This is a genomic window from Streptococcus sanguinis, assembly GCF_008329445.1.
In the GTDB taxonomy this organism is placed as follows: domain Bacteria; phylum Bacillota; class Bacilli; order Lactobacillales; family Streptococcaceae; genus Streptococcus; species Streptococcus sanguinis_O.
This window is the reverse complement of sequence record NZ_VIBR01000003.1, coordinates 57,672-115,342: the sequence shown is the minus strand read 5'-3', so window position 1 is coordinate 115,342 and position 57,671 is coordinate 57,672. Positions and strand designations below refer to the sequence as shown.

54 protein-coding genes and 1 tRNA gene (1 of these 55 only partly in view) are annotated in these 57,671 nt (G+C 43.6%); 16 read left to right on the top strand and 39 right to left on the bottom strand.

The window, feature by feature from the left end:
- Positions 1-101: 101 nt before the first annotated feature.
- Together FKX92_RS07550 and FKX92_RS07545 are read right to left on the bottom strand one after the other, a co-directional pair.
- On the bottom strand, positions 102-1,073 hold the full coding sequence (locus FKX92_RS07550; RefSeq protein ID WP_004188903.1) for a sugar-binding transcriptional regulator: 972 nt from the start codon (positions 1,071-1,073) through the stop codon (positions 102-104).
- 18 nt (positions 1,074-1,091) lie between these two features.
- Positions 1,092-1,835, bottom strand: a complete 744-nt coding sequence (locus FKX92_RS07545; protein WP_002896662.1) for a DeoR/GlpR family DNA-binding transcription regulator — start codon at positions 1,833-1,835, stop codon at positions 1,092-1,094.
- 124 nt (positions 1,836-1,959) lie between these two features.
- On the opposite strand from FKX92_RS07545, the gene FKX92_RS07540 reads away from it, so the two are divergent.
- Positions 1,960-2,736 carry a glycyl-radical enzyme activating protein gene (locus FKX92_RS07540; protein ID WP_002901594.1) on the top strand — a complete coding sequence of 259 codons (777 nt, stop codon included), beginning with the start codon at positions 1,960-1,962 and terminating at the stop codon, positions 2,734-2,736.
- 70 nt (positions 2,737-2,806) lie between these two features.
- Here FKX92_RS07540 and FKX92_RS07535 read toward each other — a convergent pair whose 3' ends face one another.
- Complete coding sequence (locus FKX92_RS07535) at positions 2,807-3,676, bottom strand: glycosyltransferase family 2 protein (protein ID WP_004188906.1); 870 nt, start codon at positions 3,674-3,676, stop codon at positions 2,807-2,809.
- A 210-nt stretch (positions 3,677-3,886) separates the two neighbouring features.
- Between FKX92_RS07535 and FKX92_RS07530 the strand changes: the two genes are divergently transcribed.
- Positions 3,887-4,858 (top strand): nuclease-related domain-containing protein, encoded by a 972-nt coding sequence (locus FKX92_RS07530; RefSeq protein WP_004188908.1) that lies wholly within the window; start codon positions 3,887-3,889, stop codon positions 4,856-4,858.
- A 48-nt stretch (positions 4,859-4,906) separates the two neighbouring features.
- Here FKX92_RS07530 and FKX92_RS07525 read toward each other — a convergent pair whose 3' ends face one another.
- From FKX92_RS07525 to FKX92_RS07500, 6 genes are all read right to left on the bottom strand, one after another.
- Positions 4,907-6,316 carry an LPXTG cell wall anchor domain-containing protein gene (locus tag FKX92_RS07525; RefSeq protein WP_004188909.1) on the bottom strand — a complete coding sequence of 470 codons (1,410 nt, stop codon included), beginning with the start codon at positions 6,314-6,316 and terminating at the stop codon, positions 4,907-4,909.
- Between the two features lie 118 nt (positions 6,317-6,434).
- Complete coding sequence (locus FKX92_RS07520; protein WP_149565971.1) at positions 6,435-7,364, bottom strand: aldo/keto reductase; 930 nt, start codon at positions 7,362-7,364, stop codon at positions 6,435-6,437.
- Positions 7,365-7,373: 9 nt separating this feature from the next.
- Complete coding sequence (locus tag FKX92_RS07515) at positions 7,374-9,152, bottom strand: glycoside hydrolase family 35 protein (RefSeq protein WP_149565970.1); 1,779 nt, start codon at positions 9,150-9,152, stop codon at positions 7,374-7,376.
- Complete coding sequence (locus FKX92_RS07510) at positions 9,153-10,514, bottom strand: PTS sugar transporter subunit IIC (RefSeq protein WP_149565969.1); 1,362 nt, start codon at positions 10,512-10,514, stop codon at positions 9,153-9,155.
- A gap of 5 nt (positions 10,515-10,519) precedes the next feature.
- Positions 10,520-10,837: a PTS lactose/cellobiose transporter subunit IIA gene (locus FKX92_RS07505; RefSeq protein WP_149565968.1), complete on the bottom strand. Its 318-nt coding sequence runs from the start codon at positions 10,835-10,837 to the stop codon at positions 10,520-10,522.
- Positions 10,838-10,845: 8 nt separating this feature from the next.
- Positions 10,846-11,163, bottom strand: coding sequence for a PTS sugar transporter subunit IIB (locus tag FKX92_RS07500; RefSeq protein ID WP_080557065.1), 318 nt, complete (start codon positions 11,161-11,163; stop codon positions 10,846-10,848).
- 204 nt (positions 11,164-11,367) lie between these two features.
- Here FKX92_RS07500 and FKX92_RS07495 point away from each other — a divergent pair, with 204 nt between their 5' ends.
- A complete protein-coding gene (locus FKX92_RS07495) occupies positions 11,368-12,564 on the top strand; it encodes an ROK family protein (protein ID WP_149565967.1) in 1,197 nt (398 codons plus the stop codon).
- 89 nt (positions 12,565-12,653) lie between these two features.
- Here the strand turns inward: FKX92_RS07495 and FKX92_RS07490 are convergent, their stop codons facing one another.
- Entirely contained in the window at positions 12,654-13,550 is an 897-nt protein-coding gene (locus FKX92_RS07490; RefSeq protein ID WP_002896677.1) for a DUF7916 family protein, read from the bottom strand.
- A 232-nt stretch (positions 13,551-13,782) separates the two neighbouring features.
- Complete coding sequence (locus FKX92_RS07485; protein ID WP_149565966.1) at positions 13,783-15,675, bottom strand: M13 family metallopeptidase; 1,893 nt, start codon at positions 15,673-15,675, stop codon at positions 13,783-13,785.
- A 148-nt stretch (positions 15,676-15,823) separates the two neighbouring features.
- Between FKX92_RS07485 and FKX92_RS07480 the strand changes: the two genes are divergently transcribed.
- The 4 genes from FKX92_RS07480 (at position 15,824) to tpx (ending at position 18,985) form a co-directional block, all read left to right on the top strand.
- Positions 15,824-16,543 (top strand): metal ABC transporter ATP-binding protein, encoded by a 720-nt coding sequence (locus FKX92_RS07480; protein WP_316250852.1) that lies wholly within the window; start codon positions 15,824-15,826, stop codon positions 16,541-16,543.
- A gap of 1 nt (position 16,544) precedes the next feature.
- Positions 16,545-17,393, top strand: a complete 849-nt coding sequence (locus tag FKX92_RS07475; protein WP_032909605.1) for a metal ABC transporter permease — start codon at positions 16,545-16,547, stop codon at positions 17,391-17,393.
- A 19-nt stretch (positions 17,394-17,412) separates the two neighbouring features.
- Positions 17,413-18,342 carry a metal ABC transporter substrate-binding lipoprotein/adhesin SsaB gene (gene ssaB, locus FKX92_RS07470; protein WP_149565964.1) on the top strand — a complete coding sequence of 310 codons (930 nt, stop codon included), beginning with the start codon at positions 17,413-17,415 and terminating at the stop codon, positions 18,340-18,342.
- A 151-nt stretch (positions 18,343-18,493) separates the two neighbouring features.
- Positions 18,494-18,985, top strand: a complete 492-nt coding sequence (gene tpx / locus FKX92_RS07465) for a thiol peroxidase (RefSeq protein WP_033179104.1) — start codon at positions 18,494-18,496, stop codon at positions 18,983-18,985.
- Between the two features lie 20 nt (positions 18,986-19,005).
- On the opposite strand, the gene FKX92_RS07460 is transcribed toward tpx, so the two are convergent.
- The 3 genes from FKX92_RS07460 to FKX92_RS07450 form a co-directional block, all read right to left on the bottom strand.
- Positions 19,006-20,103, bottom strand: a complete 1,098-nt coding sequence (locus FKX92_RS07460; protein ID WP_149565963.1) for a DUF3114 domain-containing protein — start codon at positions 20,101-20,103, stop codon at positions 19,006-19,008.
- 227 nt (positions 20,104-20,330) lie between these two features.
- On the bottom strand, positions 20,331-22,571 hold the full coding sequence (locus tag FKX92_RS07455; RefSeq protein ID WP_149565962.1) for an SEC10/PgrA surface exclusion domain-containing protein: 2,241 nt from the start codon (positions 22,569-22,571) through the stop codon (positions 20,331-20,333).
- A 278-nt stretch (positions 22,572-22,849) separates the two neighbouring features.
- A complete protein-coding gene (locus FKX92_RS07450; RefSeq protein WP_149565961.1) occupies positions 22,850-25,732 on the bottom strand; it encodes a GBS Bsp-like repeat-containing protein in 2,883 nt (960 codons plus the stop codon).
- Between the two features lie 227 nt (positions 25,733-25,959).
- On the opposite strand from FKX92_RS07450, the gene FKX92_RS07445 reads away from it, so the two are divergent.
- The 3 genes from FKX92_RS07445 to FKX92_RS07435 all read left to right on the top strand — a co-directional run bounded on the left by FKX92_RS07445 (position 25,960) and on the right by FKX92_RS07435 (position 27,591).
- Entirely contained in the window at positions 25,960-26,607 is a 648-nt protein-coding gene (locus tag FKX92_RS07445; RefSeq protein WP_002916133.1) for a metal-dependent transcriptional regulator, read from the top strand.
- A gap of 104 nt (positions 26,608-26,711) precedes the next feature.
- On the top strand, positions 26,712-27,173 hold the full coding sequence (locus tag FKX92_RS07440; protein ID WP_149565960.1) for a MarR family winged helix-turn-helix transcriptional regulator: 462 nt from the start codon (positions 26,712-26,714) through the stop codon (positions 27,171-27,173).
- The gene (locus FKX92_RS07435) at positions 27,166-27,591 is read left to right on the top strand and encodes an EVE domain-containing protein (RefSeq protein WP_149565959.1); all 426 of its coding nucleotides are present in this window, start codon (positions 27,166-27,168) and stop codon (positions 27,589-27,591) included. Before FKX92_RS07440 ends, FKX92_RS07435 begins: the two co-directional genes overlap by 8 nt.
- Before the next feature lie 44 nt (positions 27,592-27,635).
- On the opposite strand, the gene FKX92_RS07430 is transcribed toward FKX92_RS07435, so the two are convergent.
- Complete coding sequence (locus FKX92_RS07430; RefSeq protein ID WP_149565958.1) at positions 27,636-28,250, bottom strand: CPBP family intramembrane glutamic endopeptidase; 615 nt, start codon at positions 28,248-28,250, stop codon at positions 27,636-27,638.
- 471 nt (positions 28,251-28,721) lie between these two features.
- Between FKX92_RS07430 and FKX92_RS07420 the strand changes: the two genes are divergently transcribed.
- Positions 28,722-29,519 carry a nucleotidyltransferase domain-containing protein gene (locus FKX92_RS07420; protein ID WP_125341171.1) on the top strand — a complete coding sequence of 266 codons (798 nt, stop codon included), beginning with the start codon at positions 28,722-28,724 and terminating at the stop codon, positions 29,517-29,519.
- Positions 29,520-29,611: 92 nt separating this feature from the next.
- Here FKX92_RS07420 and dtd read toward each other — a convergent pair whose 3' ends face one another.
- The 3 genes from dtd to FKX92_RS12175 all read right to left on the bottom strand — a co-directional run bounded on the left by dtd (position 29,612) and on the right by FKX92_RS12175 (position 32,544).
- Positions 29,612-30,055 carry a D-aminoacyl-tRNA deacylase gene (gene dtd, locus FKX92_RS07415; RefSeq protein WP_149565957.1) on the bottom strand — a complete coding sequence of 148 codons (444 nt, stop codon included), beginning with the start codon at positions 30,053-30,055 and terminating at the stop codon, positions 29,612-29,614.
- Positions 30,056-30,111: 56 nt separating this feature from the next.
- Entirely contained in the window at positions 30,112-32,331 is a 2,220-nt protein-coding gene (locus tag FKX92_RS07410) for a RelA/SpoT family protein (protein ID WP_049543311.1), read from the bottom strand.
- 84 nt (positions 32,332-32,415) lie between these two features.
- Complete coding sequence (locus tag FKX92_RS12175; RefSeq protein WP_260468515.1) at positions 32,416-32,544, bottom strand: hypothetical protein; 129 nt, start codon at positions 32,542-32,544, stop codon at positions 32,416-32,418.
- 313 nt (positions 32,545-32,857) lie between these two features.
- Between FKX92_RS12175 and FKX92_RS07405 the strand changes: the two genes are divergently transcribed.
- On the top strand, positions 32,858-35,269 hold the full coding sequence (locus FKX92_RS07405) for a bifunctional 2',3'-cyclic-nucleotide 2'-phosphodiesterase/3'-nucleotidase (RefSeq protein ID WP_149565956.1): 2,412 nt from the start codon (positions 32,858-32,860) through the stop codon (positions 35,267-35,269).
- A gap of 40 nt (positions 35,270-35,309) precedes the next feature.
- Here FKX92_RS07405 and FKX92_RS07400 read toward each other — a convergent pair whose 3' ends face one another.
- The 5 genes from FKX92_RS07400 to FKX92_RS07380 form a co-directional block, all read right to left on the bottom strand.
- Complete coding sequence (locus tag FKX92_RS07400; RefSeq protein ID WP_002910796.1) at positions 35,310-36,062, bottom strand: 16S rRNA (uracil(1498)-N(3))-methyltransferase; 753 nt, start codon at positions 36,060-36,062, stop codon at positions 35,310-35,312.
- Positions 36,063-37,016, bottom strand: a complete 954-nt coding sequence (gene prmA / locus FKX92_RS07395) for a 50S ribosomal protein L11 methyltransferase (protein ID WP_032912652.1) — start codon at positions 37,014-37,016, stop codon at positions 36,063-36,065. It lies immediately after the preceding gene.
- A gap of 144 nt (positions 37,017-37,160) precedes the next feature.
- Positions 37,161-37,631 carry a GNAT family N-acetyltransferase gene (locus FKX92_RS07390; RefSeq protein WP_002910799.1) on the bottom strand — a complete coding sequence of 157 codons (471 nt, stop codon included), beginning with the start codon at positions 37,629-37,631 and terminating at the stop codon, positions 37,161-37,163.
- Positions 37,628-38,080 carry an NUDIX hydrolase gene (locus FKX92_RS07385; RefSeq protein WP_002910800.1) on the bottom strand — a complete coding sequence of 151 codons (453 nt, stop codon included), beginning with the start codon at positions 38,078-38,080 and terminating at the stop codon, positions 37,628-37,630. Before FKX92_RS07385 ends, FKX92_RS07390 begins: the two co-directional genes overlap by 4 nt.
- A 9-nt stretch (positions 38,081-38,089) precedes the next feature.
- The gene (locus FKX92_RS07380; RefSeq protein WP_149565955.1) at positions 38,090-38,560 is read right to left on the bottom strand and encodes a DUF3013 family protein; all 471 of its coding nucleotides are present in this window, start codon (positions 38,558-38,560) and stop codon (positions 38,090-38,092) included.
- Between the two features lie 87 nt (positions 38,561-38,647).
- Between FKX92_RS07380 and FKX92_RS07375 the strand changes: the two genes are divergently transcribed.
- Positions 38,648-39,916 (top strand): replication-associated recombination protein A, encoded by a 1,269-nt coding sequence (locus FKX92_RS07375; RefSeq protein WP_149565954.1) that lies wholly within the window; start codon positions 38,648-38,650, stop codon positions 39,914-39,916.
- Positions 39,917-40,181: 265 nt separating this feature from the next.
- A tRNA-Lys gene (locus FKX92_RS07370) sits at positions 40,182-40,254 on the top strand.
- An 86-nt stretch (positions 40,255-40,340) separates the two neighbouring features.
- On the opposite strand, the gene FKX92_RS07365 is transcribed toward FKX92_RS07370, so the two are convergent.
- From FKX92_RS07365 to FKX92_RS07350, 4 genes are read right to left on the bottom strand one after another with little or no spacing between them, the layout of a single operon-like run.
- Positions 40,341-41,480 carry a site-specific integrase gene (locus FKX92_RS07365; RefSeq protein WP_009659642.1) on the bottom strand — a complete coding sequence of 380 codons (1,140 nt, stop codon included), beginning with the start codon at positions 41,478-41,480 and terminating at the stop codon, positions 40,341-40,343.
- A gap of 1 nt (position 41,481) precedes the next feature.
- Complete coding sequence (locus FKX92_RS07360) at positions 41,482-41,670, bottom strand: DUF3173 domain-containing protein (protein ID WP_000369785.1); 189 nt, start codon at positions 41,668-41,670, stop codon at positions 41,482-41,484.
- A gap of 11 nt (positions 41,671-41,681) precedes the next feature.
- Complete coding sequence (locus FKX92_RS07355; protein WP_045504389.1) at positions 41,682-42,659, bottom strand: replication initiation protein; 978 nt, start codon at positions 42,657-42,659, stop codon at positions 41,682-41,684.
- 45 nt (positions 42,660-42,704) lie between these two features.
- The gene (locus FKX92_RS07350) at positions 42,705-42,887 is read right to left on the bottom strand and encodes a hypothetical protein (protein WP_080551212.1); all 183 of its coding nucleotides are present in this window, start codon (positions 42,885-42,887) and stop codon (positions 42,705-42,707) included.
- Positions 42,888-43,094: 207 nt separating this feature from the next.
- On the opposite strand from FKX92_RS07350, the gene FKX92_RS07345 reads away from it, so the two are divergent.
- Positions 43,095-43,604, top strand: a complete 510-nt coding sequence (locus FKX92_RS07345) for a helix-turn-helix domain-containing protein (protein WP_111724137.1) — start codon at positions 43,095-43,097, stop codon at positions 43,602-43,604.
- A gap of 315 nt (positions 43,605-43,919) precedes the next feature.
- A complete protein-coding gene (locus FKX92_RS07340; protein ID WP_111724138.1) occupies positions 43,920-44,930 on the top strand; it encodes a YeiH family protein in 1,011 nt (336 codons plus the stop codon).
- Positions 44,931-45,483: 553 nt separating this feature from the next.
- Here the strand turns inward: FKX92_RS07340 and FKX92_RS07335 are convergent.
- The 12 genes from FKX92_RS07335 to FKX92_RS07280 form a co-directional block, all read right to left on the bottom strand.
- Positions 45,484-46,992 (bottom strand): PIN-like domain-containing protein, encoded by a 1,509-nt coding sequence (locus FKX92_RS07335; RefSeq protein WP_149565953.1) that lies wholly within the window; start codon positions 46,990-46,992, stop codon positions 45,484-45,486.
- Positions 46,993-47,651: 659 nt separating this feature from the next.
- Complete coding sequence (locus tag FKX92_RS07330; protein ID WP_149565952.1) at positions 47,652-49,505, bottom strand: Cna B-type domain-containing protein; 1,854 nt, start codon at positions 49,503-49,505, stop codon at positions 47,652-47,654.
- Between the two features lie 467 nt (positions 49,506-49,972).
- The gene (gene groL, locus FKX92_RS07325; protein WP_002928978.1) at positions 49,973-51,595 is read right to left on the bottom strand and encodes a chaperonin GroEL; all 1,623 of its coding nucleotides are present in this window, start codon (positions 51,593-51,595) and stop codon (positions 49,973-49,975) included.
- Positions 51,596-51,618: 23 nt separating this feature from the next.
- Positions 51,619-51,900, bottom strand: a complete 282-nt coding sequence (gene groES / locus FKX92_RS07320) for a co-chaperone GroES (RefSeq protein ID WP_002898579.1) — start codon at positions 51,898-51,900, stop codon at positions 51,619-51,621.
- A gap of 203 nt (positions 51,901-52,103) precedes the next feature.
- Complete coding sequence (locus FKX92_RS07315) at positions 52,104-52,394, bottom strand: hypothetical protein (RefSeq protein ID WP_002901670.1); 291 nt, start codon at positions 52,392-52,394, stop codon at positions 52,104-52,106.
- Between the two features lie 94 nt (positions 52,395-52,488).
- A complete protein-coding gene (locus tag FKX92_RS07310) occupies positions 52,489-53,343 on the bottom strand; it encodes a PTS system mannose/fructose/sorbose family transporter subunit IID (protein ID WP_002896727.1) in 855 nt (284 codons plus the stop codon).
- Positions 53,327-54,172, bottom strand: coding sequence for a PTS mannose/fructose/sorbose/N-acetylgalactosamine transporter subunit IIC (locus tag FKX92_RS07305; protein WP_002896728.1), 846 nt, complete (start codon positions 54,170-54,172; stop codon positions 53,327-53,329). The genes FKX92_RS07310 and FKX92_RS07305 overlap by 17 nt, the downstream gene beginning before the upstream one ends.
- A gap of 27 nt (positions 54,173-54,199) precedes the next feature.
- On the bottom strand, positions 54,200-54,694 hold the full coding sequence (locus FKX92_RS07300; protein WP_004189013.1) for a PTS system mannose/fructose/N-acetylgalactosamine-transporter subunit IIB: 495 nt from the start codon (positions 54,692-54,694) through the stop codon (positions 54,200-54,202).
- A gap of 44 nt (positions 54,695-54,738) precedes the next feature.
- Complete coding sequence (locus FKX92_RS07295) at positions 54,739-55,176, bottom strand: PTS sugar transporter subunit IIA (protein ID WP_149565951.1); 438 nt, start codon at positions 55,174-55,176, stop codon at positions 54,739-54,741.
- A gap of 220 nt (positions 55,177-55,396) precedes the next feature.
- The gene (locus tag FKX92_RS07290) at positions 55,397-56,680 is read right to left on the bottom strand and encodes an ABC transporter substrate-binding protein (RefSeq protein WP_149565950.1); all 1,284 of its coding nucleotides are present in this window, start codon (positions 56,678-56,680) and stop codon (positions 55,397-55,399) included.
- Positions 56,677-57,360 carry a response regulator transcription factor gene (locus FKX92_RS07285; protein ID WP_002896732.1) on the bottom strand — a complete coding sequence of 228 codons (684 nt, stop codon included), beginning with the start codon at positions 57,358-57,360 and terminating at the stop codon, positions 56,677-56,679. Before FKX92_RS07285 ends, FKX92_RS07290 begins: the two co-directional genes overlap by 4 nt.
- On the bottom strand, positions 57,353-57,671 hold the final stretch of the coding sequence (locus FKX92_RS07280; RefSeq protein WP_002928969.1) for a sensor histidine kinase. 995 nt of this gene lie beyond the right edge of the window; only the last 319 of its 1,314 coding nucleotides appear in the window; its start codon lies beyond the right edge, outside the window — the gene reads right to left on this strand; the stop codon is at positions 57,353-57,355. Before FKX92_RS07280 ends, FKX92_RS07285 begins: the two co-directional genes overlap by 8 nt.

Sequence of the window (57,671 nt, the reverse complement as noted above, 5' to 3'; positions counted from 1 at the left end):
ATCAAGAATCCACCTCCATACATAGCTGCTAATCCACTATTAAAAAATAGAATCCCTAAATTCCGTCTTGGAAATCTCTTGCACCTGAGATTCCACTGACATCAAGAAGTGAAGAAACTCCTATCTCCGTCCAAGTCTAGCATTTTCAAAATAGTCGCTTCATCCGTAATCAAATGATTGACATATCCAGCTCGCAACACCGCTAAGATAGCAGCAGATTTTTGACTGCCATAGGCAAAGGCCAAACTAAGCGGCACCTTTTTCAAATTTTCCAAAGAGATGGCAATCGTTCGATTTTGCAAATGCTGGTAGACCATCTCCCCTTTTTTATTAAAGAAGCGACAGCAGATTTCTCCGACAGCATCCTGACTCTCTAGAGCAAGAAAATCCTCTGAGGTCAGCATGTCCAGCCATTGGCGATTTCCCGTGTCAACCTGCCCGCCAATACCAACCACGGCCACATCTAGCTCCTGCCAGCTGCTTTTTAGATCTTCAAAGTATTTAGACGCCAATATTCCATTTGTCAGTTGCTCGTTCTCCTGAATAATCGTGGAATTCATAAAACGGCAGTCCCCATGGTATTTTCCAGCCATGCTATAGATGAGGGTGTTCACATGATAGCGTGCATGGATATGACTCGGTCCACCTGCCAAAGGAAAGAAATGGACATTTGTCAAATGCTTGCTGCTGGAGTGCTCTACTAAAAGGCTCAAGCTCTTGCCCCAAGAAAATCCCACTTTATCATTGTCTTTAATCAGGCCGCGCAGCATACCCGCAGCAGCTTGAGCCAACCTCTCTTCCAAGTCTGCTGGAGATTCATCTACTAAGTTACTGACAATTTCGATTCCCTTGAGCCCGTATTTTTCTTTTACATAGTTTTCCAAATGGAACAAGCGAGTATCAAAGTCTTCAATCTCAATCTTTACAATGCCCTCTTTTTTCGCTTCTGCCAGCATTCGGCTGATAGTGGTGCGATAAATCCCTGTCTCAGCCGCAATGTCAGACTGGCTTCTTTCTTCTATGTAGTAGAGATAAGCAATTTTTGCCAATAGTTTTTTTCTTTCATTTTTCATCTTATCTCCTTCTCTCTGCTAGATTAGAGTCAGTTTGATATCCGCAGCTTTCAAGCGCTCAACAGCCTCTTTCGGAATCGCCTTGTCAGTCACCACTTGGGCAATCTGTTTGAAGCCAAATCTCTTTACCGTACCTTTTCTGGTAAACTTACTTGAGTCCGTCAAGACAATCATCTGGTCAGATGCCTCTGACATATACTGCACAACCTCACTCCGCATCAGATCCTTGCCTGTAAAGCCTAGATTTTCATCATAGCCATCTGTTCCGACAAAAGCATGTTCTACGTGGAAAAAGCGGATCATTTCCTTGAGAAGAGGCCCTACTGTCACTTGAGAATCTTTCTGAAATTCTCCGCCCAGTAAGATAATTTTACAAGAATCAGTTTGTTTTATATAATCCGCAATAAAATAAGAATTGGTAATAATCTTGACATTCTTCTTCGTTCGGCAGATTTCCTCAGCTAGTAAGGCACAGGTCGAGCCTGATTCGATCATAATGGTTTCATTATCCTGAACGATTTTTGCTGCTTCCTGGGCAATTCGGCGCTTGGTATCATAATGAAAGGAAAGTCTGACATTCAGATCATCGCCGCTATTTAAAACAGCATAGCCATGCTCTCTGCGCAGCAGACCTTTGGTTTCCAGCTTATCCAAGTCCTTGCGAATCGTTACTTTGGACACTTTTAAGCGGTCAGACAAAGTATTGACATCGATTCGTTCAAATTCAGATACTAATTTAACAATTTCATCTAAACGTTCCATTCTATCACCTCTGCTATTATTGTAACAAAAGACGTCTTAAAAATAAAATAAAAATAACTTTCATTCGTAATTGTTTTTCTTTCTAAAATAAGTTATAATGATTGTATCTAAAGGAGGCCTGAGTATGGAAACAACAAAAGGAATTATTTTCAACATCCAACATTTCAGTATTCATGATGGACCAGGGATTCGTACAACGGTTTTCCTCAAGGGCTGTCCTCTGCGCTGCCCTTGGTGCTCCAATCCAGAATCACAGCAATTCAGACCCGAGCCTATGCTGGATGCTACTACCAAAAAAAGCATCACTATGGGGGAGGAAAGAAGTGTCGAGGAGATTATCAACGAAGTCCTAAAAGACAGAGATTTTTATGAAGAATCTGGCGGCGGCCTGACCTTATCTGGCGGAGAGATTTTCGCCCAGTTTGAATTTGCCAAAGCCATTCTCAAAGCAGCTAAGGAAAAAGGGATTCATACCGCTATCGAAACAACTGCCTTTGTAGAACATGAAAAATTCGTGGATCTCATCCAGTACGTTGATTTTATCTATACAGACCTGAAACATTATAACTCTGTCAACCACCGCAAGGTGACTGGAGTAAAAAACGAATTAATTGTTCAGAATATCCACTACGCCTTCACTCATCAAAAGACGATTGTTCTGCGCATTCCTGTCATTCCAGATTTTAATGACTCTTTAGAAGATGCAGAGCGGTTTGCGACTTTGTTTAATGAACTATCCATCGATCAAGTCCAGCTGTTGCCTTTCCATCAATTTGGCGAAAATAAATACAAATTACTTGGCCGAAAGTATGCCATGGAAGATGTCAAGGCCTTGCACCCTGAAGACTTATTTGAATACCAAGATGTTTTTTTGAAGCATGACATTAATTGTTATTTTTAGTCTTTAATTTTCAAACACTAAAAAACAAGCTACGCTTTCAGCCCTATGGATGAAAGGTGGCTTGTTTTGTTTATTCTCCAAATAGTTGGAGTTTACTTTCAATTTCCTGATAGACCAGACTGGACTGCATACCGACGGCTGCAGCGCTGTCGCGACAATACTGGAGCAGGAAAGTGTAGTATTTGTAGTAGAAGCTCAGGTCATAGCCCAGCTTACCCAAAATGGCTAGCTGCTCCTCAAAACCTACAATCAAGTCTCGGAACCACTGCTCATTCCAAGTCATGGAGATGCTATTTGGCCGCAAGCGATAGTAATAGAGCGGTTCATTGAGGTAGATAATCTTCTCTGACTGAAGATACAGCTTATAAGTTGTGAAGGCATCTTCGGCCACTCGGCCGACTGGATAGCGCACTGTATCAAAGAGCTCACGCTTATAGAGCTTGGCCCAGGCACAGAGAAAGACACCGTCTAGCATGCGCCGTCTAGGGTACTCCTCGATTATCTCTTCTCGCGTATAGAGGGTTTCAAAATGCTCTGTCGAATAGTAGAGGAAGGCTGAATCCTCTGCACGAAAGCTACAGTGGTGACCAATAGCAATGTCCGCATCATACTCCTTGATCTTTTCATAGAGGCGGGCAACATGCTGCTCAGGCAGCCAGTCATCCGAATCCACAAAAATCAAATAGTCTGAACTAGAGTGCTCAATCCCTGTGTTGCGGGCACCGGACAAACCTTGATTGTCCTGATGAATGAGGCGAATCCTCGCATCCTGATCAGCTAGCTCTTGGCAAATCTGGCCAGAAGCATCTGTTGAACCATCATTGACTAGAATAATTTCCAGATTTTGATAGGTCTGACGACAGACGCTGTTCACACATTCTGCTAAATACTGCTCAACATTGTAAACAGGGATGATAACACTGATTAATTCCTGAGACATGATAACTCCTATTCTTTTCCTGTCTTTTTATTATACATGATTTTTTAGGTTTGTGAGGTGTTTTTGGAAAATAAGTTTTTAAAGGGTAGTTTCCGTTTTTTAGACATATTTCAATCTATTGCTCAATTGCTGTGTTTTTACACTTATAAAAATCTTCCGTCCTTTATTTTGTGCTATACTCGAATTAGGGATTTTAAGGGAGATTAGGAAATGTTTGGATTCTTTTTCATTGCATTTGTGGCTGTCTTTGGCATCGTCTTTTTTATCAGTTATAAGCTACTTGAAGACAGGGAAGATACGGACTCGGATTGGTCATCCAGCCAAAGCCCAGAGCCTGACTATTTCCAGCAAACCCAGACTGCCCCTTGGGAACTCAAATATAACAAGGGAAAACAGGGAGAGTACCAGCTTGGTCAGGTCTTGAACCAGCTCTATGGCTATAAAAAGATTTTGTACAATCTCTATATTTTCAAAGAAGATGGATCTACCACTGAGATTGATGCCCTGCTGATTCATCCATCTGGAATTTACATTTTTGAGTCAAAAAACTACAAGGGCTGGATCTTCGGCTCAGAAAATCAGCAATACTGGACTCAGGTTCTTTCCGGAGGCCGCGGAAAATCCTACAAGAATTCTTTTTTCAATCCCATTATTCAAAATAAAGTCCATCTCAAATGGCTCAGCTACTATCTCAACCAATACACGCCAAATCTATATTCCTATATCGTCTTTGGCAATGACTGTCAGCTTAAGGAAATCCATCTAAACAGTGACAGGCATAAAGTTATTCAGACCTGGCAAGTGATTGGGGCAATCAACCAGCAGGCCTGCCAAAGTCCAGTCTGCCTGTCGCCCGAGCAGATTGACGACCTCTATCGTATGCTCCTGCCCCTGACCAAGCGAAAGCAGGTCATCAAAGAGCGCCATATTAATAGCATTGCTCAGAATAAACAGCGTAGAGAAGCAGAAAAGATCTGTCCTCGCTGCCAGCATGGATTGGTGCTCCGCACAGCAGCCAAAGGTTCTAAGGCTGGTCAGAAATTTTGGGGCTGCTCCAACTTCCCAAGATGCCGCTTTACTCAAAAATACCAAGAGCCTGTCTGCAGTCCGCTCACTGCGCAAGCACCTAATTTTGAACAGCCTGTCGTGCAAAACCTAAACCAAACACAAAGCAACAGCTAGAACCTGCTGTTGCTTTTTTGTAGATTATTTTTCCTCTAGCTTGCAAAACTAAGATTTTTTCTTCAAGCCAAGGAAACCAGCTGCCAGCCCTAAGAGCCCGAATCCAAGCAGATTGGTCAATAGACTGCTTTGACTGCCGGTCTTAGGCAGTTGTTTGGAAGAAGCTTGTTGAAGAGTTGGCTGTTGAGACGCTGCTTGAGAATCCGTCTGGCCGCTTGTTTTGTAGGTCAGATTTTCCGCTTGGCTACCCTTTGGATCAGGCTTTGCAGGGGTTGGCTGCTGGGCTTGATTTTGAGAGGCCTGCTCCATATCGGCCAACGGCACGATGCTCTTCATAAACTCATCTTGTGAAATGGCCCTTTCTTCGACTGCATCTTGAATACCAGTGAGGCTGACAAAATAGTAACGAGCCCAATCCTTGGTCAGTCGCTGAATACCAGCCAGACCAGCTCCTGGATACCAGAGCGGCTTGCTCACTTCTTCAGCAAATTTCCAGTCACCGCCAACTTGAATACCAAGCTTGGCATCTGGATCAGATTTTTCAGAAATACGAGCTTCTACAGAAACTAAAACAGCCCGAATGTTTTGAGGATTCGGAATATCACGGGCTTGATCAGAGCCCCAGTGGGCAACCCGATCCTGCTTAAGTAATACCTCAATAGCTGTTCCCCCGCCAGCCAAGGCTTCCTGACGTGCATCTCCTACGTTGCTGGACATATTTCCCTTGAATTGAGAAACCCATTGAACTCCTTGAGGGTGATCCACAATTTTCTCCCAGACATTGGAATCCTTCCGGAGCACAAAAGCCTGCATGTTACGAATATCCGCCCATGCATTGCTGGCCTTATTGTCCGTCATTTCCATCACAACGCCCCAAGGATCAAATTCGTTCATCCATTTGCCGCGTTCCTTGTCAAAGACAGCCTGTGCTTCTTCGTCAGTCATCCCTTCGCCTTTATAAGCAAGGTAGTACCAATCCGCCGCTGGGTCATAAGTCGGACGGCCGCCTAACACGACGGCTCCGCCATTAAATTGACCAGGACCGCCATTAGGACCGCGCTTTTGACGCTCCCCATTTTCTTCAACGACATTTTCCTCCGACCAAACCCAGACATCCCCTTGATTGGCTCCCATCTGAGCAATGGCGCGCTGCTTCTGCTCATCAGACATGACCTGACTGGCTGGCAACTCGCTGGCAGCTGATTCGGCCTGATTTGCAGGAGCTGCTTGGGGTTCAGCCACAGCTGGATTTTCAGCCTCAGGACTTGCTTGCGCTGCTGGAGAAGCCGACGTTTCAGCTACTGCGGCAGGGGCAGGCACAACATCTTCTGCTTCAACTCTTGATACAGCTGTCAAAGCTGCTAAGGACAAGAGGGAAACACATAGCAGCAAGCCACTTCCATACTTGGCAGCAGAAGCAGATTTTGCTAGGCCTTGCCAAGAAAACTTATTATTCATATCATTCTCCTTTCATAAGGTGCAGAGTCGAGCTTAATCAATGAAATATGCAGACCGATTCGCTGCTCTTAGGCTTCATTGATTCTGAATAACAAATAATCTCCCTGCAAAAACAAGCTTAGGGCAGAGGATTTCCCGCGCTCTTATAAATCTTATACCAGTCAGCTCGAGAGAGCTCAATATCAAAAGCAGCCACCATTGAGCGAATTCGCTGTGGATTCATGGAGCCAACAATCGGCTGCATTTGTGCTGGATGACGCAAAATCCAGGCGAGAACTAAGGCTTCAAAAGAAACTTGATAGTCTGACGCAAAGGCATGCAGAGTTTCTGTAAGCTGAGTATATTTAGGATGCTCCATAAAAAGTCCCTGGTTCAAGTCAACCTGAAATGGTGACCAAGGCTGAATCGTGATATGATGCAATCGACAATAGTCCAGCACACTACCGTCCCGAACGATTGCTAAAGGATTGAGCATATTGGCATTGAGCCCAGCGTCCAGCATCGGAGTATGGGCTGGACCAAACTGTAGTTGGTTGGCAATCAAGGGCTGCTCCACACTCTTCTGAAGCAGCTCCATTTGATAAGGGTTTTGATTGCTGACTCCGAAATAGCGGACCTTCCCAGCTTGGTGCAGCTGTGAGAAAGCCTCAGCCACCTCTTCCGGCTCCACAAGAGCATCTGGCCGGTGCAGGAGGAGCACATCCAGATAGTCCGTCTGCAAGCGCTCCAAGCTGCCTTCAACCGAGCTGATGATATAATCCTTAGAAAAGTCAAAATGGTAGTTGGTATGAACATCCCGCAGTCCGCACTTGGACTGGATGAGAACACGGTCCCGGGGAATCTTAGCCGAGCGAAGAGCCTGTGCAAACTTTGCTTCAGACTGGCCGCCAGCATAGACATCTGAGTGGTCAAAGAAATTAATTCCCACTTCTACCGCTGTTTCAAGAACGGAAACGACCTCTTTAGGATCATGCTCTGCTAGTCGCATGCAACCCAAAATCAGCTGACTGGCTCCTTCCAGTTCATTCCCGATTGTCATATATTTCATCGCAACACCTCATTTCTTATAGACTGGATGGTCAAGTAAGGTCAACTCTTCAATCTTGACATTTTCTGTTTCAAAGACGATAAACTCATTCTTATCCTTGAGCAAGCCAGACGGCACATAGAGATAGTGAATCGGCCCTTCATTCCAGTAGCGGCCAAGGTTGAAGCCGTTGACCGAAATACAGCCTTTCCCATACTTAGAGCAGTCGATGAAGGTATCAGCGATATCATCCAACTCTGCTTCAAAGCGATAGAAGGTCGGTGCTTTGACTCTTTCAGGTGGAGCTGAGTAGCAGTCTAACTTGGCCAGCATTTCCTGGTCAAACTTGAGCGCATAATGCTTCCAACCCTTTCGGAACTGGTGGTTAATCATGATACCGCCCTTGACTCCCTTGGATTGACTGGGTGCGCCCAGCTTGTAACCATAGTTGACCCGCCCCATATTTTCCACCAGCACATCAATCTGAATCCGCTCGGTATTAGCCGAGAAGAGCAGCTCATCACCGATTTCTTCCCGATACTGGGTAGCTAGGTGCTCCTGATTGACATAGAAATGGCAGCGGTCATGAGTCTCCAAGGCCTTGAGCCTTTCCTCATGGTATTGATTTTTGATATCGGAACGGTAGAGGATATAGCCATGATTCTGCCCAATCTGCTCCATAGGCTGCGGATAATCCAGCAGAATTTCCTCTGTGATGTCTGCTGCCACATCCAGCAGATTTGCAGTTCTAAGCAGTGGAAAACTGCCATAGGCCTTGGCCTGTCGGCTAATAGGCTCCATCTGCTCAAGCTCTGGAAAGACCTCGTGGGTCACCCGCTGAACAGCGTAGTATTTCTCAGTCGGCTGCCCCCACTCAGTAATGGGTGCGTCAAAATCATAGGAGGTAATCTGCGGCAAATCCTTTGTCTTGCGGGCTGAACAGCCGCTGATAAAACCAAAATTGGTCCCACCTCTCAGTAGAAAGAGGTTCATACTGCCCAGCTGCAGCATTTTTTTGACATCCTGAGCCAAATCTTCGGCTTCTCGCCGAACGATTTCCTCGCTCCAGCGGCTGAACCAACCATCCCAAAACTCGGTACACATAAGTGGCCATTTCTTGCCATAGCGCTCCGTGAAAGCTCGCAGATTATCTGTATTTTCCTTAGGTTGGGAACCAAAATTCCCCGTCACAAAAATATCATCCTCAATCAAAGTTCCAGACTCCAAAGCCTCTATCCATGTCCCGTCAGAGGTAAAGAGGGGAACCGTAACGCCACGTACCTTCATCATCTGCGCAATGCTGCGCATGTAGGCCTTGTCCTCGGCGTAAGAACCATATTCATTTTCCACCTGCATCATGAGGATAGGGCCACCCTGATCGCTCTGATAGGGCAGAAGCTTGGGAAAGAGCCAGTCATAAAAATGACTGACCTTTTCCAGAAAAAGCGGATGATTGACCCGCAGGCGCATAGAAGGATATCTCAAGAGCCAAGCCGGCAGGCCGCCAAAGTCAAACTCTGCACAGATGTAAGGCGTCGGCCGGACAATGAGATAAAGCCCCATCTCCTCAACCAACTTGAAGTATGCTTCAAAATCCAGCATCTCCTCTGCCTGAAACTGCCCTTCCTGAGGCTCATGCAATGCCCAAGGAATATAGGTTTCTACCGTATTAAAGCCTAGAGCTTTGAGATTGTAAAGGGTATCTCGCCACTGGTCTGGATGAAGCCGGAAATACTGAATAGCTCCTGATAAAATCTTAAAAGGCTTGCCATCCAAATAAAATTCTTCTTTAATTTCAAATTTTGCCATTTATCCAAGCTCCTCCTGTTTATCTGCCATCTTGACAAAGGGCAGATATATAGCGGTCGAAATAGCGATATTAACCAGCGAAAGAATAATTGCCCGCCAGTCGAAGGCTGTCGCAAAGAAACCGTAGAGAATCGGCGGCATTACCCAAGTAACGTTTTGAGTAACCGGCGCAACCAAGCCCATAGAGGTTGCAAAGTAGGCTACTGTTACCATGACCATTGGCGTCAGGACGTATGGAATAAACATAATTGGATTCAAAACGATTGGCAGGCCGTACATGACTGGCTCACCGATGTTGAAGACCATTGGGAAAATTCCTAACTTGGCCACTTCGCGATAGTGCTTGTTCCGAGATTGCCAGAGAATGGCAATGGCAACCCCAATCGCATCAAACCAGACAAAAGCACCGAAAGAATTATCCGTCCACATATAAGGAATCGCATGCCCAGCCTGATAAGCTTCTAGATTAGCCAGCATGGTCACACCAAAGAGACTGGCCATGACTGGTGCCAGCACATTACCGCCGTGCAGGCCGAAGAACCAGAAAATCTTATTGAGAAAGACAATGAGCAGTACAGCCCAGAAGCTTTGAGACAAGCTGAGAAGCGGTGCCTGAAGAATCTTATAAATCCAGTCAATCAACAGCTCGCCTGTCACCAGATTAAAGAGGTAGGTTGCAATCCCCACGACATACATGGCAATCGCAGCCGGAATGATAGACTGGAAGGGCTTCATGATAGCTGGCGGAACAGAATCTGGAAGTTTAATCGTCCAGTTACGATTCATGACCTTACAAAAGATGATAACAGATACAAAACCAATCAGAATAGCAGTAAAGTAACCACGCGCACTAATCTGGTCACCGGGAATGACACTGTTAATCGTCACAGACAAGTTACTGCCGTCAAGTTTTAGCTCTGGAAGTTTTGAAATCGCCTTGCTCAGCCCTGGTGTTTTGCCAGCCAACTCAAAGGTTTTAGTAACTGATCCACCAATGGTAATGATATAGGAAGCAACAGCTACCAGACCGGCAGACACCTTATCAGTATTGTAAATTTTAGCGATATTGACCCCGAAGGTAAAGAGGAACAAGAGGGTAACGATAGGAATACTGCCCTTAAATACCAGCCAGTTAATATCAATCAGCCACTGGAAGGTAGAGGAAATCCAGGTCCAGCCGAACTGTCCTGGCAAGTCAGATAGAAAGGCATTGACCATGAGGGCGAAAGAGCCCGTCATAATCACAGGCATGGTTCCAATAAAGGAATCCCGCAGGGCAACCAGAAATTTTTGGTTGCCGATTTTATTGGCAATAGGCATGAGACGCGCTTGCCATTTATCAACCAAACTACTCATCTGCATTTCTCCTATTCATCAAATTTTTTATGCAAATCAACAATCTCCTTTGCCAAATCAACAAAGGCGATACTGGTCATGAGATGATCCTGCCCATGTACCATAAATAAACTAAGTTCTGTCTTTTCTCCTTGTGCCTCTTTGCTCAGCATTTCAGCCTGAGCGTGATGGGCTTGCAGCAGGGCCTTCTGAGCCTGACTCAGTCTCTCCTGAGCTCGGTCAAAGTCCTGCTTTTTAGCTGCTGCAATGGCTTCAATAGCACAAGACTTGGCCTCTCCGCCATACATAATGAGGGTCATAGCGACCTCTAAGGAATCTTTATTTGCCATAGGAGTACCTACTTCATGAGCGACTCTGCCAGATCCAGGACCTTATCCCCCTTCATCATTCCGTAGTCCGTCATAGGAATGACATCGACCGGGATGTCTTTTGAAGCTAATTTTTCCTGTAAATCCTCCAGCAGATAGCGGACCTGAGGCCCCAGCAACAGGACATCAACCTTTTTCTCGCTTAGATAGTCTTCTGCTTCTGACACTGGCACCGCAAATATCGTCGCAGCCAAGCCGCGCTCCTCTGCAGCTTTCTGCATTTTATTGACCATGAGACTGGTACTCATCCCAGCTGCACAGACTAACATAATCTGTTTTGTTTCCATCGGCATCCTCCTTTATGAATCTGACCTAGCCCGCAACGACACTTGCCATTTATTTTCAATATATAAACAAAAATCCAGAAATAGAATATTTTTCACTATGTTATTAATATTCTATAAACATTATAACTATTTTTCTGTACTATGTCAACGCTTACATTTGAGATTTCTAGCTTTTTTTGATAGTATAGCAGCAGAGGAAACAAGATGACACGAACTAGAAAACAAAACGAGCTAAGGGCAACTGTTCTGGATCAGCTCTATGCCAAACGACCGATTTCTCGGATTGATATTTCAAAAGAAACTCAGATTACACCAGCCACGACTGGCAGTATCATCAATGAACTGATCAAGGAAGGCTTGGTACTGGAGCTGGGCGAGCTCAATGACGAGAGTGTAGGCCGCAAAAAAACCCTGCTAGATATTGCGCCTCGTAGCCGCTACTATCTGGGCTTTGAGATTTCTGAAAAACAGCTGGCTATGGTCATCGCTGATAATACCGGTGAGATTGTAGAAAGTAGCATTCGGACTTATCAGGTCGAGGTGACAGGCGGCCCGTCTGACCAGGAAATCATCCGACTCATTCAAGATTTTCTGAAGAAGAACAGCAAATACTCCATCTCAGCGATTGCCCTCGGGCTGCCGGGGCATGTGAATCTCTCTGAGAGTGATTTTATTATTTCTAAAAACCCCCACTGGGGACAGATTGACTTGCGGACTATTCAAGAAGCCTTTGACCTCCCTGTCTACTTTGCCAATAAATCCCACTGCCTGACACTGGCTGAACGCCTCTTTAGCTATCATCCGACAGACAGGAATTTTATCGTCTATCATGTCGCCAGAGGTATTCATTGCTCTTACATGTACAAGGGCAGCATTTACAGTCAGGAAAATTATCTTATCGGGGAGGTGGGGCATACCGTCATCAATCCCGAAGGGGAGCGCTGTCCTTGCGGCAAGCACGGCTGCCTGCAGGTTTATGCCAGCGAGAGCGCTCTGATTGACAAAGCAGCTATCCTGTATCGGGCTTCCCAGACCTCGCTCTTAAAGACCCTTGTAGAGGATGCTAATGACATTGATTTGACAAGTCTGATGACCGCCTATCGCTTAGGAGACTTGGGCAGCATTGAGTTGATTCATACTGCCTGCCGCTATCTGGCCATTTCCATTTCCAACCTCTGCCAGCTTATTGATAGCGAAAGGATTTATCTGGACGGCCAAATATTCTCCTATCCGGTTATTGCCGAACAGGTCCTGGCTCAGTTAGAGCAGGAAGTACCTCTCTTTCCAAAACAAAAACAAGCAGAGATTGTCATTATCCCCTACTCTAAATACAGCATCGCCCGCTCTGCAGTCAGTCTCTGTGTCTATCATGAATTTTTAGATAAAAAAGGAAACCTATAAAGGCCGAGACAAGAATCTCGGTCTTTCTTTTATAAAAAATAGAGATAGGCTTTCTAGGAGCTTCCCCCTTAAAAGTCTATCTCATTTTACTATCTATTAATCGAACGTGAAATCATGGAAATGGTGTGGCGCTGTCCTCTGAGAGCCTTGCTCATGGCAAAGATATTTTCAACCGGAGCCAGACAGCCGTAGCCTGAATCCCCGATATGCTGGATATCTACACCGCAGATTTTGTTGCGGATAGCCATTTGCTTGACAATATCCTCATCAGCACTCTCCTGACTGGTACCGATAGCACTCATAACCAGAGCCCCCTTTTGATGGGCCAGTCGGACAATCTGCTTCAAGTCCTGCTCATCAAAGCCTGGCACACTGCCGACTGCCGGTGCTAGGACAATATCAACACCAGCTTCGATAAATTGAGCGATTGCTTCTAGGTCTGCTACCGGCTCATCCACACCCGAAGCATGCATTTTGCCTGCAATCAGCAGACCTGAAAAATTCTCCTTGACCACTCGAATGGTGTCAATAATGGCTTGATTGGTGACACCAGTTCCCGGATTACCTGTCAGGCAGATAAAGTCAACGCCCAACTCTTCTGCTCGCTGAACGGTCGCTAGACTAGCCTGACGCCCCTCATTGATAATCAGGCGTTCTCCTGCCATCTGGGCCTGACTGTCCACCGGCTCTAGATTGATACCGATAGGACGCCCCACCAAGCGGTGCAGCTCCTTAACAAAATCTTCCTTGGCATCCAGACCAGCCACAAAAGGCTGGAAGATATCAATCCCATTCAGCAAAATCAAGTCAGCACCAAAAGACCTAGCAATCTCTGCATTGGTCACATCACCGATATAAGATTCTTTGAAAGCTACGTTTTCAGACAGGATAACGCGGCCCTCACTGGCCTTGATGCTCTGTTTCAGCTCCGGCGCAGTCATACTTAAAATTTCTGAAGCATTTGAACTAATGAATCGTTTTACCATAAGAACATCTCTTTTCTTTATTATTCATTAATAAACACTTTGAAATCTATTCTATTTGGATGTTTTGTTTATTTTTTGTTATCAACTACAGTATAGCACAAGGCTAGAAAAATGTAAACGCTTTATATTTTCTTTGACAAAATAGTCTGCTTTCAAAACCAAAAGCAGACTATTGAAATGCACTCGATTATTTTTGATTTGAGCAAGATTCGATAAACGTCTTATCTCTGCATCACCAGATGACCACCCGCTCTTCTGGGCTCCGCCACATGCCATCTCCCTCTTGCACATCAAAGGTCGTAAAGAAATCGTCAAAGTTAGGCAGCTGCACATTGGTCCGAAGCTTGGCTGGCGCATGGACATCAACGCTTGCCAAGAGCTTCATATATTCCTCTCGACCTTTCATCCGCCAGATGCGTGCAAAGTTGGTAAAGAATTCCTCAGCAGAGAAATCCGCTTCTTTCTTGGCTGCTTCTAAGGCAGCTGCAATACCGCCCAGATCTGCCACATTTTCTGAAACAGTCAGCTTGCCATTGACCTTAGCACCATAGGAATCCTGTCCTTCGAACTGATCAATGACCTTTTGAGTCCGTTCGGTAAAGGCTTGGTAGTCATGCTCCGTCCACCAATTATTAAGACTGCCATTTTCATCAAAGGAAGCGCCATTGGTATCAAAAGCATGAGAAATCTCATGGGCAATGACCGCTCCGATACCACCGTAATTGGCTGATGAGGATTGGTGCAGGTCATAGAAAGGAGCCTGCAGGATAGCCGCTGGAAAGACAATCAGGTTTTTCTGCGGATTATAGTAGGCATTGACCATATGGGCTGGCATTCCCCATTCCTTGTAATCTACCGGTTGATTCCATTTGCTCCAGCTGTAAGCAATATCAATCTGGCTCAGCTTCTGAGCATTTTCAAAGAGAGTCAGCTTTTCATCCACAACCTTGAGGGAATAGCGCTCAGGAAGCTCGTCTGGATAGCCAATATAAGGCTTGATGACATTGAGTTTGACAATAGCCTTGTCCCGAGTTTCTGGTGTCAGCCAGTCATTCTGGGCCAGGCGGTTTTTGTAAACTTCAATCATCGTCGCCACTTTCTGCTCCACATCAGCCTTGGCTTCTGGTGAGAACTTTTGACCAGCATACCAAAGACCGACAGCTTGATTGAAGGGACCTTGGGCCAGGTAAAAGGCTGCTTTTTTCTTGTCCTGAGCCTGAGGAGTCCCTGATAGAGCACGATGATAAGCTCCTGCCAAGACACGGATGCCATCCGTTAGATAAGGCGTCGTATTGCGGACCGCAGAGAGAATCAGCAGAGCATGGAGTTTATCCCAGTTAGCAGCTGTATAGATATCCTTAGCTGCTTTCCAGAAGCGTTCCTCAGGCACAATGACCTGGTCGGGTTCTTGACCGATTAACTTGGTGAAAATATCCGCCAGAGGCAACTCCGGTACCAAGGCTTTGAAATCGTCCCACTTATAAGGATGGTAGAGCTTAGCATACTCAGAGCTTTCTTCACTAGACAGAACATACTGAGCAAAAACAGCATCCAGCTCCAAGACCTTATCTAAAAGATCCTTGATTTCCTCTTCTGCAAAGTCAAATTTTGCCAGCAAATCTTCCTGAGCCTTGCGCCATTTTGCAAGCAGGTCTGCCTTCTGCGGATGATCCTCCGCATAGTAGGTCGTGTCTGGCAAAATGGTTCCCGGTCCGTCTGCCCAGAGAACATTGATACGAGCGTCCATAAAGTCAGGCGCTACACCAAAGGGGAAATAAGTTGGCTTACCAGCCAACTCAAAATCAGCAATCTTAGAAGCATAGTCTTCAAAAGATGTTAGGTTGCGAATTTCATTAATGTAAGCACGCGCAGGCTCAATCCCAGCCGCTTCCCGTTTATCATAATCCGCTGCCAAGCGGTGGTAAGCAACAAAGTTCTGCAGAATGGCATCTTCTGGCACTCCATCGCCAGCCAACCATTTGTCTGTCGTGGCGAGCATAAGATCTTCAATCTCATCTGCCAGATCCATGAAGCCGCCCGTCACTGGCTTATCATCAGGAATGACCGCCGTCTTGGCCCACTCACCATTAACTGCATCGTAGAAATCATCTTGTAGTCGTGTCATCTTCTTCTCGCTTTCATGCTTTTGATATAACCTTATCAAAATCTACTTGTTTTTTCAAACGTTTCTTATATTAATTTTAGAAATTTGCAAAAATTAACTTGACTTAATTTTTGTTTTAATGTATATTAAAATTATAGAGGTGTATGAGATGATTACAATTAAAGATTTAACTGTCAGCTATCAGGATAGGCTGGCTCTTGAGCCCCTTTCATTAACCATTAAGGAGCCAACCATTACTGGGATTATCGGCCCTAACGGAGCCGGAAAATCCACCCTGCTCAAGGGCATGCTAGGGATTATTGACCACCAAGGCCAGACTCTGCTGGATCAAAAGCCGCTACAGAACTCTCTCCAGCGAGTCGCTTATGTAGAGCAAAAGATTAATATTGATTATCATTTTCCTATCAAGGTCAAAGAGTGTGTCTCTTTGGGACTTTACCCGCAGCTCAAGCTCTTTCAGGGACTAAAGAGTTCCCATTGGGACAAGGTGGCTGAGGCATTGAAAATTGTCGGTTTAGCAGACTTGGCTGAGCGCCAGATTAGCCAGCTGTCTGGCGGGCAATTCCAGCGGGTCTTGATTGCTCGCTGCTTGGTTCAAGAGGCGGATTGTATCTTTTTGGACGAGCCCTTCGTCGGGATTGACTCTGTCAGCGAAGAGATTATCATGGCTACGCTGCGCAGTCTCAAAGCTGCAGGCAAGATTATCCTGATTGTCCATCATGACTTGAGCAAAGTAGTTGATTATTTCGACCAAGTCATCCTGCTCAATCGTAAGCTGATTGCCTTTGGTCCTACCGAGACCAGCTTTACCAAGGACAATATGAAAAAGACTTACGGCTCCCAGCTCTTTATGAATGGAGGTGCCTAGGATGATTTTAGAATTTTTCCAAGGGCTGCGGGATTTTCACTTTCTGCAAAACGCCCTCATCACAGCCATCGTCATTGGGATTGTTGCTGGAGCTGTCGGCTGCTTTATCATTCTGCGCGGCATGTCGCTCATGGGGGACGCTATCTCTCATGCGGTTCTGCCCGGTGTGGCCCTGTCCTACATTTTAGGGATTAATTTCTTTATCGGAGCCATCACCTTCGGACTTTTGGCCTCGATTATTATCACCTACATCAAGGGAAATTCCATTATCAAAAGCGATACAGCCATTGGGATTACCTTTTCTTCCTTCCTAGCTCTGGGTGTGATTCTGATAGGCGTTGCCAATAGCTCCACAGACCTCTTTCATATTCTCTTTGGGAATATTTTGGCCGTGCAGGATATTGATATGTGGATTAGTATCGGAGTCGGAATAGCTGTGCTCTTAATCATCATACTCTTTTTCAAGCAGCTATTGATTACTTCCTTTGATCCGCTGCTGGCTCAAGCCATGGGCATGCCAGTCAGCTTCTATCACTATCTGCTGATGATTCTCTTGACCTTGGTCTCTGTGACAGCCATGCAGAGCGTGGGAACCATTCTGATTGTCGCTCTCTTGATAACGCCGGCAGCAACGGCCTACCTCTATGCCAACAGTCTGAAAACTATGATTCTGCTGTCCTCAGGGCTGGGCGCTCTAGCTTCTGTACTGGGGCTCTTTATTGGCTACAGTTTTAATGTTGCTGCAGGATCCAGCATTGTCCTGACCTCGGCTCTCATCTTTCTCATCTCTTTCTTTATTGCACCTAAGCAACGCTATTTAAAACTTAAAAACCGACCTAAACTAAAATAAAATTTGATGGAGGAATCCCATGAAAAAATTAGGTTTTTTATCTCTACTTTTGCTAGCAGTCTGCACTCTCTTTGCCTGCTCCGGTCAAAAGAAGGCGTCCAGTGACTCATCCAAGCTCAAGGTTGTTGCAACCAACTCAATTATCGCTGATATTACCAAAAATATAGCTGGCGATAAGATTGACCTCCACAGCATTGTACCAGTCGGCAAAGACCCCCACGAATACGAGCCTCTGCCTGAAGATATAAAAAAGACTTCTCAAGCGGATCTCATCTTCTACAACGGTATCAACCTGGAAACCGGCGGCAATGCTTGGTTTACCAAGTTGGTCAAAAATGCCAATAAGGAAGAAAACAAGGACTACTATGCTGTCAGTGATGGCGTTGACGTCATCTACCTTGAAGGGCAAAGTGAAAAGGGCAAAGAAGACCCTCATGCTTGGCTCAATTTGGAAAACGGTATTATCTATGCGCAAAATATCGCCAAGCGTTTGATTGAAAAAGACCCTAACAATAAGGCCACTTACGAGAAAAATCTCAAAGCCTATGTAGAAAAACTGACCGCTTTGGACAAGGAAGCCAAGGAGAAATTCAACAACATCCCAGAAGAAAAGAAAATGATTGTGACTAGCGAAGGCTGCTTCAAGTACTTCTCTAAGGCCTACAATGTGCCGTCAGCCTACATCTGGGAAATCAACACCGAAGAAGAAGGGACTCCAGACCAAATCAAAAGCTTGGTTGAAAAACTACGCAAGACCAAAGTGCCGTCCCTCTTTGTCGAATCAAGTGTGGATGACCGTCCGATGAAGACTGTCTCTAAAGACACCAATATCCCAATCCACGCTAAAATTTTCACTGACTCAATCGCTGACCAAGGCGAAGAGGGTGACAGCTACTACAGCATGATGAAATACAATCTGGATAAAATTTCTGAAGGATTGGCCAAATAACGATAAAAGGTTAGGAAGACAAAATCCTAACCTCTTTATTTTTTTATAATGAGTTCTAAATAGTGACACCCTCAAATTTCCGGTCAAATTATTCGAAAAAAATCACTATTCGCTGTACAATGAAGCTATCAAATATGAATGGAGACTCCTTATGACAACTTTTCTCGGAAATCCTGTAACCTTTACTGGAAAGCAACTGCAAGTCGGCGACACCGCACACGATTTTAGCCTGACAGCAACTGACCTTTCAAAGAAAACTCTGGCTGATTTTGCTGGCAAAAAGAAAGTCCTGAGCATCATCCCATCTATCGATACTGGTGTCTGCTCGACTCAGACTCGTCGTTTTAACCAAGAACTCTCTGACTTGGACAATACCGTTGTTATCACGGTTTCAGTTGACTTGCCTTTTGCTCAAGGCAAGTGGTGTGCGGCTGAAGGCATTGAGAATGCTGTCATGCTCTCTGACTACTTTGACCATTCTTTCGGCCGTGACTATGCTGTCCTCATCAATGAATGGCACCTTTTGGCTCGTGCGGTTCTTGTCTTGGACGAAAACAACACTGTGACCTACGCTGAATATGTCGACAATATCAATACCGAGCCTGACTATGATGCGGCGATTGCAGCAGTTAAGAGTTTATAAGAGATAAAAATACGGACCTGCTAGTCCGTATTTTTTTGTGCGAAAAACTTCTGCCAAAACTGACGGAACCAAGCCCAGGAACGCAAGAGGATGGATGGCCGATTCAGCAATTTCTTGAACCGAGCAATCTCTGCCTTTACCTGTTTCTGAGCACTCCGCCCCTTTCGAGCATAAGGGCTCTTAGCCGAACGATAGCCCAGCGGACCACGATTATTCTGAGGTGACTTGAACTTACGACCGCCATTTTCAATGGCAAGCCTTCGAAAGCGAGGATCCCAGACTGCAGGCGTTTTGACATCGTAGCGAGTATGAGAAGCCTGATTAACCGGACGATTGCGCTCACCATAGTTAAAGCTGGCACCATTCACAATACCATTTGGGCTAGCCCCCTCTGGATCGATGATATTGAGAAAGCGACCTGTCTGATCCAAAATAAACTCTGTATGAAAATCAATCAGGATTTTTATATTGGCCTGACTTGCTTGACCATCCGGATAGACAGCTTGCTCTGACCTCTTATCAATATGGGCTTTATTGTGCAAGCGAGAGGATTCTTGAAAGCTATAAGGCAGCGCAGACCAATCCTTTAGATAGGAGGCCAAGGCTTCTGCATCTGTCATACCAGTCTGACGGTAGTGATCTCTGACCCACTGGGCCTGCTGGCAGGAAATGACATAGCGAAACTGATGTAGCTGCCTTTTAAGCTTTTGACTGCCATCCCTTTGGCTGAAATCATCTGCTGGAAAAGCCTGGCGCAAGGTCCTTGAGAAAATTTTCCAAAAGCCATCATGAGGTGTTAGGTTTGGAGCAATCCGAGCCAGCAAAAAATCCGTCTCTGACTTGTCTCCGCTCAACTCCTCAGGCATATTAACAATATTCATAGCCAGAACCAGCAGCTCCTGAGCTCCTAACCTGCTGTTCTGAGCATCCTCAGCCAGCCAAAGATCTTGAAAAAAGGGACTGCCAAAAAGCTGAGCCTCCTGCAGGTAATATCCTTCTTCTGGCACTGTTTTCCCTTGCACACTAATCTCTGCAAAAACTTGTTCCAGTGCTACCTGAGACCAGCCGATTGATTGCAATTGCTGAAAGAGATGTTCTTTCCCTTCTTTCGGATACATGGCTTCCCTCCTTTCTGTTAGCTCTAATAGTTCAAAAATGTAGGGATTATAATAAAAAATCTAATCTACATAGAACAATTAGATTTTATCACAAACTCACATAATAACAAAGAACAAAATATGAACCCTTGGAGTGCTAACAATAAAGATGTTCTTAACAAATCACTCAATAAATAAAGAGAAGACCAAACTGGTCCTCTCTCAGTATGAGTTTTGTTTAAATGCTCTTAAGCTTTACGGCGTTTTGCAAAAACCAGTCCCAGCATAGAGAGCAATCCCAATCCTGCAAGTGCTAGAGATGATTCAGCAGAACCTGTTTTTGGAAGAGCTGCCGGAGCCTGATAGGTCTGAACTGGTTTCTTTCCCTTCTTCACTCCCGTTGTAGTGACTTTCAGAACCTTTCGCTCATTCTTAGAAACGAGGTTGGTTGGGTCGCCTGTCTCAAGGGCTGCAAGAGCTGCTTTCAAAGCTTCAAGTTTTGCATTTTCGACTCTATACGTTTCTTCCTTACTTGCCAAGTTTGCTTTAGCATCATTGAGAGCCGCTTCTGCTTCTTTTAGAAGAGCAGGGGCGTTTTGCAAGCGAGTAACATAGTCTTTAGCAGCTTGAACAGCGCGTTGAGCCTCTTCCAGAGCTATAGCCGCAGCAGTTGCCTTTTCTTGAGCGGTCGCTGTAGCTGCTTTCAATTCAGCAAGCTTGGCATTAGCTCCCTCAGCTGTTTTTTGCGCACTTGCTTGGGCTGCTTCTTTTTCTTTCAAGCTTGCTTGAGCTTTAGCTAAAACTGCAAGCTTAGCCTTGGTTTCTTCAGAAGCCGAATTCTTGCTATTTTCGAGTTCAGCTTGGTAAGTACGTTCCGCCTTGGCTAACTTGTCCTTAGCAGTTTTCACAACCTCACGCAGTAATGGTGCTGTCTCCTGCTTATTCTGAGCATTGGTCAACATACGTTGAGCAGCGTCCAACTTAGCTTGTGAAACCGCCAAGTCTTTACGAGCAGCGTCTGCATCTTGATTATTGGCATTTGGATTGATCAAGGCTGGTGTGATTTTGGAAGGGTCCTGAATATCACCGTCATTATTCGCGAAGAGAAGGAAGTTAATTCGGTTAATAATGCCGTTGTTACTAAAGTTAACAGCTACATAATCTCCCTTTTTCTGCCTATCTAGGCTGCCAACTATTTTTTGAGCATAGATTGTTGTTCTAATGGGGTCTCTAAAGCTATCTCCAAGGTCAAATAATTGGAATTTAATATTGTCATAGATAGTCTTCTTCAAATAATCAACGGACACTTTTTCTTGACTGGCCAAGGTAGGATAAAAACCCAGCTCATTTAAACCAGTAACTCTATATCCAAACTGATCAAGCCCAAATTTAGCAACCACATCTTTTGGAACATTCACTTGTGAAGTTATAGGATCTTTTGCTTGGGCTCTATATTTTTGCTCACGGGCTGCTTGGCTTAGGGCCGCCGCATAATCCATACTATTTTGCGTTAATGTTACAGGAGCATTGCCTACTTGCTTACGGATTTGGTTGATTAAATCTTGAGCATAGTAGTTAATTTCCAAAAGGATCTCTTTAGGAATATTATTAATATCTACTATACGTTGAGCATCCTTTTGACTGCTAATGAAGTTATTACTTGATTTTAGAATCGCTGCCTCTTTTGCAAGCATTTCTTTCGCTTCAGGAGTTAACTGGCCCGATCCTTTTTTATCAATAGTTCTTGCTGCCCTGATGTAATCTTGCGATAGAGTAAAAGTATTGTGAACCTGATCTTGAGACGAAAATTTCGCTTCTTTTTCTTTGATTTCTGCTTGAGCTGCTTTAATGTCTGCTTGGGCTTGATCAATCGATGCATGGCGTTTCGCATCTTCAGCTTCAGCTGTCTTCAACTGATCTTCGTAAGAAGCTAAGTGGTTTTTAGCCTTGTCAAGCTCATCCTTTGCCTTCGTTACCTTTTCACTCACCAGTTTGCTATCCACAGCTTTTTGGGCTGCATTCACAGCATCCTGAGCAGCTTGAGTCTCGTTTTGTGCCTTAGCTGCTTGAGCTTGAGCATCCTGAGCTACAGCTGCCTGTGTGTTTTCTACTTTTTTAGCTGTATCAAGAGCTGCTTGGGCTTGCTTGGCCGCGTTTTCTGCTGGAGCAACTTTCTTCTCAGCTTCTGTCACAGCTGCTTGAGCTTCGGCAATTTTTTGTGCACTTGTATCAGTATTATCTTTCTTAGCTGTTTCAACCTTAGTCTCAGCTGCTGTAACCTGTTCTTTGGCTTGGTCAACAGACGCTTTTGCTTGATTAACCTGCTCAGTCTGCTGTTTAAGAGCTTCTGGACTTGCAGATAGAACCTTATCTTGGTTTGCAGGGGCATTTGCATCCACTGGAGTTGTATCTGCAGCTACAGTATGAGCAAAGCCACTACTAGCAAGAACTGCTGCACCTAGAATGACATGTTTTTGGATTTTTTTCATGGGTTTCCTCCTGATATGTTAACAGTATAATGATAAAAACTTTGTTTGTCAAACTATTTACATGTTTTTTTGAGAACATTTATCGCAAATATGTCCAAAAATAGAATCTCATCTCCATCGCTTCCAAAAAACCTGTGTCTCTAGCTATAATTGTATAATGAATTTGACTCTTACTAATCTTGCCAATGATAAACTCTTAACCGATTACAAACATAATAGTCATAGAATGCAGAAAACCGCCCGTCAAGCAACGAGCGGTCTTCTTAATCACGAATTTCTTATCCTTTGATGGCAATAAAGGGTGATCCTTCTGTATTATCCGTCGGATCTACACTCTTGACTCCAAAGAGATAGTCTACTGGATACCAGCCATTATTAGCTGCATTATAAGGGTCACGGACATAGGTTTTTCCATTGTCATAGCCTTTGAGAACCAGCTCATGAGTCACTGGATAATGGGCAAAGATGCTAGTACCAACGGCACCTAGGACATGATGCCCCTGCGAAAGCACTTCTTTGACTGCAGAAGCTGTAAACAGAGTCTCATTCGTCAGATCCCAGTGCTGGGCAGCTCGGACAATACCACGGCTGCTGGTGCCAAATCCATCTTTATTAAATTCATTGGTATGGTTATATAGGTAATCCGCAACGGTTGTCGGAAGCACTTCTGTCCCAGTAATTCCAGAAATAACCATGGCTAGCGTTGTCGGCACGCATCCTGTCGCATCCATGCTGTAAGGACCATACTTCCTGCCACCCCAGCGACCATCACGCTGTGAGTAGTACGGAGTATTGTAAACCGCTTTGGAGACCTGGGTCGTAGTAGCATCAACAGCGATGAGCTGACCATTGTCCTGCTTATAGTAAAGATGAATCTTGTACTCGCCAGTAGAAAGCTTATGGTCACTAGCTCGGACTGTGATCTTATAGGTGCCATTCGCCTGCTTTTGAGCTAAATACCACTTGACATCATCCTGATCCTTATCTGTGGACCAAGTTGGTAGATAGACTGCTTGAATTCCACCTGGATTGGAGACATTTGTCACAACTACATCAAAAGTTCCTGTTCGAGCATTATTGTTTTGGATATTGATTTTTCCAGTCGCACGGATGTTTTCAGGTGCTACAGAAACCATCAGCTTCTCGCCACCCGCACCTTGCATCTGGCCATCCTCGTTCAGATAGTAAAGATGAACCTTGTACTCACCTACTGAAAACTTATGATCCTGAGCTCGGACATGTTTTTTATAGGTGCCGTCAGCTTGGCGCTCAGCGATATACCACTGCACGTCGTCTTGGTCATCCTTGCTGGACCATGTTGGCAGGTAGACCGCCTTCAGGCCATCTGGGGCGACAATATCGGACACGATAATATCAAATTCACCTGTCTGCGGATTGTTGTTCTGAATGATAATCTTACCTTGAGGCTGTGCGCGAGTAACCACCGTCTTTGCTGAGCCTGCACCCTGCAGCTGACCTGCATCATTCACGAAATAGAGGTGAACATTATACTCGCCCAGAGAGTTCTTGTGGTTGCGGTAGCTGACATGTTTGAAATAGGTCCCATCAGCTCGTCTTTCAGCAGTGTACCACTGCACATCGTCTTGGTCGTTAGCAGCTGACCATGTCGGCAGGTAGACCGCCTTCAGACCATCTGGAGCAACAATATCAGACACGACAATATCAAATTCGCCTGTCTGCGGATTGTTGTTCTGAATGGTAATCTTGCCTTGAGGCTGCGCTCGGTTAACCACCGTCTTTGCTGAACCTGCACCCTGCAGCTGGCCTGCATCATTCACGAAATAAAGATGAACATTATACTCGCCCAGAGAGTTCTTATGGTTGCGGTAGCTGACGTGTTTGAAATAGGTCCCATCAGCTCGTCTTTCAGCAGTGTACCACTGCACGTCGTCTTGGTCGTTAGCGGTGGACCAGGTTGGAAGACTAACAGACTTCAGACCATCTGGGGCAACAATGTCGGACACGACAATATCAAATTCGCCTGTCTGCGGATTGTTGTTCTGAATGGTGATTTTTCCCTGTGGCTGTGTGCGAGTAACTACCGTCTTAGCCGAACCTGCACCCTGCAGTTGTCCTGCATCATTCACGAAATAGAGATGAACATTATACTCGCCCAGAGAGTTCTTGTGGTTGCGGTAGCTGACGTGTTTGAAATAGGTCCCATCAGCGCGCCTTTCGGCTGTGTACCACTGCACATCGTCTTGGTCGTTAGCAACAGACCAAGTCGGCAGGTAGACCGCCTTCAGGCCATCTGGGGCGACAATATCTGACACGACAATATCAAATTCGCCTGTCTGCGGATTGTTGTTCTGAATGGTGATCTTGCCTTTTGGTTGCGCGCGGTCAACCACCGTCTTAGCTGAGCCTGCACCCTGCAGCTGGCCTGCATCATTCACAAAATAGAGGTGAACATTATACTCACCTAGAGAGTTTTTATGATTGCGGTAACTGACATGTTTGAAATAGGTCCCATCGGCTCGTCTTTCAGCAGTGTACCACTGCACATCATCTTGGTCGTTAGCTACAGACCAAGTCGGCAAGTAAACGGACTTCAGACCATCTGGGGCGACAATGTCTGACACAACAATATCAAATTCACCTGTCTGCGGATTCTTGTTCTGAATGGTAATCTTGCCTTGAGGCTTTTTGACTTCTGCTGCCGCCAAGGAGCGCTCTGTAGTAGAAGCTGGTTGCGCTGGCAGATTAGAAGCACCATTTTTTTCTGAGTTCTCAGCTACAGCAGGTTGATTCTCTGTCGAAGCTACAGTATCACTTTTCGGCTGGGCATTTTCTTCAGGATCTGAAGAAGTAGGCCGAGCACTGGTATCGGAAGACGTAGGTGCCTGACCAGCTGCAGGGCTAACAGCCTCCGGTGCTGGTGCAGCCTTATCCATACTTGACGGACTGGTTTCTGCCACAGTCGAAGTTGCAACTGTACTAGCTTGGTCCTCCACAGCCTGGCTGACAGCGACACTGTCAGCCGTCTGACTAGGTGCCAGCTGATCTGCCTGAACCGCTCCACTTCCAAGAAAGGCCAAACCAGTCGCAATCGCCACCGAGATTGCTCCCAGACTGCATTTGCGAATACCAAAACGAGTAAACTTCTCTGCCCGAAATGCCATCATTCGTCTTTTTTTCATAATAGGATTCTCCTTTTGCAAAAAAGTAAAAAGCAAGCCAATTTTCTGCAAACCAGCTAAAGAATTTTTACTTTTTATTTTTTAAATTGTACGCTTTGATTATATAATAATCGCAAAACGATTACAAGCGAATGAAGAAAATCTAAACATCAAAGAAAGGCTTAGACACTGTATTCTTGCAGCGATTTTTGTTATACTAATGATAGAAAGTTCAGCGAGGATGCAAGATGACCCCAAATAAAGAAGACTATCTCAAGTGTATCTATGAGATTGGCAGCCGCCACAAAAAAATCACCAATAAAGAAATCGCCCAGCTCATGCAGGTTTCACCTCCAGCTGTGACGGAAATGATGAAAAAAATGCTGGCGGAAGAACTTCTGGTCAAGGATAAAAAAGCCGGCTACCTGCTGACTGATTTGGGGCTAAGGCTAGTTTCCGACCTCTATCGCAAGCACCGGCTGATTGAGGTCTTTCTGGTCAACCATCTCGGCTACTCGACTGATGAAATCCATGAGGAAGCCGAAGTCCTAGAGCACACTGTTTCTGAGCGTTTCGTTGAGCGTCTGGATGCCATGCTCCAGTACCCCAAGACCTGTCCTCACGGAGGCACCATCCCATCCAAGGGAGAGCTTCTGGACGAAGAAAACCAACTGACTCTGGAAGAGGCTTCTGCCCCTGGTGACTATATCATCAAACGCGTACACGATGACTTTGACTTGCTCAAATACTTGGAAAAATACAACCTGCAAATCGGCCAAACCATCACCTTCATCCAATACGATTCTTTCGCTCAGGCTTATCTCCTCAAGACAGAAACCCAAGAAATCCAAATCAATCCTATGATTGCCCAGCAGATTTATGTGGAAAAACTATAAACAGAACCCAGTTCGGACTTTTTAGTCTAAACTGGGTTTTTATTGACAAAAATAAGATGTCAGAATATAATAAGTGTACTTATAAAAATCTAGAGGGGAAGCTAATGGAAAAATCGCAGTTTAACTCCATCTACAAGGATGAATACAAAAAATCAACCGGTCTGCTCTTTATCCGTACCTACCACAAGTGGCATGGGCTGATAAAAAACAAACTGAGAACGATTGATTTGACCCATCCTCAGTTTGTCGTTCTGACCACTCTTGCAGCGCTTCTGCGTCAGCAAGAATGGGTGAGTCAGACTGATATTGCCCGATTTTCTGACATGGATGTTATGACCGTATCCCAAATCATCCGCCTCTTGGTCAAGAAAGGTTTGATCATGCGGGAAGTCCATCCCAAGGACAGCCGCGCCAACATCATACTTCTAACGGATACGGGGCTGCAAAAGGTCAACCAAGCCCTTCCTCTAGTAGAAGGTATTGATCAGGCATTCTTTGGAAAATTAGAAAATAAAACAGAAATATTGAATCAACTCTTAATGGAACTGGAGGCAGAAAATGACTAGATTTTGGATTGGTGTCGTATCAAAAGAACATGTACTAAGAGGTGTAGAAGGTGGATTTTGCCAAGTTTGCCATGGAAAGAAAGCACCATTGAACCGAATGAAAAAGGGGGACTATCTTCTGTACTACAGCCCCAAGTATCAGCTGAATGGTCAGGAAAAGCTGCAGGCCTTTACAGCAGTTGGCAAGATTCTAGATGACACTGCTTACCAAGTAGAGATGTTTGAAGGCTTTGTCCCATTTCGGCGAGATGTCAGCTACTACCAGCCTGTCAAAGACTGCCCCATTGAGCAAGTCCGACAGCATCCTCAGTGGCGCCAATATGCTTCTCAGATAAGATACGGACATTTCGAAGTTTCACAAGACTTCTTCCTTTATGTTTTTGAGCAAATGAAACTGGACAACCCTGCAAATCAGTAGAAGCAGCTTCGTTTGACTTACACCTAAACCTTGCTCACCTGTCATCAAATCAGCATAAAAGCCGATAAACTACCCACAACTACATTTGCTAGGGCATGCATAATCCAGCTGGCTAAAATGGAGCCATCGGATTTCTTTTCATTGACAAAGCCCATATAGGCCGCAATGCCACCCGTACACAAAATGATGAGCAGGGTTTGCTGCCAAGAGAGCACTGTTATAAACATTAAGCCATGGAGCAGACCAAAAATAGCAGCTTGTATGGTGTTGGCTACTGCAAAGGGTAAGCGGCTAGCCATTCTCTTTAAAAGAAAACCTCTGAATAGCAGTTCTTCTGGCAGAGCAGTTTGAAAAATACCATAAATCAGAACAGCCGGCAAGGCTTGGAAGCCAAGGCCTGAGAAAATCGAAGTCGCTGTATCCAGATTTTTTACAGCAGGATATACTAGCAAAAACGAAAGAAGCAAGAAAGATAGCGAACCCAACAAAATCCACAGCCAGATCTTCCGGCCGCCAGTGTCTTTGGGGGCTTTTAAGCCAAGCCATTCTAAAAATGGACTTTTTCTTCTAGCCCTTATCAACCACCAAACAAAAGGAAGCAAAGCAAACAAAACGATTTGAATCAGAGCATCCAGCATCTGTTGAACTAGATTTTCCATGATAAGAGACTCCTTTCTTTTCTTTAATATGATTATACAAGACAAACTTCAAGAATTTATAAAGTAATTCTAAAATATTTCTAAAGAATGAAAGAAATTATAAACATAAACAAATCAAGGATTATCGCCACTTCCACTTGCCTACTATGCTTCTCATTTTTGGACTAAATGATGCCAAAAAACTCTTTAAAGATCTATCTCAAAATCTAAGAAAAGTTGCAGATAAAAATAAGGCAATAAGTTAAAGGAGGAAAAAACCTAAAATTTTATAACACAAAGTCAAATTTTCAGCCTATCTATCCTAGATGATTTTCTTTTTAGTCAAATACTTCCAGCTCCTGCTCATCCACTTCATCTCCCTCGGAGTCTCAATTTTTCAAGCTCAGTACCATGCCAAAAGCTGTTTTTTTCCTTCTTGCCAACCCGCTTACATTTTGCTACAATGATGTCAAAAATCAGTAAGGAAAAATTATGCCACAACAACTTTTTAAAGAATTTGCCCAGCTAGATCAAGTGGAAGCTATTGTTCTCGGTGGCTCTCGTGCGGGAAAGCATTTTGACAAAGACTCAGACTATGATGTTTATATCTACTTAACAGATTCTATTGCTCCCCTGACTCGACGCGATATCCTCAGCAAGTACTGCTCCTACATGGAAATTGGCAATCAGTTTTGGGAACTAGAGGATGACTGTGTGTTAAAGAACAAGATCGAAATTGAGCTCATTTACCGTACACTGGATAGCTTTGATAAAGATCTGCAGACTGTCGTCCTAGATCACCAAGCTCAGAATGCCTATACTACCTGTATGTGGCACAATCTGCTTCACAGCAAAATCATCTACGACCGAAATGGTCGCTACGAGACACTTCAGAACAAGTACAGACTACCTTATCCAGCTGAGCTGAAAAAGAATATTATTAAGAAGCAGCTCCTCTTACTCGATCAAGCCATGCCAGCTTTCTCCAAACAAATAGAAAAAGCGCTCAAGCGTCAGGACTTGCTCAGCATCAATCACCGCAGCAGTGAATTTTTTGCTTCCTATTTTGACTTGCTCTTCGCTCTAAACGAACAGACGCACCCTGGAGAAAAGAGAATGCTGGAGTTTGCAAAAACAAACTGCTCGCTATTGCCTCAGCATTTCGAAGAAAATATACAGACCTATTTTCAAAAACTCTACACTGAGCCCGCTGAAGCCATAAAGCTTATCAATCAGCTAGTGACGACCATCAAAGAAGTCATTCCTCAAGAAATTATTGGCGATTTTTAGTAATGTTGTCGGAAACTATCTATTCATTGCTACAGAAGCAAAAAAATTAGGAGTTTGAACACTAGTGTTCAAACTCCTTTTCATGCTTTTTATCAGCGATTCTTTGTATCCAAGATAATAGTCACTGGACCATCATTGATTAGTTCTACCTGCATGTCTGCCCCAAAAATCCCCGTCCGAGTTGCCACCTCCTGCTGCAAGGCAAGATTAAAGGCATCATAAAAATTGCTAGCCATCTCTGGCGGAGCAGCCTTGACAAAGGCTGGCCGATTACCTTTTTTGGTATCTGCATGCAGAGTGAACTGGGAAATCGACAAAATCTCTCCGCCAATGTCCTTGATAGACAGGTTCATTTTACCCTCAGCATCGGAAAAAATCCGCATATTGACAATCTTCCTGACTGCATAATCCATATCCTCCTGACTATCGTCAGGACCTACGCCTACTAGGAGCAGGAGACCTTGTCCAATACTGCTGTGCAGCTGCTGGTCAATGCTGACCTGAGCACGTTTTACGCGCTGAATCACTATTTTCATATCTTTTCCTTTGATTTAACGGTAACTTACAGCTTGATAATGATTTCCGAAAAGAATCAGCCGTTAGTCCGCTTGACTGAGTAGACTTCCGGCACGCTCTTGATCTTATCCACCACTGTCGTCAGCATAGACAGATTAGCAATACCAAAAGAAACATGGATATTAGCAAATTTCATATCCTTGGTCGGTTGAGCATTAACTGTTGAAATGTTTTTGGTGGTATTAGACAGAACCTGCAACACATCGTTGAGGAGGCCAGACCGGTTGAGACCGTAAATATCAATGTGAGCCGTGTACTCTTTGGTCGTGTTGTTGTCTTCCCATTCCACATCAATCAGCCGCTGCTCGTAATTTTCCTGGGCCTTGAGATTCATGCAGTCCTGCCGGTGAATGGCTACACCGCGCCCTTTGGTAATATAGCCGACAATATCATCACCCGGCACAGGATTACAGCACTTGGCAATCCGGATGAGGAGACCAGACGCCCCCTGAATAACCACACCGCCTTCGTGCTTAACCTTGAGGGTGTCTTTTTTGTTTTCGACCTTGACCTCACCGCCCTTGACCAATTCCTCCGCTTCTGCTCTGGCCTTGGCCCGTTCTTCCTCACGGCGCTCTTTTTCTGTCAGGCGGTTGAAAATACTAATGGCACCAATCTCACCGAAGCCAATGGCTGCAAAAAGCGCTTCTTCGGTCTTGTAGCTAGTCTTTTGCAGGACTTCTTCCATGTGCTTCTTGTCCATGTACTTATTAGCTACATAGCCATGCTCCTGAAATTGAGCCTGCAAGAGCTCCCGCCCTTTGGAGATAGACAGCTCCTTGTCTTGATTTTTAAAGAACTGACGGATTTTATTTCTAGCCTTGCTGGTCTTGACAATATTGAGCCAGTCACGGCTCGGTCCGAAGGAGTTAGCGTTGGTGATGATTTCCACCTGATCACCTGTTCTAAGCTTGGTTGTCAGAGGAACCATCCGACCATTGACCTTGGCTCCTGTGGCTTTCTCACCGACCTTAGTGTGGATTTCATAGGCAAAGTCAATGGGACCCGAGTCCTTAGGCAGAGAACGCACTGCTCCATCCGGTGTGAAGACGTAAATTTCCTCAGCTAGATAGCTCTCCTTAACTGAGTCAACGAAGTCCTTGGCGTCGTTAGACTGGTCCTGTAGCTCCATCAGTTCTTTGATCCAGTTCATCCCGATGGCTGATTCTCTGCTGTCTACCTGTCCCTTGACACCTTTCTTGTAAGCCCAATGAGCCGCAACCCCATACTCAGCGACCTCATGCATTTCCTTGGTCCGAATCTGAAACTCAATCGGACCTTTGGGTCCATAAACGGTCGTATGGATAGACTGGTAACCATTGGCCTTCCGGTTGGCAATATAATCCTTGAACCGCCCCGGCATCGGCCGCCAAAGCTCATGAATGTAGCCCAGCATGGCATAGACATCACTCTGGGTATCTAAGATACAGCGAATGGCGATTAAATCATAAATCTCATCAAAGCGCTTCTTCTTGTCCTGCATCTTACGATAGATCGAGTAGATATGCTTGGGCCGGCCATAAATCTTACCGTGCAGATTGCGCTCGCCAGCATAGGTCTCAATCTTCTGAACTACCTCTTCTACCAGAGCTTCACGCTCCCGACGCTTCTCCTTCATCATGTGGGAAATTTTGTAAAATTCCACTTCATTAAGATAACGGAAGGACAAATCTTCTAGTTCCCACTTGACACTGGAAATCCCCAGGCGGTGAGCCAAGGGTGCGTAGATTTCCATTGTTTCTCGGGAAATCCGCTCCTGCTTATCCTTGCGCAGATGCTTGAGCGTCCGCATATTGTGGAGACGGTCTGCCAGCTTGACCAAAATAACCCGGATATCCTCCGACATGGCCATCAGCATCTTACGGTGATTTTCTGCCAGCTGCTCCTCGTGGGATTTGTACTTGACCTTACCCAGCTTGGTAACGCCATCGACAATCACGCGCACATCAGTACCAAACTCTCTTTCCAAATCATCCAGCGTCGCACGGGTATCCTCAACCACATCATGCAGAAAGCCGCAGGCAACCGTTACCGCATCTAGCTTAAGCGTGGCCAAAATCCCTGCCACCTGAATAGGATGCACAATATAAGGCTCACCTGACCTGCGAAACTGCCCACTGTGACAGTCAATCGCATAGATCAAAGCTTTCTGTATAAAGGCCACATCCTCCGCAGCCAGATATTTTCTCGTAAGGGCCAATACCTGATCGCCCGTCAAATTCACTTCTTTTGGCATCTCGTCTCTCCAATTCCTGCCTACTATTTTATCACTTTTAGCCCAATATGAAAACCTAGAAGACGGTTCATATAAAAACCCGCCTTAAACGGGCGGGTTGTGGTGAAGAAAGTGATGAACTTCTTCCTTGATAAATTGACAATAAGCGTAGACAAGGTAGCAAGTAGATGCCACACCTAAAAGGGCGACAAACAACTCAAATAAGGCAGACATAGTCATGGCGAACCTCCTCTCCTTATCAGGCAAAAAATGCAGATACGCTTCTCAGCTTAGGCAGTCTGATTTTTTCCGTTTTATTTTCCTTTCCGACTTACCCAAGTGAGCTCATCACTATTATACCAAAATACGAAAACGGATACAATAGCGGTAGATCTTTGAGCATTCAGTTTTAGTGTATATTCTCATATTTGTAACTTATGAAGCTTCCAGTCAATTCTATAAGTTTTTATTTATGAACTTCTCTTGATGAGAGCGCTTTAATATAGTATAATATAAGTCTGAAATTCATTTTAACAAAGGAGATATTATGTCTAAATCATCCCTTCAAAAAACGGTTGTGCTTTTAAGTACAGCAGCACTTGCGGCAACTGTAAATGCTGTTCAGGCTGATGAGAATACTCCAGCAGTCACTGCTAATCCTGCTCCAGTAGAAAGCAGCGCAGCGGAAACAAAACCAACGACTGCTGCAAGTCCTACTGAAGCTACTGCGACAAAAGAGAGCACGGATCCTAGCTCTGCTATTTCCCCAGAAAATGCCAGTGGAAATACTGATGCTCTGATGGCTATGGCTCGAAATGTAGGGGCTACTGAGGATACTAAGCCCGTGGAGGGACAGACTGTCGATGTTCGTATCTTGGCAACGACCGACCTCCATACCAACTTGGTCAACTACGACTACTATCAGGACAAGCCGGTGGAGACCTTGGGACTGGCTAAGACTGCCGTGCTGATCGAGAAGGCCAAGAAAGAAAATCCAAACGTCCTTTTGGTAGACAATGGCGATACCATCCAAGGAACGCCGCTGGGAACCTATAAGGCCATTGTGGATCCTGTGGAGAAAGGCGAGCAGCACCCTATGTACGCTGCTCTGCAAGCTCTGGGCTTTGAAGCTGGTACGCTAGGAAACCATGAGTTCAACTACGGTCTGGACTATCTGAACCGTGTGATTGAGACAGCAGGCATGCCTCTTGTCAATGCCAATGTGCTGGATCCAGCGACTGGTAAATTCATCTATCAGCCTTACAAAATCATCGAAAAGACCTTTACAGATACACAAGGTCGCTTGACGACTGTCAAGATTGGTGTGACCGGGATTGTACCGCCGCAGATTCTCAACTGGGATAAGGCAAACCTAGAAGGAAAAGTGGTCGTTCGCGATTCTGTTGAGGCTATTCGAGATATTATTCCTGAGATGCGCAAGGCCGGTGCAGACATCACTTTGGTGCTTTCTCACTCTGGTATCGGAGATGACAAGTATGAAAAAGGCGAGGAAAATGAAGGCTATCAAATCGCCAGCCTGCCAGGTGTGGATGCTGTTGTAACGGGCCACTCTCACGCAGAATTTCCAAGCGGAAATGGAACTGGATTCTACGAAAAATACCCTGGCGTAGACGGTGTCAACGGTAAAATCAACGGCACTCCAGTAACCATGGCTGGAAAATACGGCGACCATCTGGGCGTCATTGACCTCAAGCTGAACTATACCGACGGCAAATGGAAAGTCACTGACAGCAAAGGCTCTATCCGCAAGGTAGATACCAAGTCTAATGTAGCAGATCAGCGCGTCGTTGATATTGCTAAAGAATCCCACCAAGGAACTATCAACTATGTCCGCCAGCAAGTCGGCACCACGACTGCACCAATCACTAGTTACTTCGCTCTGGTCAAAGACGATCCATCCGTGCAAATCGTCAACAATGCTCAGCTTTGGTATGCTAAGCAAGAGCTTGCTGGCACGCCTGAAGCCAATCTTCCTATCCTGTCTGCAGCAGCTCCTTTCAAGGCAGGAACTCGCGGAGATGCAACGGCCTACACAGACATTCCAGCTGGTCCTATTGCCATCAAGAACGTAGCAGACCTCTATCTCTATGATAATGTGACTGCTATCCTCAAAGTCAACGGTGCCCAGCTCAAAGAATGGTTGGAAATGTCAGCTGGCCAGTTCAATACCATTGACCCTAACAATAGCCAACCGCAAAATCTGGTCAATACTGACTACCGGACTTATAACTTTGATGTTATCGACGGTGTTACCTATGAGTTTGACATTACCCAGCCGAACAAATACGACCGCGAAGGCAAACTGGCCAACCCAAATGCCAGCCGGGTCCGTAATCTAAAATACCAAGGCAAAGAGATTGACCCCAATCAGGAATTTATCGTCGTGACCAACAACTACCGGTCTAACGGCAACTTCCCTGGTGTTCGAGAAGCCAGCCTCAATCGTCTCCTCAATCTGGAAAACCGCCAAGCTATCATCAACTATATCTTGGCTGTCAAAAATATCAATCCAAGTGCAGATCAGAACTGGCATTTCGCTGATACCATCAAGGGACTGGACCTGCGCTTCCTGACAGCTGATAAGGCCAAGAACTTGATTGGTACTGACGGAGATATCGTCTATCTAGCGGCATCAGCCCAAGAAGGATTCGGCGAATACAAATTCGTCTACGTCGCACCGAAAACTGAAGCGGTTCCTATTGAGCAACCAAGCTCTCCGACTATCGCAGTCGAAGCAACCAACCTGCAGCATAGCAAAGTAGACTTCCCTGTCTTGACTGCTGTTGACCCTAGCACGAACAAGCAAGCGTCCCACAGACAGGCAGGAGCAGAAAGGCTCCCAGCGACTGGAGAAAAGACGTCCTCTCTCGGACTCTTGGGACTTGTCATGACTGGACTTGCAGGAATCTTCGCCTTCAAAAAACGAGAAAGACAATAATTAAAAAATCAGCAGCTATTTTGGCTGCTGATTTTACTTTTTAAAGACTGTCCTTGCTCAATTCCAACAAAACACTGACTGCGGTCAAGGCATAAAGCGGAGCGGTTTCAGCTCGCAGGATACGTGGACCTAGACCAGCGGAGACAGCCCCTGCTTGGCGAAAGGCTGCTATTTCATCTGGCGAGAGACCGCCCTCCGGTCCGAAGATAAAGAGCACTTTTGCGCCGGCTGCCAAGCCCGACAGAGCTCGGACTAGAACTGTAGATTCTCCTTCTTTGGCCGATTCTTCATAGGCCACGATGATGCGGTCAAAGTCTGTCAAGGCTGCCAGAAAGTCTGCCTTTTTATCAAAGAACCGAATCTCAGGAATCAGATTGCGCTTGCTCTGCTCTGCTGCTCCCTGAGCAATTTTCTCTAGCTTTTCACTCTTTTTAGCTAGCTTTTTGCCATCCCACTTGGCCACCGACCAGTCCGCTGGGAAAGCCCAGATAGCACTGGCTCCTAGCTCCGTTACCTTCTGGGTGATAAACTCTAACTTATCCCCCTTGGGAAAACCTGAAGCAATGATCACTTGAACCGGCAGCTCGGTATTGTCTGCTAGCTCTTCCAAGATTTCCAAACTCTGCTGACTGGGGTCTAGCACCCGAGCCAGTCGTTTCACGCCATCATCAAAGACCAGTGTGACTTGGTCGCCCTCTTTGAGCCGCATGACTGAAAACATATGTTTGGCCGTGTCCTTATCCGTAACCACCAGAGGGGACTGAGGATTTCCTTTTATAAAATACTGCTGCATCTAACCACCTATCACGCCTGAAATGTCCTGCGTTTTCTTAAAGACACAGGCATTCCATTCGCCCTGAATCATATGCGTTTCCAAGAAAAATCCTGCCGTTTCTGCTGACTCGCGCACCATTTCCCACTTCTCAGAAATAATCCCACTCATAATCAGATAACCCTCATCCTTGACCAGATGGTAGGCATCCTCTGTCAGATGGATGAGAATATCGGCCAAGATGTTGGCAACAATGACATCCGCCTCGATTTCTACGCCTCGGAGAAGATCACCCGGTGCCACATGGATGTTCTCCATACCTGGATTGAGCTCGATATTTTCCTGCGCCACGCGCACTGCTACCTCATCTAAATCATAGGCGTAGATGTCCTTGGCCCCCAAGAGTGAGCTAGCAATAGAGAGAACTCCGCTGCCTGTACCCACATCCAACACCGTTTCTCCGCCTCGCAAGACCTGCTCCAGCGCAAAGAGGCTCATCTTGGTCGTCGGATGAGTGCCTGTACCAAAGGCCATACCGGGATCCAGCTTGATAATCTTCTCACCAGCTGTTCCCTCATAGTCCGTCCAGGACGGCACAATAGTCAAGTCATGGGTGATCCGAGCCGGCTCAAAGTACTTCTTCCAGTTATCCGCCCAGTCTTCCTCAGCCAGTTCCTGCCGAGTCAGCTGAATATCTCCCGTCTCCAATCCGAAACCATCCAGCTCAGCCAGTCGCTCATTGGCCTGGGCCGCAACAGCCTCTATATCCACAGAATCCGGATAGTAGCCAGTAATCTTGATTCGCTCGCTCTGCTCAACTTCTGGAAAAAGCTCACCATAGTGGTCAACCTGCCCCAGATAATCTGCGCTGTCATCGATAGCCACACCCTGACTGCCCAGTTCAATCAGAATATTCGAGGCCGCCTCCTCCGCCTCACACTTCACTTCAATCGTTAATTCCTGCCAAGTATCCATCATTAAAATACCAAGCCCGTAAAACACAAAGCCAAAATAGGAAATTCTCTGACGACGCTTGCGTATAAGAGAACTTTATCTTTTTTGACACAGTGTTTAGGGCGGGTTCAGTTTAGAAATTTAACTGAACAATCCTTTCTTTGTTTATTTCATTGTCTTCGTCATGTAAACCATATCCATGCCTTCTTTTTCGGGCTCAATATGGGTCTGATGATAGCCGTTTTTCTCATAAAAAGCGACCATGCCTTTATCTTGGAAAACCGTACACAAATCCCATTGCGTAATGGTGGAGAATGCCTCCTCAATCAGACCGAGCCCCTCAGAACCATATCCTTTGTTCTGATACTGTGGCAAAATCGCTACTGTTCCAATCCAGCCTGCTGTCTGTTCGTCATTTGTATTCAATCGAATAAAGCCCAGAATCTTCTCGCCGTCTTTGACAAAATAATAAAAACTATTGGGCCGCTCAACCAGTTTCCAGCGAATCCGCTCACGCTCCTCCAGATAGGGGTCGTATTGATCCTGATATTTCTCATAAACGGCCTTAAAACTCGCTCGCTGAATAGCAATAATGGTCTCTAAATCCTCAGCTCCTGCCCGCTCAATATAAATCATGATCGCACCTCCAAATAATCGCTCAACCTGCTCTGCAGCTGCGGAATAACCTTGTCATCAGATAAAAACTGGCTCACATCCATCATTTGATAAGCCTGCCCCTCATCGCCAAAGGCAATACTGGCAAAATCTTCCTGAGTGATGGTTCCCACCATAAAAATAGAAGTTTTGTCAGGATCAAGCATTCCTTGATATTCCTTAGCCCAGACAATGGCAGCTTCTTCAAGCTTCAAACCAAGCTCTTCAAAAACCTCTCGTTGGACGCATTCAAAAGGCGTCTCCTCACCCTCGCGGCCACCGCCCGGCAACTCCCACATATCGGGCCAAGGAATGGTTGAAATATCGTCTCGCAAGATAGTCAGTAGCTTATCATCACAGATCAAGGCGATCTTGCAGCCTGAAAATTCCATCTGTTTGTACAGCAAATCTAGTCCTTCTGCATTTTCCATAAGCGCCTCCTAGTACCTCGGATAAGGATAAAAGTCTGTCTCAGTCAAGTCAGCTCTGCCATTTTCAAAAGCCTCTGCATTCCAAGCCATCTCAAACTCTGCCGCCTCTGGATCTGCTAAGAAGTCCATGAGTGCATCGAGACCAGACTCAGCTGTTTGGGTTAGGAAATCCACGAAATAAGCTAGAAACTCCCGTGACAGTCCCTTCTTAGGCTCATAGGGCAGGGTAGCCAGATAGTCCTCTGCATCAAAACGAGACTTGGTCGGATTGTAGAAAAGTACGGCTTCCTCAAAGTAAATATCCTCAGCCGAGATATTGCCCTCAGCATCAACCGTCTCAATACCGCCTGGATTTTGAACCTCAAGGAGAAAGGCCACTTCCACTGCGTGATTCTTCTTGTCCCAGTTTATTTCATAATCAAAAGGAAAGCTCTTCCCCATTTCCTCGTCCAATATCTCCAAAAAACCGTACTTAGCCATGATTTCCTCTTTTCATTGTGATAAAATATTACTATCTACAATAGTAACACAAAAAGCTAAGAAAAACACTTGCAGAAAGGAAATCTTATGCCAGAAAACCTCGCCCTGCGCATGAGGCCGACCGACATTGATCAGATCATCGGCCAGCAACATCTGGTCGGACCTGGGAAAATCATCCGTCGCATGGTTGAAGCCAGCCGCCTGTCCTCAATGATTCTCTACGGGCCACCCGGCATCGGCAAGACCTCTATCGCCTCGGCTATTGCCGGCACAACCAAGTTTGCCTTTCGGACCTTTAACGCCACCGTAGATAGCAAGAAGCGCCTGCAGGAGATTGCTGAAGAAGCGAAATTTTCCGGCGGTCTAGTTCTCCTGCTGGACGAGATTCACCGCTTGGACAAGACCAAGCAAGACTTCCTGCTGCCGCTATTAGAAAGCGGTCTGGTCATCATGATTGGAGCGACGACAGAAAATCCTTTCTTTTCTGTCACCCCTGCTATTCGAAGCCGGGTTCAGATATTTGAGCTAGAACCCCTCAGCAACGACGACATCCGGACAGCCATTCAGATAACCTTGACGGATAAGGAGCGAGGGTTTGATTTCCCAGTGGAGCTAGACGATGAGGCTCTGGCCTTCATCGCCATCTCTACCAATGGAGACCTACGCTCTGCCTATAACTCGCTGGACCTAGCCGTACTCTCTACCCCAGAAGATAGCAAGGGCATCCGTCATATCACACTTGATGTCATGGAAAACAGCCTGCAAAAGAGCTATATCACCATGGATAAGGACGGGGACGGCCATTACGATGTCCTCTCTGCCCTACAGAAGTCCATCCGTGGCTCTGATGTCAATGCCAGCCTCCACTACGCAGCTCGCCTCGTTGAGGCAGGAGATCTCCCTAGCCTAGCTAGACGATTGACCGTTATCGCTTACGAAGATATTGGCCTGGCAAATCCAGACGCTCAAGTCCATACCGTTACAGCTCTGGAAGCTGCCCAGCGGATTGGCTTTCCTGAAGCCCGTATCCTTATTGCCAATATTGTTATTGATCTGGCTCTATCGCCCAAGTCCAACTCAGCCTATCTGGCCATGGACAAGGCTTTAGCTGACCTAAGAAAGAATGGAAACCTCCCCATTCCCCGCCACTTACGAGACGGCCACTATGCCGGCAGCAAGGAATTGGGCAACGCACAGGACTATCTCTACCCTCACTCCTATCCTGGCAATTGGGTCAAGCAGGACTATCTGCCTGACAAGATAAAAGATGCCAATTACTTCACGCCTAATGAGAATGGCAAATACGAGCGAGCCCTTGGAATGACTAAGGATAAGATTGATGACTTAAAAAAATGATGACATCGTTTGCAAAAAATCACATTTTTCTCTTGAATTTTTCAAAATTTATGGTATTATAATTATAGAAACGCTGTGGTGTACGACTTCACACTTAAGTGTTGACCGACTATTTTTTGTATTATTAGGGAAACAAAAGACTTCTAACAGCATGCAAGCCGTGTCACGCGGAAGCAGCTTCAGTTAGAGCGAGTTGCCCACCTGCTTAATTGCGCGGGTTCAATACAAATCGTGAAGGTCCGGCACCAATACAGCTTTTTCTATTGCCTCCTTAGCTCAGCTGGCAGAGCAGCGGACTCTTAATCCGTGGGTCGCAGGTTCGATCCCTGCAGGGGGCATCTAAATTAACAGGAAGAAGCCTTGATTTACAAGGCTTTTTTGCTTGTCTATAACTGATTTGCCCCATCGTTTGCCCCACATTTTTTTATGAGCAATCTTTCCAAACATCTCTTATTTGATTAAATTCCTCAAAAATTTTCTCTTCTAAAGTGTGTCCATATACTTCTACTAACATTGAAATATCTCTATGCCCTAGAATTTTTGCAATAACTCCAAGGTCAAAACCTTTGTGCCAGAGGTAGCTTCCATAGGTATGACGTGCTCCTTTTGTCGTGATAATTGGATAAATATCTAATTCATTTAAAAGAACACTCAAAGCTTTATTGACACTTGCAATATCTGGTACCAAGTGAATATATCCATAATGCTGAAAAATCATTTTATACCTATTCTTGATTCCTAGCTCTTTATTAGCCTTCTCTTGTTCAATTTTTAGAAATTGTAATATCTTAATACATTCTTCGTCTATCGGTACCATCCGAATGGACGTTTTGTTTTTTGGAGGGACAAATTTATGAGAAAGGGTATTAAACCTCCTATATGTTTTTAGCAGTCCTCTGTCAAAGTCAACTTCATTCCAAGTTAACGCTATTAACTCTCCAAATCTCATGCCTGTTTTTAATAGAAAATAGACGATATAAGGAACAATTGAACGTTGGTAATCAAATTTTCTCTTTACTGCTAAAAGTAAATCCAGATAGTCCTTTTCGGTATGTAAATATTTCTCTTCCGTCATCTGTTGTTCTTTGGATGAAAATAACTCGACATGTTGTGTAAAATCATCTATTAGAACTTTGTCGGCAATTGCCATTTGGATGCTCTGATGAATCCCAGTATTCAATCTACCAAGAAAATTTCTACCAACTGTTTGCCCATACTTATTCATTATTCTTTGGTATTCACTCGCACGAATTTGAGTGACTTTTTTATTTCCAAATAATCTTTCAATTGTGTTTTTACGGAGAAGATATTTTTTCTTTGTCTCTTCCGACCTACTACTCGGTAGAATTTTTAATTCAAGCCATTCTTGATATAGATCTACAAGAGAAATATCTCTAGAAATTCTTTTTCCTAAACGAAGTTCTTGCAGAATCGGTTCAGCTTCTGACTCTGCAAGTTTTTTTGTTTTAAAACCGCTATTATGAACAACAGTTTTTCCTTCGTTACGAATTTCATAGGTCCATAAGTTACTATCTCCTCGCTTTCGGTAACGAACACTTGCCATATTACGCCACCTCTGTTCCTAGAATCTCATTTACAACACTTTTGGGAACAACCATCAAACGTTTGCGATTATAAAATGTATAGCCTCGTGATACAAGTAATTCTCTTGCCTGATGAATGATATCATTCGCTGTATGAGGGCGATAGCCCATTTCAATTAATTCTTTGTTACTAATTAAATTATTGTCCATAGTTATCCTCCTTATTTATTTCCTAAATTCAGAAACTCACCTACAAGTAGTTGTAATTCTGTATTTAATTTAGGGAGATTCTGTATTAATACTTCTTTTAATTCTTCCGCAAATTGGTTCGTTTCTTCTCTCAATAGTTTGCGGACTCTTGTTTTTTTCTTTTTGATGCTGTCTGATTTTAAATTTGGAAAAGCCAATGACAACAGTTCAGGATTGTTGAGAAAGATAATTGTAAATGCTCTTTGCTCCACTCGAATATGTTCTAGCTTATAAAATCCGAAATTATCGAGTCGATTCATAATATCTTGGACCATCTCCTCTCCAATTGCTTTGGTTCTGAGTTGGAACTCTAGTCTCCACCAAAACGGATTTACACCCAAATCTAGCTTCTCTTCGCGCTTGTGAGCAATAATTTCTTTGTTCTTATCATATAACCTAACTTGTACATTACTACCGCTAGAACCCCAATATTTCGTCTCTAATTCGCCCCCTCGACCATAGAAGACCTTATGGGTAACACCACCTTTAATATGTTGTAAATTAACGATTTCAGGCCTGTTGAAAATGTCAAATGCCAAATCAAAACGAGACAAACGTACCGTCAATGAATTCAATCTGGCAAAGTACATTAATTGCCTCCATACTTTCATTCCATCAAATTCTTTTAAAGTGTTAGGATTGAAATCAATCCGAATCAATTGTTCACCTCCATAAGTGGATAATTGAAAAAATATAATATTGATAGAATCATACTCATTAAAAACTTTAGCTAAAGTAAAGACATCATCTCGAACATTATCATATATTTCAAATGAATCAACTCTTGTACTTATTGCCTGTTTCAGATTTTTGAAAATCCGTCTTAGGGAATCAGTATCTGTATCCCAGATAACCGTTAGTCTATCAATACTGACATCTAACCTCTGTACTAATTCTCCTATTTCACATCGTTCTTGAATGCTTCTTAAATCTTGTATAGAAACCAACAAAATTGTCCCCCTTTCTTTTAGATTTTTTAGGACTCAGAAACACCGTCAAATCAACGTTTGCTCGTTCCGTCGTTCTTTGGACGTTGTCCTAAGTGTCCCTTTTTGCTGGCTGTTAGAATAGCCAGCTTTTGCTTGGCTAGAAATTGTCTGGACGGCAGTCCGCAGGACTTCGCCTGACTTCCCGTCAGGCTCGTCCCTTGTCCTTGTCCACACAATTTCTAGCTCCAAGGCTTCGAATAGTCATAAGTCATAGTCTCGTCTTCAACTTCCTCCTCACTCACTATTCCTAAACATATGAGCTATTTTGTATCATTTATAACTTATTTATAAGTTATAAATATATTTTATAAAAAATATTTAGGATAGTCAACTAAAAACTTGATTTGTAAGTTTATAGGTGATAAAATAAGTTAAAAATAAAAACAGGAGTTTCCCATGACCTTTATTATTCAAAATTTTGGACCCAATTTGGCACGACTACGCATAGAAAAAGGAGTAAGTCAAACTCAACTAGCTGAAGACTTAGGAATTGGTAAACAGTCCATCTCTGATTATGAAAAACAAAAAAGCTATCCTACCTTTGCAAATTTAGATAAGATAGCAGAATATTTTAATGCAACTCCAACTCAACTTTTTGGAACGAGTAAGGAGATTGAATTAGAAAAGAGTGTTCTTGAATCGAATGAATACTCTGATAAAGTAAGTGAGATCTTAAAGGCTGTCAAATACATCGAACATTTTCTACAAACTGATGGACAGTACTTAGAGGATTTACTTTACCTAACAAGAGGCAACCAGCTATACACAGAAGATGGAGATGTGTTGTATATTGATCCAACTTCTCAGAAAAGAACATTTCATAACCAATATGAACCTGGTTTTATTGTAGCAAGAGATAAATCCCCACTAGAACTCTTAATTGAAAATAAGGACCTATTAGATTAAAAAAAGCGAGGATATGTACTGATCCCAAAAGTTAGATTTTTTCTGTCTAACTTTTGGGGTGCAGTACATTTTCAACTCTCTTATTTATTTTCTTATATCACATAATTACTTCACATATCCAGGCTCATCAAATTTATTTTTTTCAATAACATATGCCACATTTGCATCCTTATTGATCAAAGAACATATATCTATTAAACTACAAAAGCTCTCTGACCGCAAAATTCCGTTAATTTACAACCTTATTCCTACTTTCTATTTTACTTTTCTGACAGATAAGATTATAATAAGGAGTATTTATTTTCGGAGGTTTTTATGTCATTTCTATCAAAAAATTGGGCAGGACTGTTAGTCTGTCTGATCATTTCTATCATCTCTTGGGTTTTAGGAGGCTTTCTGCCTGTTGTGGGAGCACCTGTTTTCGCCATTTTTATCGGAATGATTCTCTACCCCTTTCTCACTCCCTATAAACAACTGGATGCTGGTTTGACTTATAGCTCCAAAAAATTGCTTCAGTATGCTGTTATCTTGCTTGGATTTGGACTCAATATTTCTCAAGTTTTCGCAGTTGGAAAATCTTCCCTCCCTGTTATCCTTTCGACCATTTCTATCGCTTTAATTATTGCTTTCTTTTTCCAACGATTTTTTAACCTTGATACAAAGCTAGCTACCTTGATTGGAGTTGGATCTTCTATCTGTGGCGGTTCTGCCATTGCAGCGACTGCTCCTGTTATTCACGCCAAGGAAAAAGAAGTGGCCCAAGCCATTTCTGTTATCTTTTTCTTCAATGTCTTGGCAGCTCTTATCTTTCCAACTCTAGGTTCTTGGCTCCATCTTTCCAACGAAGGTTTTGCTCTCTTTGCGGGTACTGCGGTCAACGATACGTCTTCTGTAACAGCCACAGCTAGCGCCTGGGATAGCCTTTACCAAAGCAATACTCTCGAGTCTGCCACTATTGTCAAACTGACCCGTACTCTAGCTATTATCCCTATCACTCTCTTCCTCTCCTATTGGCAAAGCCGTCAACAAGGAAACAACCAAGGAGTAAAGCTTAAAAAAATCTTCCCCGTTTTCATTCTCTACTTCATCCTAGCTTCTCTGCTAACTACTCTTCTCACATCTTTCGGTGTCAGCAATGGCTTCTTTTCACCTCTCAAACAACTCTCCAAATTCCTCATCATCATGGCTATGAGTGCTATTGGTCTCAAAACCAACCTCATTGCTATGATCAAATCCAGTGGAAAATCCATTCTTCTTGGAGCCCTTTGCTGGATTGCTATCATCCTGACTAGCCTTGGCATGCAATTACTCATCGGTATTTTCTAAGAAAAAAGGGAGCCTAAAGGCTACCTCAGAACGTAGACAAACGTCATTTTTGGCGTTTGTCTTTTTGTATGTTCAAAGATATTTTATCTTATCATCTACTATTCCATCCAAAAATCTAATTTAAAGCAAAATAAAAAGGGATATTCCCTATCCATTTCACTAATTTTTTCATTAATTTGTTTTTCCATTTTATCCTCCGATTAGTCTCGCACTGATATTTATTGATAACAACACTATATTTCTAGTATAGCATAATCGTTAGATATTATAGGTTTTCAAACCAAATGAGAGTCATTCGTTTTTGCCCCACTTTTGCCCCATTTTTAAATCATGACATTGGAGATACCTAAAAGTACTTCCCTAAAATCACTTATATTTCAATATTTTTAATTACTCTCAATATGAAAATCCTTTCCAAATCCATGCAGGGGGCACTAAAAAATCATGACCATCCTTCTGACGGGTGGTTTATTTGTATCGTATCTTACGAAATCAGACAGATTGAAAATTACATAACGAGAAGAGGATTCCAGATTTAGGAATCCTCTTTTGGTTAAAACACTTCAAAAATTGAGTTATTCAAAAACATAATCTTAATATTATCTTCATTAATTGATTTTTTAAAATTATATTTAAATTCTTCATCAATATCATTCGAAACTACTATTAGACATTTAGTTGCAACTTTTCCAGTATCTCTAAAATACTTTTCAGCATAATTATTTAAGATTTGTAACTTTTTATTAAGTTTTAACCTGTCAATGTACTTCAAAATGCTAATTTCAAATATAATATCTTTTCGATTTGGATTTTTACTAACAGCAAGAATATCAATTACATAATCAAAATTTGGTTTTAGATTTGTATATACATCATAGTCATCAACTAATAATTTTTTTAATAAATCTGTTACCTTTTCTTCAATTTCTATCGCACTACTGTTATATTCTGAATTTATATCATTTATTATTTCAGGATTCAAATTATACTTTTTTATATCTTCTATATTAGCTACAAAACTAGAAAAATCATCTATTTTACTAAATATCTTATTACCACTTTCTGAGTCTAGTAAGTCGCGTGTTATATCTTCTCTCGATACTTCCCCACTGTCAAATTTTGAAACAAAATCAGAATTTGATAGATGTCTAATAGTTGCTTTTCCAGTATAATTAATAAATTCTAATATCATTTGAGGATAAAATGAATTATTAAGAGTTTTATCTATCCAATCTCCCTTCTTTTTATCATCACTTACAATAATAAAATAATTTTTATCTGATATTTTTGCATAGTCCAAGGTTTCCAGCCATAAAAATATATCCCCATAATTAGCTGGAATTATTTTTCCGTTCCAAATTCTATTTCCTTTTGATAAATCTTCATCGGATATCCCAGGAAATTGTTTTTCTTTTATCCTTATTTCTATTTTTTCAGTATATTCTTTTAACTTTTCCTCGCTATATTCGTCTCCAACTATAATTTGATTGCTTTCTATCATATTATTTATGATTTGTAGATGTTCTTTTATTTGAGGGATATAATTGTCAAAAACCTTAAAATTTTCATGTTGTGATTTTTTCCATTCATCAATGTTTTCATCTAATAACCTATTTATCAATTCTAAACTACTAACAAATTGTTTATTCTTCTTTAAATTGGATAAGATTTTATCTTTTTCATCTTGTAATAACTCTTTACCTAGACTATTGTCACTGTTTAAAATTTTTTTCTTAAAAATACTATCTATCTTGTCCTCAATATCTTTATCGTCAAGGCATATACTATGATTATCATCTAGTTCCGTTAGCATTGCTTTTGTTTGCTTTAAAAAAGTTTCTGTCCGAAAAATGACCCTTTGGAAATTATGTAAAAATTCTATCCATACAATAAAAGGTAAAAATATATTATTCGCATTCTTCTTTAAAGCATTAATATATTTTTTTGAATAATTTGGAGACTTTAAAGAATTTAGTAAAAAATTTGTATCTAAAATATAGATTATATCATCCTCATCAATTTTATCGTTTAATATATTTGTTAAAAGATTTTTACTCATCATTCATCCCTCTTAAACTTCTAAATGATTTTTGAATACATCCAATAAAAGTAGTGTCACTAAAATTTATCATTATAAGTAGTGTTCTCACTGTAATTATTTTGATTATTCCTTTACTTTATTATACCTTATATTAGTACTCAACAGCACATTATAATATATATTTAATTTCGCTTTTTTCAACTCAATCATCTCCTTAAATTCAAAGTAGATTTTCCACACAAAAATCCCCTTCCTTTAGGCACAAGAAAGGAGGGAGTATTGCATAACAAAAACTACGAGAGAAGACTGAAGTAAAATAAGTTTGACGAAAACTTGACAAAGATGGTTACACACCGAGCATATTCCTAAGGATGTCTTATAATTTTTTTGGTTTAGGAATTAAGAAAGATTATATATATCAAGTTTTGATGTACCTCACGCTTGCACATCAAAGCGGCCTTCCCCGTAGTTCTGAGCAACTAATTTGTTCTAGGAAACATCTTAGTTGCTTTTTATTTTAAAACAACTATATTACGGAACATCACAGTCTTGATTAACAAAAGGATACAAGATAGTGACTGATTGTAAAAAAAGCACTTTTTTGCTTTCTAAAAAACGGCTACTGCTAATCCGGGTTTGGAGTAAAAAATCTCTGTCCCTTAAGGGAACAGAGATGAAATTTATTTCTTCTTCGCACGGAAGACAATGAAGCCTACCAAGCCTACTAGAGCTACTCCAGCAGCAATCATGATCCAGCTAGCATTCTCACCCGCTTTAGGGAGAACTTTCTTGGTTCCAACATTAGAGGCATTTCCTCCGCCAGTACCATCGTCTGATTCGATAATCACAACAGTACTTCCTGTAGTGCTGCTTGAGCTAGAAGTCGTGCTACTGCTGCTTGAGCTAGAGCTAGAACTACTACTGCTGCTCTTAGAGCTATTGTCCGAGCTAGGTTTCGGCGGTTGCGGAACTCCTGGAACTGGTGTATTGGTAATGTTCATACCATCAACAGTAGCTGTATAACCATAAACACGGTCTTCAGTAACTGAGTAGACAATATCTTTTCCATCTTCACCAGTCGCTGGCAAGTCAGTGAACTCATACTTCCACTCACCCTTATCATTCGGACCAACTTCTTTATGAGCAACTTCAGTGCCATTTGCATAGAGACGAACGGTAATCTTGTCTGGACGTTTGCCATCTTTATCGTTGTCATCATTCCAAGTCTTGATACCTGAAGCGGTAATCAATGCCTTACGGTTGGTAAAGTCTTTGTAAATAATACCAGAACCATAATTTTTGAGCTGAGCGGCATTAACCTGAATCTCTTCATCTGACAGTTGGTAACCTTCTGGTGCCTTGGTTTCCTTAATCAGATAATGCTCCTTAATCAAGTTGCTGAAAGAAGCAATCCCATTAGCATCACTGGTTGCTTTTTGAACAATTGTCACACCATCTTCATCGTACAATGTGAATTCAGCACCTGCTAGGGCTTTACCAGCTTCATCTTTCTTAGTCACCTGCACACCATAGACATCCCCATGTGCATAGCCGTTTGCACGTTGGTAGCGGACAGCAACTGAAGATTTTTGCTCTTCGATATTATCTGCTCGCATGATTGCTTCGTTCGGGAAGAGTGTTCCATCAGTCGGAACTGTAGGGAAGTTGACACGATAGCGAACATAGAAGCCTTCATTGGCACCGATATGCCCCATGTTAATGGTAAAGGAACGCTTGTCAGCAGCAAGATTAATCGTATAATTTGCTGTCACATCCTCGCGTTGCTGGCTTAGTCGGTAAGAGTTATCAGCCGGGTCAACAACCCATGAGCCTTTAAGAATTTGGAAGCTGTTGAGATCAATTTCTCCGGTATTAAAGCCCAGAGTATCTGAAATAACAACATTATCCAGTTCTTGATTTTGTTGGTTGATATTCAGGCTGTAAGTAATGCTCTTGATATTATCCGCATTATTCCAGCCGTATTTTATGAAAGTATAAGGAGTTGCTTGGCCAGGAAGACCTTTGTAGTCAACTTTCCCATACTCAACAATCTTCTTACCAACGATAAGTTTCAGAGGAATAGAGCCTTTATCTCTAGCTACTGTATGATCAACGCGAGCTAAAAGATGAACTTTCCCTTCAATATGAGAGCGAGTCAGGACATAGTCTGTATAAGTCAGTGTAAGCTGTTTAGAGCTTGCATCAACAACAGCTGTCGCTACGAGATTGCCGTCATCATCTTTGACTTCAAAATCAGCTCCCTCCAAGGCAAATTCAGCAGGAAGTCCAATGGTCGTAGTATCTCCTGGCTGAACCTTGCCATAATTAAAGGCAAAGTTTGCGTCAATCTGGAATTTTTCCCAAGGGGAAAGGCCGTCAGTCAGTTCTTCACCCTTTTGATTGTAAACATTTACTGAGGTGATAACATCGTCTACCGTGTTAGCTCTGGCAGATTGACTGCTAGAAAACAGGCTAAAGAGGAGCACAAAGGCTACTGAGAAAAAGCGCGCAATAGTATGAGATATTCTTTTCATAAATAATCCCTCCGTTTTTTTCCTTTTTTCCTTTTTATCGAACATGTAAAAATATTAAAATTCCTTTACATTTCCAATATACTACATATATTAGACTAGCATACGATTGACTATAAGTCAACTATTTACCTTTACCAGTTCAGCTTTTATCGACAATGTGTAAACCAGTTTATTTCTCCAAAAACCTTGTTATATAAGAATTGAAAACCATTTCCTCCGTCATCTCCTTGTATTTTCTTGAAACAAAAATGTAATATTTGGCCGCATAATAAATGAACAAATATGAATTATATGACCATAAATATTCATATATATAAATTTGTTTTTAAAAATAAGCATAATTATTAAGGCTTGCTGCATAACTAGTCACAATAAAAAAACTGAACAAATCTGCTCAGTTTTCTAATTGATAAATGTAAGACAAAGATTATACCTAATTTATACGAATATATAATCCCGTTATTTTTCTACATCATACCGCCCATCATGCCTGGATCCATAGCTGGAGCTGGGCTAGCTGGTTCTGGTTGATTAGCTACTACTGCTTCGGTTGTCAAGATAAGACTGGCAACAGAAGCGGCATTTTGCAAGGCTGAACGAGTCACCTTAACTGGATCAATGATTCCAGCCTCAATCATGTTAACCCATTCGCCAGTCGCGGCATTAAAGCCTGTACCAGCTTCAGAGTTTTTCAGACGGTCAATGACGATTGAACCTTCAAAGCCTGCATTCAGAGCGATTTGACGAACAGGCTCTTCCAAGGCGCGAAGAACGATGTTACGACCAGTCGCTTCATCCCCTGCCAACTCAAGACCTGCGACAGCGTCCAGTACGTTGATATAGGCAGTACCTCCACCTGAGACGATTCCTTCTTCTACCGCTGCACGGGTTGCGTTAAGGGCATCTTCGATGCGGAGTTTCATTTCTTTGAGTTCTGTTTCTGTGGCAGCTCCCACCTTAATCACAGCTACACCACCGGACAATTTAGCCAGACGTTCTTGCAGTTTTTCACGGTCAAACTCAGAAGTGCTGCTTTCAATCTGCGACTTAATAACTGCCACACGGTTAGCAATGGCTTCAGGATTGCCAGAACCTTCCACAATAACAGTGCTGTCCTTATCAACAGTGACTTTAGAAGCTTGTCCAAGCGCTTCAATTGTAGCATCTTTGAGCTCTAGACCAAGATCATCTGTAATCACTGTACCGCCCGTCAAGATAGCGATGTCTTCCAACATAGCCTTACGACGATCGCCAAAGCCTGGTGCCTTAACAGCTACGACATTAAAGGTTCCGCGAATCTTGTTAAGAACCAGCGTTGGCAGAGCTTCACCGTCCACATCATCCGCAACAATCAAGAGCGGACGATTAGTTTTCAAGATATTTTCCAATAAAGGAAGAATCTCTTGAATGTTAGAAATTTTCTTGTCAGTAATCAAGATGTAAGGATTGTCCAGTTCGGCTACCATTTTTTCATTGTCGGTTACCATGTACTGAGACAAGTAGCCGCGGTCAAACTGCATTCCCTCAACTACATCCAGCTCAGTTTCCATCCCTTTGGACTCTTCGATAGTAATAACGCCGTCATTTCCAACTTTTTCCATAGCTTCAGAGATGTACTCGCCGACTTTCTCGCTGCGAGAAGAAACGGCAGCAACCTGAGCAATAGCTTCCTTGTTGGAAACTGGTACTGAGTTAGATTTCAGGGCTTCAACAGCTGTCGCAACGGCTGCTTCAATCCCACGGCGGATACCAATTGGATTCGCACCAGCTGTAACATTCTTAATTCCCTCGCGAACGATAGCCTGTGTCAAAACAGTTGCTGTTGTTGTTCCATCACCAGCGATATCATTGGTTTTTGAAGCAACTTCTGACACCAGCTTAGCGCCCATATTTTCAAAATGGTCTTCCAATTCGATTTCCTTGGCAATGGTTACACCGTCATTGGTGATAAGAGGTGAACCAAAGGATTTTTCCAAAACGACATTGCGGCCTTTAGGTCCCAAAGTCACCTTGACAGTATTCGCTAAGATGTCAACTCCACGAACCATACTGCTTCTTGCATCTGCTGAAAATTTAATATCTTTTGCCATTTTATTATTCCTCTCTTCTAATCTTACTCGACAACTGCTAGAATATTGGCTTCACTGACTAAGAGATAAGCTTCATCTCCGTCCTTGACTTCTACGCCTGCGTGATTTTCTACGAGAACCTTGTCCCCTTCCTTAACGCTCAGGGCTACCAGCTCACCGTTCAAAGTACGAATACCTTGACCGACTGCGACAACTTCTGCTGTCTTAGTCGCTGCTTGGCCGTTGCCTGCAATGACAAAGCCGCCAACTTTCTGCTCTTTTTCTTCTACTTTCAAGACCACACGGTCTCCTAATGGTTTTAACATAGTTTTCCTCCAAAGATTAAATTTTTAGCACTCTAAACTATCGAGTGCTAATCTATAGTTATTATTTTATCACTTGGTCAGAAATAGTCAAGAAAAAAACCGGCTAGATGAAAGAAAAATTTTATTTTTTCTTAACTTGGCCCTAAACTCAAAAAAACAAGTCCGAGCTAAAATCCTCTCAGACTTGTCTTTAGGGGGAATGTCTATCTTGCAAGTTTTAGTTTTGCTTCAAAATCATCAATCACTTTTTGCAGATTTAGGCGTCCTCTATAGATACCATAGCCAAACAAAAGCATGGCTAAGATTCCTAGTAGAGCTAGGACGATTCCTGCAATCAGTGCTAGGAGATTGGTCTCATGAAAGAGATAAATCAGAACAAGACCGATGCTGGCAATGGCAAAGAAGAGACTGAACCAGCGTCCTAGATTTTCAATCATATGCTTCTGGTAGTGAATTTCTGTTTCATAGCCTTGAATCAATTCTTGTTCTGTCATGATCTTCTCCGTTCTTTCTTTTACTCTGCTCAAACAAATTTGTATTAGACTAGCTGCAAATCGGACTTACTGCCATCCTAAAATTGAGCGAGAATTAGTATTTAAGTTGAGGGTCAAAGATGCCAAGCGCTACACCAATCAAAGCAATGACAACCAAGAGGAGCATAACGAGGTTTGGTGATACTTTTTTCTTGGCCATCAGCCACCAACAAAGGGTGATAAAGCCAGCTGTTAAGAGACCTGGATAAACACCATCAATCTTTTCTTGCAACTTCAGGAAAGCTTCGCCATCAGCATTTTTCAGCTCTAATGAAGTCGTTACAGATACCCAAGTTGCAGCAACTGCCCCGATAACCATACCACCAATAACACTGATTGCCTTACGAAGCGCCTGTCCTTTAGGTCCTACAAGGAATTCTACCGCCTTGTCCCCTAATTCATAGCCTTTGAAGTAGGCAAAGCGCATACCGCCATAGATGAGAACATTCCAGACAAGGATGTAGAAGAGAGCGCCGATAGGATTTCCACCTTTAGAGAGTCCAAGGGCAATCCCCAGCAGAACTGGAATCAAAGTTCCAACAACCAAAGAGTCACCGATACCTGCGATAGGTCCCATGAGACCGGCACGCATACCATTGATAGTTTCGCCGTCAACAGCGTCACCATTGGCACGCGCTTCTTCCAAACCAGCTGTAATCCCCACTACCAAAGCTCCAAGCTGAGGTTCTGTGTTGAAGAAAGCTGTATAGGTCTGCATAGCTTCTTTCTGCTCAGCTTTGTCTTTGTAGAGTTCTTCCACGATTGGCAGCATAGAGGTCAAGTAGCCGAAAGTCTGCATGTGCTCTTGAGAGAAGCAAGTCAAATGACCATAGTACCAATGGTGGAATGATTTCGCTAAAGTCTTTTTAGTTATTTTCTTTCTTTCAGCCATCTTAGATATCCTCCTCATCGTCATCAAAATCAGCTCCACCAGCCGGCGCGGTTACTCGAGCTGATTTGATTACTTCCAATTCATAGTAAATTACTGCAAAAATCAATGAAACAACTGCACTGGCAACCAAATTAAGACCAAGTGACTTAGCCAAGGTGAAGCCCACAAAGAATGGGATAAAGTCAGCAGCCTTGGTAACGATTTGTTTCAAGAGAATGGCAATACCGACACATGGGAGAAGAGCTCCGACTGTAAAGAGGGATTTCATGATGAAGCCATCCATTGGCAGATGGGTTTTCATCAGTTCAACCATATTCGGACCAAACTTCGTGATGATCATGGTTGGAAGGAAAGAGAAGACAAAGTGGGAAATCCAAGGATAGACCCAGTCAACAGCGTAAAGCTTTTTGAATTCGCCTTTTTCAACAGCTTTCCAGCCAATGTGCTGCCAAAGCAAGTTTGTAGTAGCTGTTCCATAGAAGAGAACTGTACCGATAGTACCAACTGCTGCTCCGATTGGTGCAGCTGCTGCAGCGATAGCAGATTCAGAGGTGATGCCTTTAGAGTGAACAAACAAGATTGCGAGAGGAATCCCAATGTAAGAGATCGCCCGCACGTCAGCGGAAACTGTACCACCTGGTGTTACCAGAGCGATATAGAGGACCTGAAGGGCTACCCCAACCATAATCCCTGTTTTTAAATCTCCAAGAATCAACCCGCTAATCAAACCTCCGACCAGAGGACGTCCCAGAGTGTAGTTACCAATACTAGAACCACCCATACCAGGCATAGAAGCTAAACTAGCAAAAAGACCCAGTAAAGCGGCTTGCAGCCAAGAAATTGTCATAATAGACTCTCCTTTTCATTATTGTAATTAAAAACCAAATTTAGACTTGAAATCGCTCCAGTAACCGATGGAAACATCAGGCAAGAGCTGGAATTTGACTTTGTAGCCAGCTTTTTCAATCGCTTCAATCGCTTCTGCCTCTTCCTGAGTGATGGACTGGTTGTTGCCTAGCTTAACAGCTCCCGGACGGTCATTAGCCGGACCAACGATGATTTCCTTAACATCCCCAGGTACAAAACCTTGGTCCACTAAGATTTCCTTCATATCCACGGGATTTTTCGTAATGAGGAAATAGCGACTGTCTGACTCTGATACCTTACCTGATTTTTCCTTGAAGGCTTCCTTGGTCCAAACAAAAGTCTTCTTGTCAGAAGCTCCCTTGTAGGCCTGAATCAAAACCTTGTTTCCTGCCGCAGCATTATTAACTGCAATCAAGCCATCACAAGGGTATTCCTTAGCCCAGCGAGTGACTGTTTGACCGTGAATCATGCGGTCGTCAATCCGTACAAATGATACTGTCATCTTTAAAATCTCCTTTTATCTTTTATTAATGTATGGCGGAAGCACTAAATGTCGTCTTCATCTTCGTCAGCTGCATCGCTTACGACTTCAAATTCCTGCAAAGCAGCTGTGGCCTCGGAAAGGATAGCCTGAGCCAGATCTTTTCCGTCTAAGATGTCTTTCATAACCAAGCCAGTCAGTCCCATGGTCAGGTTCAAACCGCCCAAGATAACTGCTGAGTCAAGCTTACCCATGTCAGCTAAGACGCTAGCTGCTGTCGTCAGAGGACTGCCTCCTACAATATCAGCCAGAACTAAGACACTGTCATCAGCGCTTAAGCCAGACAAGGCCTGAGTAAAATCAACTGAAAAATCATCAACTGACTTGCCCTCCTGAAGACCGACCGCAATCACCTGATCCGTCTTGTCTCCGGCAAACATCTTCAAGGAACTCTGCACGCCTGCAGCCAGTCCCCCATGGCTGATCAGTACAAGGTATTTCATCTTTCCTGCCTCCTTTATCCTTCAACTTCTTAGCCAAGTCAGGCTTTAGATGACGAAGGATTTATTGATGATTTTATTGTACAGAATATGGAACCGGTTTCATATTGTCAAATGTCACTTTACCCAGATGACATTTGTTAGGAAAAATATGACATTTGTCATATTGGTCTAGGCAGCTGTACTTTTTTCTGACTTAATTGGCAATAAAAAAGAAAGCAGATTATTTTCCGCTTTCTATTTCTCTTTGAATGCTCGGTAGGGCGCTGTCAATCTCTTGATTCTGCATAGCATTTTGAATCAGATAGTCCATCCGGTCCATCGTATGACGGTCTACTTCTAGACTGATGTCAATGATAGAGCGATTCATCATGTGGTCTAGCCTCTCAGAAGTCAAGGAATCCAAGCCAAAATCATCAGCCTGTAAGATTTCTCTAGCCTGTTGACTTTTCACCACAGATGGTAAAACTGAGGTTCCCTGCGATTTTTCAAACAAGGCCTGCTGGCTTTCTTTATCCTGTGACAGCAAGAGCATAAACTCCCAAGCCAGCTTCTCTTGCTTGGTATTGGAAGACATGGCAAAGAGCGAGGTCTTGACCTGTGTTCCCATCACCTGACTATTAGCTGTTGGCATCGGGATACAAGTCCAAGAAAAGCTAGAATACTTGGCAACATGGTATGGATAGGGCTTGTAGGTCCGATACTGGGCCAGACTCATAGGATAGAAAGCCACCCGCCCCTCATCAAAATCATTAGAAGTCACCTTATAGTGCTGGCTGAGCATGTCTAGCTTGCTCATAAAGGCCAAGGCTTGGTGCATCTCTGCGCTGTCTACATTGATACCGGATTTATCGGTAAGATGGCCGCCGTAAGCTACCAGAGCCTGCTGCCAAGTGTAATCCGTAATACCGTACTGATCCACCACACCATCGCCATTGGTATCCTTGGTTACTTTCTTGCAAATCTCATAGAAATCCGCCAGGGTCCAACCTGACTCAGGAATGCTAATCCCTTCTTTTTCAAGCAGGTCTTTATTGACACACATCATGATAGGATTGCTCTCAACTGGAAGAGCATAACTGACTCCCTGATATTGCCCAGCTTCATAAGCCACTGGATAAAAGGCTGTCCGTTCATCATCCGTTAGGAGGGTATCCAAGGATTTAAGCGCGCCAGTCGAAGCCAACATGCTAAAGTCGTTTTCCGGTACCATAAAGAGATCCGGCTGCTCGCCTTTCAAGACTTGCTCTGCCAGCCAGTCAGCGTAATCATTCTTGGGAATACCGCTTTCGTAGACGACCTTGACATGAGGATGCGTCTTTTCAAATTTTTTAATCAGGCTGTCCAAGACCTTGTTTTCGCGGCTGTTAGGCACATCCCAGCTAGAGCCAGCATAGACCCCGATACGAAGGACTTTTTCCTGAGCTGAAGCCCAAAAGACAAAAGCCAAAGCAACAGATATGATCAGGACAACCAGCAGGGCCAAATGTCTCAGTCTCCACTTCATTTGTCGCTTTCCTTACTAAAATCTCTCTGGGTGACTCCGGTCTGCACAGCCCATATAGCCAGCTGGGTTCGGTCGCGCAAGTTGAGCTTGGCTAAGATACCTGACAGGTAATTTCGGACTGTCCCTTCTGATAGAAAGAGCTTGGCTGCAATTTCTTTATTAGAAATCCCGAAGCCAATCTGCTGGATAATCTTCCACTCTGTCCGGCTCATATCCTCTATATTTTCCTCCGTCACTGTGATAGCAAAATTGGACTGGGCCATCTGTGAAAAGATTTTGAAGACCTTGGTGGCAATATTGGGATTGATCATAGCTCCGCCTCGATAGACTGTCTGAATGGCTTCGTGAAGTTCTTCTGTCGAAACCCCTTTGAGAATATAACCAGACGCACCGTATTTGAGAGCGGAGAAGATAAATTCATCGTCATCAAAGGTCGTCAGAATGATAATCTTAACATCTGGATACTGCTCTTTGACAGCCTTGGTACAGAGAACACCGTCCATGACTGGCATGCGAATATCCATCAAAATCACATCTGGGCGCACCCGATGAAGCTTTTCCAGCACTTCCTTGCCGTCTCCAACTGTCCCGACAACCTCAATATCAGCGTGGGCTGACAGGATGATTTGCAGAGACTCGCGAATCAAGGCCTGATCGTCTGCTATTAAAACCTTAATCATGTCTTCCTCCTATTTTTGGGATTTCGATATGCGTGTAGAAACCGTCCCGATTTTCAAATCGGACGCTTCCGCCAATAATCATTAGGCGCTCCTGCATCTGCTTGAGGCCATAGCCATAGTGGAGTTCATCAAAACCAACACCATCATCCTGAATGGTCATTACATAGGACTCTTCCTCCAGTAACTCAATCCAGATAGTCTTGGCATGCCCATGGCGGACAGAGTTGGTAATAGACTCCTGAATCACCCGAAAGACAATGTCTTCCTTGGCGATATCCAAGTCAATATTATCCCATTCGTAGCGGAGATGA

Coding starts and splice junctions, on each gene's coding strand:
- FKX92_RS07450 (WP_149565961.1), bottom strand. CDS start 25,732: ATGAAAAAAAGACGAATGATGGCATTTCGGGCAGAGAAGTTTACTCGT.
- dtd (WP_149565957.1), bottom strand. CDS start 30,055: ATGAAAATAGTGATTCAGCGCGTAAAACGTGCTCAGGTCAGCATTGAC.
- FKX92_RS07510 (WP_149565969.1), bottom strand. CDS start 10,514: ATGCAGATGAGTAGTTTGGTTGATAAATGGCAAGCGCGTCTCATGCCT.
- FKX92_RS07285 (WP_002896732.1), bottom strand. CDS start 57,360: ATGATTAAGGTTTTAATAGCAGACGATCAGGCCTTGATTCGCGAGTCT.
- FKX92_RS07385 (WP_002910800.1), bottom strand. CDS start 38,080: ATGGAAAATGCAGAAGGACTAGATTTGCTGTACAAACAGATGGAATTT.
- FKX92_RS07290 (WP_149565950.1), bottom strand. CDS start 56,680: ATGAAGTGGAGACTGAGACATTTGGCCCTGCTGGTTGTCCTGATCATA.
- FKX92_RS07490 (WP_002896677.1), bottom strand. CDS start 13,550: ATGGTAAAACGATTCATTAGTTCAAATGCTTCAGAAATTTTAAGTATG.
- FKX92_RS07405 (WP_149565956.1), top strand. CDS start 32,858: ATGTCTAAATCATCCCTTCAAAAAACGGTTGTGCTTTTAAGTACAGCA.
- ssaB (WP_149565964.1), top strand. CDS start 17,413: ATGAAAAAATTAGGTTTTTTATCTCTACTTTTGCTAGCAGTCTGCACT.
- FKX92_RS07525 (WP_004188909.1), bottom strand. CDS start 6,316: ATGAATAATAAGTTTTCTTGGCAAGGCCTAGCAAAATCTGCTTCTGCT.
- FKX92_RS07535 (WP_004188906.1), bottom strand. CDS start 3,676: ATGTCTCAGGAATTAATCAGTGTTATCATCCCTGTTTACAATGTTGAG.
- tpx (WP_033179104.1), top strand. CDS start 18,494: ATGACAACTTTTCTCGGAAATCCTGTAACCTTTACTGGAAAGCAACTG.
- FKX92_RS07520 (WP_149565971.1), bottom strand. CDS start 7,364: ATGAAATATATGACAATCGGGAATGAACTGGAAGGAGCCAGTCAGCTG.
- FKX92_RS07540 (WP_002901594.1), top strand. CDS start 1,960: ATGGAAACAACAAAAGGAATTATTTTCAACATCCAACATTTCAGTATT.
- FKX92_RS07410 (WP_049543311.1), bottom strand. CDS start 32,331: ATGCCAAAAGAAGTGAATTTGACGGGCGATCAGGTATTGGCCCTTACG.
- FKX92_RS07390 (WP_002910799.1), bottom strand. CDS start 37,631: ATGATTTATATTGAGCGGGCAGGAGCTGAGGATTTAGAGACCATTATT.
- FKX92_RS07300 (WP_004189013.1), bottom strand. CDS start 54,694: ATGACAGTATCATTTGTACGGATTGACGACCGCATGATTCACGGTCAA.
- FKX92_RS07485 (WP_149565966.1), bottom strand. CDS start 15,675: ATGACACGACTACAAGATGATTTCTACGATGCAGTTAATGGTGAGTGG.
- FKX92_RS07460 (WP_149565963.1), bottom strand. CDS start 20,103: ATGTATCCGAAAGAAGGGAAAGAACATCTCTTTCAGCAATTGCAATCA.
- FKX92_RS07530 (WP_004188908.1), top strand. CDS start 3,887: ATGTTTGGATTCTTTTTCATTGCATTTGTGGCTGTCTTTGGCATCGTC.
- FKX92_RS07445 (WP_002916133.1), top strand. CDS start 25,960: ATGACCCCAAATAAAGAAGACTATCTCAAGTGTATCTATGAGATTGGC.
- FKX92_RS07505 (WP_149565968.1), bottom strand. CDS start 10,837: ATGGCAAATAAAGATTCCTTAGAGGTCGCTATGACCCTCATTATGTAT.
- groES (WP_002898579.1), bottom strand. CDS start 51,900: ATGTTAAAACCATTAGGAGACCGTGTGGTCTTGAAAGTAGAAGAAAAA.
- FKX92_RS07440 (WP_149565960.1), top strand. CDS start 26,712: ATGGAAAAATCGCAGTTTAACTCCATCTACAAGGATGAATACAAAAAA.
- FKX92_RS07310 (WP_002896727.1), bottom strand. CDS start 53,343: ATGAGGAGGATATCTAAGATGGCTGAAAGAAAGAAAATAACTAAAAAG.
- groL (WP_002928978.1), bottom strand. CDS start 51,595: ATGGCAAAAGATATTAAATTTTCAGCAGATGCAAGAAGCAGTATGGTT.
- FKX92_RS07360 (WP_000369785.1), bottom strand. CDS start 41,670: ATGGACAATAATTTAATTAGTAACAAAGAATTAATTGAAATGGGCTAT.
- FKX92_RS07480 (WP_316250852.1), top strand. CDS start 15,824: ATGATTACAATTAAAGATTTAACTGTCAGCTATCAGGATAGGCTGGCT.
- FKX92_RS07380 (WP_149565955.1), bottom strand. CDS start 38,560: ATGGCTAAGTACGGTTTTTTGGAGATATTGGACGAGGAAATGGGGAAG.
- FKX92_RS07435 (WP_149565959.1), top strand. CDS start 27,166: ATGACTAGATTTTGGATTGGTGTCGTATCAAAAGAACATGTACTAAGA.
- FKX92_RS07305 (WP_002896728.1), bottom strand. CDS start 54,172: ATGACAATTTCTTGGCTGCAAGCCGCTTTACTGGGTCTTTTTGCTAGT.
- FKX92_RS07365 (WP_009659642.1), bottom strand. CDS start 41,480: ATGGCAAGTGTTCGTTACCGAAAGCGAGGAGATAGTAACTTATGGACC.
- FKX92_RS07545 (WP_002896662.1), bottom strand. CDS start 1,835: ATGGAACGTTTAGATGAAATTGTTAAATTAGTATCTGAATTTGAACGA.
- FKX92_RS07400 (WP_002910796.1), bottom strand. CDS start 36,062: ATGCAGCAGTATTTTATAAAAGGAAATCCTCAGTCCCCTCTGGTGGTT.
- FKX92_RS07330 (WP_149565952.1), bottom strand. CDS start 49,505: ATGAAAAGAATATCTCATACTATTGCGCGCTTTTTCTCAGTAGCCTTT.
- FKX92_RS07345 (WP_111724137.1), top strand. CDS start 43,095: ATGACCTTTATTATTCAAAATTTTGGACCCAATTTGGCACGACTACGC.
- FKX92_RS07335 (WP_149565953.1), bottom strand. CDS start 46,992: ATGATGAGTAAAAATCTTTTAACAAATATATTAAACGATAAAATTGAT.
- FKX92_RS07295 (WP_149565951.1), bottom strand. CDS start 55,176: ATGAAATACCTTGTACTGATCAGCCATGGGGGACTGGCTGCAGGCGTG.
- prmA (WP_032912652.1), bottom strand. CDS start 37,016: ATGGATACTTGGCAGGAATTAACGATTGAAGTGAAGTGTGAGGCGGAG.
- FKX92_RS07495 (WP_149565967.1), top strand. CDS start 11,368: ATGACACGAACTAGAAAACAAAACGAGCTAAGGGCAACTGTTCTGGAT.
- FKX92_RS07550 (WP_004188903.1), bottom strand. CDS start 1,073: ATGAAAAATGAAAGAAAAAAACTATTGGCAAAAATTGCTTATCTCTAC.
- FKX92_RS07375 (WP_149565954.1), top strand. CDS start 38,648: ATGCCAGAAAACCTCGCCCTGCGCATGAGGCCGACCGACATTGATCAG.
- FKX92_RS12175 (WP_260468515.1), bottom strand. CDS start 32,544: ATGTCTGCCTTATTTGAGTTGTTTGTCGCCCTTTTAGGTGTGGCATCT.
- FKX92_RS07340 (WP_111724138.1), top strand. CDS start 43,920: ATGTCATTTCTATCAAAAAATTGGGCAGGACTGTTAGTCTGTCTGATC.
- FKX92_RS07455 (WP_149565962.1), bottom strand. CDS start 22,571: ATGAAAAAAATCCAAAAACATGTCATTCTAGGTGCAGCAGTTCTTGCT.
- FKX92_RS07315 (WP_002901670.1), bottom strand. CDS start 52,394: ATGACAGAACAAGAATTGATTCAAGGCTATGAAACAGAAATTCACTAC.
- FKX92_RS07430 (WP_149565958.1), bottom strand. CDS start 28,250: ATGGAAAATCTAGTTCAACAGATGCTGGATGCTCTGATTCAAATCGTT.
- FKX92_RS07500 (WP_080557065.1), bottom strand. CDS start 11,163: ATGGAAACAAAACAGATTATGTTAGTCTGTGCAGCTGGGATGAGTACC.
- FKX92_RS07475 (WP_032909605.1), top strand. CDS start 16,545: ATGATTTTAGAATTTTTCCAAGGGCTGCGGGATTTTCACTTTCTGCAA.
- FKX92_RS07515 (WP_149565970.1), bottom strand. CDS start 9,152: ATGGCAAAATTTGAAATTAAAGAAGAATTTTATTTGGATGGCAAGCCT.
- FKX92_RS07420 (WP_125341171.1), top strand. CDS start 28,722: ATGCCACAACAACTTTTTAAAGAATTTGCCCAGCTAGATCAAGTGGAA.